The sequence below is a fragment of the Sporolactobacillus putidus genome (assembly GCF_014647035.1).
In the GTDB taxonomy this organism is placed as follows: Bacteria; Bacillota; Bacilli; order Bacillales; family Sporolactobacillaceae; genus Sporolactobacillus; species Sporolactobacillus putidus.
This window is the reverse complement of the sequence record NZ_BMOK01000009.1, coordinates 57672-115181: the sequence shown is the minus strand read 5'-3', so window position 1 is coordinate 115181 and position 57510 is coordinate 57672. Positions and strand designations below refer to the sequence as shown.

General features: G+C 46.6%; 62 protein-coding genes, 1 tRNA gene and 1 other annotated feature (1 of these 64 cut by a window edge). Of the genes, 27 read left to right on the top strand and 36 right to left on the bottom strand.

Annotated elements, in window-relative coordinates:
- Positions 1-472: 472 nt before the first annotated feature.
- From IEX81_RS11435 to IEX81_RS11410, 7 genes are all read right to left on the bottom strand, one after another.
- On the bottom strand, positions 473-1453 hold the full coding sequence (locus tag IEX81_RS11435; RefSeq protein WP_188803421.1) for a LacI family DNA-binding transcriptional regulator: 981 nt from the start codon (positions 1451-1453) through the stop codon (positions 473-475).
- A gap of 704 nt (positions 1454-2157) precedes the next feature.
- Positions 2158-2238 (bottom strand): putative holin-like toxin, encoded by an 81-nt coding sequence (locus IEX81_RS16870; RefSeq protein WP_373292373.1) that lies wholly within the window; start codon positions 2236-2238, stop codon positions 2158-2160.
- Positions 2239-3250: 1012 nt separating this feature from the next.
- Entirely contained in the window at positions 3251-3457 is a 207-nt protein-coding gene (locus IEX81_RS11430; RefSeq protein WP_188803419.1) for a hypothetical protein, read from the bottom strand.
- A gap of 13 nt (positions 3458-3470) precedes the next feature.
- Entirely contained in the window at positions 3471-3704 is a 234-nt protein-coding gene (locus IEX81_RS11425) for a hypothetical protein (protein ID WP_188803417.1), read from the bottom strand.
- Between the two features lie 37 nt (positions 3705-3741).
- On the bottom strand, positions 3742-4002 hold the full coding sequence (locus tag IEX81_RS11420) for a hypothetical protein (protein ID WP_188803415.1): 261 nt from the start codon (positions 4000-4002) through the stop codon (positions 3742-3744).
- 3 nt (positions 4003-4005) lie between these two features.
- Positions 4006-4203, bottom strand: a complete 198-nt coding sequence (locus IEX81_RS11415) for a hypothetical protein (RefSeq protein ID WP_188803413.1) — start codon at positions 4201-4203, stop codon at positions 4006-4008.
- Positions 4200-4367, bottom strand: a complete 168-nt coding sequence (locus IEX81_RS11410) for a hypothetical protein (RefSeq protein ID WP_188803411.1) — start codon at positions 4365-4367, stop codon at positions 4200-4202. Before IEX81_RS11410 ends, IEX81_RS11415 begins: the two co-directional genes overlap by 4 nt.
- A gap of 209 nt (positions 4368-4576) precedes the next feature.
- Between IEX81_RS11410 and IEX81_RS11405 the strand changes: the two genes are divergently transcribed.
- Entirely contained in the window at positions 4577-4882 is a 306-nt protein-coding gene (locus IEX81_RS11405; protein ID WP_188803409.1) for a helix-turn-helix domain-containing protein, read from the top strand.
- Complete coding sequence (locus IEX81_RS11400) at positions 4879-5268, top strand: hypothetical protein (RefSeq protein WP_188803407.1); 390 nt, start codon at positions 4879-4881, stop codon at positions 5266-5268. The genes IEX81_RS11405 and IEX81_RS11400 overlap by 4 nt, the downstream gene beginning before the upstream one ends.
- A gap of 379 nt (positions 5269-5647) precedes the next feature.
- Here the strand turns inward: IEX81_RS11400 and IEX81_RS11395 are convergent, their stop codons facing one another.
- The 8 genes from IEX81_RS11395 to IEX81_RS11360 form a co-directional block, all read right to left on the bottom strand.
- Positions 5648-6271, bottom strand: a complete 624-nt coding sequence (locus tag IEX81_RS11395) for a hypothetical protein (RefSeq protein ID WP_188803405.1) — start codon at positions 6269-6271, stop codon at positions 5648-5650.
- A gap of 2 nt (positions 6272-6273) precedes the next feature.
- On the bottom strand, positions 6274-6807 hold the full coding sequence (locus IEX81_RS11390) for an ERCC4 domain-containing protein (RefSeq protein ID WP_188803403.1): 534 nt from the start codon (positions 6805-6807) through the stop codon (positions 6274-6276).
- Positions 6804-7010 (bottom strand): XtrA/YqaO family protein, encoded by a 207-nt coding sequence (locus tag IEX81_RS11385; protein WP_188803401.1) that lies wholly within the window; start codon positions 7008-7010, stop codon positions 6804-6806. Before IEX81_RS11385 ends, IEX81_RS11390 begins: the two co-directional genes overlap by 4 nt.
- Positions 7011-7277: 267 nt before the next feature.
- On the bottom strand, positions 7278-7691 hold the full coding sequence (locus IEX81_RS11380; RefSeq protein ID WP_188803399.1) for a hypothetical protein: 414 nt from the start codon (positions 7689-7691) through the stop codon (positions 7278-7280).
- On the bottom strand, positions 7688-9682 hold the full coding sequence (locus IEX81_RS11375; RefSeq protein WP_188803397.1) for an AICE element replication initiation protein: 1995 nt from the start codon (positions 9680-9682) through the stop codon (positions 7688-7690). Before IEX81_RS11375 ends, IEX81_RS11380 begins: the two co-directional genes overlap by 4 nt.
- Entirely contained in the window at positions 9675-10325 is a 651-nt protein-coding gene (locus tag IEX81_RS11370) for a CHC2 zinc finger domain-containing protein (RefSeq protein WP_188803395.1), read from the bottom strand. The genes IEX81_RS11375 and IEX81_RS11370 overlap by 8 nt, the downstream gene beginning before the upstream one ends.
- Before the next feature lie 6 nt (positions 10326-10331).
- Positions 10332-10511, bottom strand: coding sequence for a helix-turn-helix transcriptional regulator (locus tag IEX81_RS11365; RefSeq protein WP_188803393.1), 180 nt, complete (start codon positions 10509-10511; stop codon positions 10332-10334).
- Positions 10508-10708: a hypothetical protein gene (locus IEX81_RS11360; protein WP_188803390.1), complete on the bottom strand. Its 201-nt coding sequence runs from the start codon at positions 10706-10708 to the stop codon at positions 10508-10510. The genes IEX81_RS11365 and IEX81_RS11360 overlap by 4 nt, the downstream gene beginning before the upstream one ends.
- 244 nt (positions 10709-10952) lie before the next feature.
- Between IEX81_RS11360 and IEX81_RS11355 the strand changes: the two genes are divergently transcribed.
- Together IEX81_RS11355 and IEX81_RS11350 are read left to right on the top strand one after the other, a co-directional pair.
- Positions 10953-11936, top strand: coding sequence for a hypothetical protein (locus IEX81_RS11355; RefSeq protein ID WP_188803388.1), 984 nt, complete (start codon positions 10953-10955; stop codon positions 11934-11936).
- Positions 11933-13204: a tyrosine-type recombinase/integrase gene (locus IEX81_RS11350; protein ID WP_188803386.1), complete on the top strand. Its 1272-nt coding sequence runs from the start codon at positions 11933-11935 to the stop codon at positions 13202-13204. The genes IEX81_RS11355 and IEX81_RS11350 overlap by 4 nt, the downstream gene beginning before the upstream one ends.
- A gap of 193 nt (positions 13205-13397) precedes the next feature.
- Here the strand turns inward: IEX81_RS11350 and IEX81_RS11345 are convergent.
- Together IEX81_RS11345 and cspD are read right to left on the bottom strand one after the other, a co-directional pair.
- Positions 13398-13470 (bottom strand) — tRNA-Arg (locus IEX81_RS11345).
- Between the two features lie 177 nt (positions 13471-13647).
- Complete coding sequence (cspD, locus tag IEX81_RS11340; protein ID WP_188803384.1) at positions 13648-13848, bottom strand: cold-shock protein CspD; 201 nt, start codon at positions 13846-13848, stop codon at positions 13648-13650.
- 526 nt (positions 13849-14374) lie between these two features.
- On the opposite strand from cspD, the gene IEX81_RS11335 reads away from it, so the two are divergent.
- Complete coding sequence (locus tag IEX81_RS11335; RefSeq protein WP_188803382.1) at positions 14375-15034, top strand: deoxynucleoside kinase; 660 nt, start codon at positions 14375-14377, stop codon at positions 15032-15034.
- 63 nt (positions 15035-15097) lie between these two features.
- On the opposite strand, the gene IEX81_RS11330 is transcribed toward IEX81_RS11335, so the two are convergent.
- The 14 genes from IEX81_RS11330 to dnaA form a co-directional block, all read right to left on the bottom strand.
- On the bottom strand, positions 15098-15244 hold the full coding sequence (locus IEX81_RS11330) for a hypothetical protein (RefSeq protein ID WP_188803380.1): 147 nt from the start codon (positions 15242-15244) through the stop codon (positions 15098-15100).
- Positions 15245-15295: 51 nt separating this feature from the next.
- Positions 15296-16585, bottom strand: coding sequence for a serine--tRNA ligase (gene serS, locus IEX81_RS11325; protein ID WP_188803378.1), 1290 nt, complete (start codon positions 16583-16585; stop codon positions 15296-15298).
- A 44-nt stretch (positions 16586-16629) separates the two neighbouring features.
- Positions 16630-16850, bottom strand: a binding site (T-box leader).
- A gap of 49 nt (positions 16851-16899) precedes the next feature.
- Positions 16900-17475, bottom strand: coding sequence for a pyridoxal 5'-phosphate synthase glutaminase subunit PdxT (pdxT, locus tag IEX81_RS11320; protein WP_188803376.1), 576 nt, complete (start codon positions 17473-17475; stop codon positions 16900-16902).
- Positions 17476-17489: 14 nt separating this feature from the next.
- On the bottom strand, positions 17490-18374 hold the full coding sequence (pdxS, locus tag IEX81_RS11315) for a pyridoxal 5'-phosphate synthase lyase subunit PdxS (RefSeq protein WP_188803374.1): 885 nt from the start codon (positions 18372-18374) through the stop codon (positions 17490-17492).
- Positions 18375-18570: 196 nt separating this feature from the next.
- The gene (locus IEX81_RS11310) at positions 18571-19914 is read right to left on the bottom strand and encodes a D-alanyl-D-alanine carboxypeptidase family protein (protein WP_188803373.1); all 1344 of its coding nucleotides are present in this window, start codon (positions 19912-19914) and stop codon (positions 18571-18573) included.
- Positions 19915-20118: 204 nt separating this feature from the next.
- Positions 20119-21585: an IMP dehydrogenase gene (gene guaB, locus IEX81_RS11305; protein WP_188803371.1), complete on the bottom strand. Its 1467-nt coding sequence runs from the start codon at positions 21583-21585 to the stop codon at positions 20119-20121.
- Positions 21586-21742: 157 nt separating this feature from the next.
- Complete coding sequence (locus IEX81_RS11300; protein ID WP_188803369.1) at positions 21743-22831, bottom strand: HD-GYP domain-containing protein; 1089 nt, start codon at positions 22829-22831, stop codon at positions 21743-21745.
- A 36-nt stretch (positions 22832-22867) separates the two neighbouring features.
- Positions 22868-25396, bottom strand: a complete 2529-nt coding sequence (gene gyrA / locus IEX81_RS11295; protein ID WP_188803367.1) for a DNA gyrase subunit A — start codon at positions 25394-25396, stop codon at positions 22868-22870.
- Between the two features lie 91 nt (positions 25397-25487).
- Positions 25488-27407: a DNA topoisomerase (ATP-hydrolyzing) subunit B gene (gene gyrB, locus IEX81_RS11290; RefSeq protein ID WP_188803365.1), complete on the bottom strand. Its 1920-nt coding sequence runs from the start codon at positions 27405-27407 to the stop codon at positions 25488-25490.
- 56 nt (positions 27408-27463) lie between these two features.
- Positions 27464-27727 (bottom strand): extracellular matrix regulator RemB, encoded by a 264-nt coding sequence (remB, locus tag IEX81_RS11285; RefSeq protein WP_188803363.1) that lies wholly within the window; start codon positions 27725-27727, stop codon positions 27464-27466.
- Between the two features lie 6 nt (positions 27728-27733).
- The gene (recF, locus tag IEX81_RS11280) at positions 27734-28858 is read right to left on the bottom strand and encodes a DNA replication/repair protein RecF (protein WP_188803361.1); all 1125 of its coding nucleotides are present in this window, start codon (positions 28856-28858) and stop codon (positions 27734-27736) included.
- A gap of 14 nt (positions 28859-28872) precedes the next feature.
- Positions 28873-29094, bottom strand: coding sequence for a S4 domain-containing protein YaaA (gene yaaA / locus IEX81_RS11275; protein ID WP_188803359.1), 222 nt, complete (start codon positions 29092-29094; stop codon positions 28873-28875).
- Between the two features lie 43 nt (positions 29095-29137).
- Entirely contained in the window at positions 29138-30277 is a 1140-nt protein-coding gene (dnaN, locus tag IEX81_RS11270; RefSeq protein ID WP_188803460.1) for a DNA polymerase III subunit beta, read from the bottom strand.
- Between the two features lie 240 nt (positions 30278-30517).
- The gene (dnaA, locus tag IEX81_RS11265; RefSeq protein ID WP_188803357.1) at positions 30518-31942 is read right to left on the bottom strand and encodes a chromosomal replication initiator protein DnaA; all 1425 of its coding nucleotides are present in this window, start codon (positions 31940-31942) and stop codon (positions 30518-30520) included.
- Positions 31943-32659: 717 nt separating this feature from the next.
- On the opposite strand from dnaA, the gene rpmH reads away from it, so the two are divergent.
- The 11 genes from rpmH (at position 32660) to IEX81_RS11210 (ending at position 42070) form a co-directional block, all read left to right on the top strand.
- Entirely contained in the window at positions 32660-32794 is a 135-nt protein-coding gene (gene rpmH, locus IEX81_RS11260) for a 50S ribosomal protein L34 (protein ID WP_188803355.1), read from the top strand.
- A 105-nt stretch (positions 32795-32899) separates the two neighbouring features.
- The gene (gene rnpA / locus IEX81_RS11255; RefSeq protein ID WP_188803353.1) at positions 32900-33253 is read left to right on the top strand and encodes a ribonuclease P protein component; all 354 of its coding nucleotides are present in this window, start codon (positions 32900-32902) and stop codon (positions 33251-33253) included.
- A 2-nt stretch (positions 33254-33255) separates the two neighbouring features.
- A complete protein-coding gene (gene yidD, locus IEX81_RS11250) occupies positions 33256-33501 on the top strand; it encodes a membrane protein insertion efficiency factor YidD (protein WP_188803351.1) in 246 nt (81 codons plus the stop codon).
- Between the two features lie 33 nt (positions 33502-33534).
- Positions 33535-34314 (top strand): YidC family membrane integrase SpoIIIJ, encoded by a 780-nt coding sequence (spoIIIJ, locus tag IEX81_RS11245; protein WP_188803349.1) that lies wholly within the window; start codon positions 33535-33537, stop codon positions 34312-34314.
- Complete coding sequence (gene jag, locus IEX81_RS11240) at positions 34311-34934, top strand: RNA-binding cell elongation regulator Jag/EloR (RefSeq protein ID WP_188803347.1); 624 nt, start codon at positions 34311-34313, stop codon at positions 34932-34934. Before spoIIIJ ends, jag begins: the two co-directional genes overlap by 4 nt.
- Positions 34935-35292: 358 nt before the next feature.
- On the top strand, positions 35293-36672 hold the full coding sequence (mnmE, locus tag IEX81_RS11235) for a tRNA uridine-5-carboxymethylaminomethyl(34) synthesis GTPase MnmE (RefSeq protein WP_188803345.1): 1380 nt from the start codon (positions 35293-35295) through the stop codon (positions 36670-36672).
- Positions 36673-36744: 72 nt separating this feature from the next.
- Positions 36745-38634 carry a tRNA uridine-5-carboxymethylaminomethyl(34) synthesis enzyme MnmG gene (mnmG, locus tag IEX81_RS11230; protein WP_188803343.1) on the top strand — a complete coding sequence of 630 codons (1890 nt, stop codon included), beginning with the start codon at positions 36745-36747 and terminating at the stop codon, positions 38632-38634.
- Positions 38635-38655: 21 nt separating this feature from the next.
- A complete protein-coding gene (rsmG, locus tag IEX81_RS11225) occupies positions 38656-39363 on the top strand; it encodes a 16S rRNA (guanine(527)-N(7))-methyltransferase RsmG (RefSeq protein WP_188803341.1) in 708 nt (235 codons plus the stop codon).
- Between the two features lie 100 nt (positions 39364-39463).
- Complete coding sequence (noc, locus tag IEX81_RS11220; RefSeq protein WP_188803339.1) at positions 39464-40324, top strand: nucleoid occlusion protein; 861 nt, start codon at positions 39464-39466, stop codon at positions 40322-40324.
- A gap of 131 nt (positions 40325-40455) precedes the next feature.
- Positions 40456-41229: a ParA family protein gene (locus tag IEX81_RS11215; protein WP_188803336.1), complete on the top strand. Its 774-nt coding sequence runs from the start codon at positions 40456-40458 to the stop codon at positions 41227-41229.
- Positions 41210-42070, top strand: a complete 861-nt coding sequence (locus tag IEX81_RS11210) for a ParB/RepB/Spo0J family partition protein (protein ID WP_188803334.1) — start codon at positions 41210-41212, stop codon at positions 42068-42070. The genes IEX81_RS11215 and IEX81_RS11210 overlap by 20 nt, the downstream gene beginning before the upstream one ends.
- Before the next feature lie 294 nt (positions 42071-42364).
- Here the strand turns inward: IEX81_RS11210 and yyaC are convergent, their stop codons facing one another.
- Positions 42365-42952: a spore protease YyaC gene (yyaC, locus tag IEX81_RS11205; RefSeq protein ID WP_188803332.1), complete on the bottom strand. Its 588-nt coding sequence runs from the start codon at positions 42950-42952 to the stop codon at positions 42365-42367.
- 518 nt (positions 42953-43470) lie between these two features.
- On the opposite strand from yyaC, the gene IEX81_RS11200 reads away from it, so the two are divergent.
- The 7 genes from IEX81_RS11200 (at position 43471) to IEX81_RS11170 (ending at position 49630) form a co-directional block, all read left to right on the top strand.
- Positions 43471-44853: a glycine--tRNA ligase gene (locus tag IEX81_RS11200; protein WP_188803330.1), complete on the top strand. Its 1383-nt coding sequence runs from the start codon at positions 43471-43473 to the stop codon at positions 44851-44853.
- Positions 44854-44935: 82 nt separating this feature from the next.
- Positions 44936-45157 carry a DUF951 domain-containing protein gene (locus IEX81_RS11195; protein WP_188803328.1) on the top strand — a complete coding sequence of 74 codons (222 nt, stop codon included), beginning with the start codon at positions 44936-44938 and terminating at the stop codon, positions 45155-45157.
- 62 nt (positions 45158-45219) lie between these two features.
- On the top strand, positions 45220-46320 hold the full coding sequence (gene ychF, locus IEX81_RS11190) for a redox-regulated ATPase YchF (RefSeq protein ID WP_188803326.1): 1101 nt from the start codon (positions 45220-45222) through the stop codon (positions 46318-46320).
- Positions 46321-46445: 125 nt separating this feature from the next.
- Entirely contained in the window at positions 46446-46751 is a 306-nt protein-coding gene (gene rpsF / locus IEX81_RS11185) for a 30S ribosomal protein S6 (RefSeq protein WP_188803323.1), read from the top strand.
- A gap of 23 nt (positions 46752-46774) precedes the next feature.
- Positions 46775-47293, top strand: a complete 519-nt coding sequence (gene ssb / locus IEX81_RS11180) for a single-stranded DNA-binding protein (protein WP_188803321.1) — start codon at positions 46775-46777, stop codon at positions 47291-47293.
- Positions 47294-47343: 50 nt separating this feature from the next.
- On the top strand, positions 47344-47574 hold the full coding sequence (rpsR, locus tag IEX81_RS11175; RefSeq protein WP_188803319.1) for a 30S ribosomal protein S18: 231 nt from the start codon (positions 47344-47346) through the stop codon (positions 47572-47574).
- Positions 47575-47926: 352 nt separating this feature from the next.
- The gene (locus IEX81_RS11170) at positions 47927-49630 is read left to right on the top strand and encodes a DUF6044 family protein (RefSeq protein ID WP_188803458.1); all 1704 of its coding nucleotides are present in this window, start codon (positions 47927-47929) and stop codon (positions 49628-49630) included.
- A 97-nt stretch (positions 49631-49727) separates the two neighbouring features.
- On the opposite strand, the gene IEX81_RS11165 is transcribed toward IEX81_RS11170, so the two are convergent.
- The 4 genes from IEX81_RS11165 to IEX81_RS11150 form a co-directional block, all read right to left on the bottom strand.
- Complete coding sequence (locus tag IEX81_RS11165; RefSeq protein WP_188803317.1) at positions 49728-50300, bottom strand: DUF420 domain-containing protein; 573 nt, start codon at positions 50298-50300, stop codon at positions 49728-49730.
- Positions 50301-50406: 106 nt separating this feature from the next.
- Entirely contained in the window at positions 50407-51051 is a 645-nt protein-coding gene (locus IEX81_RS11160; RefSeq protein WP_188803315.1) for an HD domain-containing protein, read from the bottom strand.
- An 89-nt stretch (positions 51052-51140) separates the two neighbouring features.
- Complete coding sequence (locus IEX81_RS11155) at positions 51141-51611, bottom strand: chemotaxis protein CheW (protein WP_188803313.1); 471 nt, start codon at positions 51609-51611, stop codon at positions 51141-51143.
- 87 nt (positions 51612-51698) lie between these two features.
- The gene (locus IEX81_RS11150; protein ID WP_188803311.1) at positions 51699-52631 is read right to left on the bottom strand and encodes a cation diffusion facilitator family transporter; all 933 of its coding nucleotides are present in this window, start codon (positions 52629-52631) and stop codon (positions 51699-51701) included.
- Between the two features lie 956 nt (positions 52632-53587).
- Between IEX81_RS11150 and IEX81_RS16605 the strand changes: the two genes are divergently transcribed.
- From IEX81_RS16605 to dnaB, 4 genes are all read left to right on the top strand, one after another.
- On the top strand, positions 53588-53734 hold the full coding sequence (locus IEX81_RS16605; RefSeq protein WP_229727581.1) for a hypothetical protein: 147 nt from the start codon (positions 53588-53590) through the stop codon (positions 53732-53734).
- A gap of 32 nt (positions 53735-53766) precedes the next feature.
- Positions 53767-55743: a DHH family phosphoesterase gene (locus IEX81_RS11145; protein WP_188803309.1), complete on the top strand. Its 1977-nt coding sequence runs from the start codon at positions 53767-53769 to the stop codon at positions 55741-55743.
- Entirely contained in the window at positions 55743-56186 is a 444-nt protein-coding gene (gene rplI / locus IEX81_RS11140; protein ID WP_188803307.1) for a 50S ribosomal protein L9, read from the top strand. The genes IEX81_RS11145 and rplI overlap by 1 nt, the downstream gene beginning before the upstream one ends.
- Positions 56187-56305: 119 nt before the next feature.
- A protein-coding gene (gene dnaB / locus IEX81_RS11135) for a replicative DNA helicase (RefSeq protein ID WP_188803305.1) crosses the window boundary here: on the top strand, positions 56306-57510 show its 5' portion. It continues 166 nt past the right edge of the window; 1205 of the gene's 1371 nt are visible here — the first part of the coding sequence; the start codon lies at positions 56306-56308; its stop codon lies off the right edge, out of view.

Genomic DNA, 57510 nt, shown 5'->3' with positions numbered 1-57510 from the left:
TCTTCCAAATGTCAATAAAAGAAAAAGTCAGTGGCACTGCCCGTTTTGACATAGAAAAACGGGCAGAAAGCCACTGGCCTTCCGCCCCATTCTTATATAAAAATTCATTTTTTTGTCCGTAATGGCCAAGAATAATCACGTACAGTATAGGAATAAATAGTACATCATGTTATCGATTGAGAAAATGACAAATTATGTCGAGGTAAGCAAAGAAACGTTCAATGACGCCCTATGCCAAAAAGATAGGTGCAGATTTTGTTGCTTGAGCCGGAGATCTGTAAAATACCTTCTTATTGAGCCTGGTCATTTTGTATTTGACCTATGCTTAAGCGTTGTCATCTGAATTAGTCGATGAAGACTTGGCTTCACCAAGTTTCTTATCAGAAAACATTTCAAAGTTGTGATGAATCAATTAGAAATCCAAGAAAGATACATAATAAATAGTCGATCCTTACGAATTCAAAATTTCTTGTTAAGTTGTTTCTCCCTTAATCAATTGGACGTCAAAAACACAGTTTCCCACACTGGCATTTTCAATTTTATCGATTAATGTACTGCACAACTTTTTTCCAATAAGGTCTACAGGTTGTTTTATTGTCGTCAAAATGGGATGTTTGAGCATTCGTGTAAAACTATGATAGTCATAGCCAATAATTTTTAATTGCTCCGGAATTCTTATTTTGGCTTTGGAGGCAAAAACAAAAAGCGTATAAGCGATGATATCATTACTGCAAAAAACGCCATCAAATTCGCTTAAGTGCGGTGCGATTTTGTTTTCAATGAAATTCCAATTGTCTTCAAAAGTGGATTTCACATAAGCTCCCTCAATAATCTTGTAATCTATTCCTGACTCGGTGCAAGTTGCTTGAAAGGCATCGGCTCTTCTGTTTGCCAGCAAATCATTGGTCAACGGGCCTGAGATATGAAGCAATTTTTTACAATTCCTGTCAATTAGATGCTTAGTGGCCAATACTCCTCCCTTATAATTATTACTTGAGACATAAGGAATGGAGGGGGAAATAATTCTGTCAAATGAAACAATCGGCATTTTAGTTTTCTGATACGCATCGACATCTAAGGTATGGCTGCACATGATAATCCCATCCACTCTGTGCTGTCTGAGCATATCCAGATATTTTTTTTCTTTATCTGCATCATGCAGGGAATTACAAACCAGAATTTTATAATTTCTGTCACTGGCGTATGCTTCAATCCAATTAATGATTTCTGCAAAAAAAGGATGACTGAGATCAGGAACAATGATACCGATCACGTAGGAATGTTTTTTAAATAATGCGCGGGCAATTTGATTGGGCTGATAGTCTAACTTTTTTATAGCTTGTTCCACTTTTGTTCGAGTTTCTTTGCTGATATATCCTCTATTGTTCATTGTTCTGGAAACGGTAGTCACTGAAACACCCGCTTTTTTTGCCACATCTTTAATATTTACCATGCACAGCACCCTTGAAATATAATATTTTTATTTTATAATATCTTGAATGATCGAACCAGATGCAGCGGCTCGCCACAAAAGGCTAACCGTAGTGTGGTCTTAAACCATGGCATTTGCGAGGACGGCGATGTAACTGTCATAATAAAAAACCCTTTAATATCAAGGGTTTCAACGTTTTTCTATAAATGGCCCTGGTAGGAATCGAACCTACGACGCACGGTTTAGGAAAAGGGAAACCATGCTCTGTACTATATATTTTTGTTTCTAACAATCCCTTTTAAACAGGCGTTTCATCAGATTTACTTTCTTTCAATCATCTTTATTTTTTGCGTTTTTGAATTATTTTTGCGTATGATTTGCGTATGACCCATTCTGTCCTTCCAAGTGCCAGTTACATCTTATTTAAAATTGATTTAGAGAAATTATATCATAATCATGGAAAGTCGCTTAAAACGCCTTCTGAGGGCTTACAGGACATTGCCGCTGAACGTACTTTTACACTCAGCTCTATCTTGAGTTGAGCAGTACCGCTCATTGCATCTTTTCTCTGTACCCGGGTATAATAAGAGGGAACGTAAAATAAAACCGCCAGTGCTGTAACACTGACGGAATGGCAATATCCGCGATAAGAGCGGAACAGCGCTTCACAGTCGAATAGTTTTCACCCGATCCGCTTCAGCCGGTGCAATGGCATATGAAGCGGATCATTTCTTTTTTCTGTCTGACAGCATGAGTACCAGCACACCGAAAGAAACCATCAGTGATAAGGCTTGAAATACTGTCATTGGCGCCACCCCCGTTCTATAAGGGTGTCGCTGTCCGCTCATATGCTTCATTTATTGCCTTTGTTGATTATAGCATCTGACGGCTCAGAATTGAGCCTATTAACGAACGCAATTTTGCGTTGGCTGACGTTCCCGGCAGGGTGTAAAGCAGGGCGGGGGTTCACAAGCAAGGCGGATACCCTCGTTCTGAGGGGATCAGTCCAACATTGATTTGACCTGTTCCCTTTTTTAAGGACTCGGAAATCTCGGGATAGCCACTTACTTTCCTTGCCATTGTAGGCTCTTTGCAGCTATGAACCTGAACTTTTATGAACCTCTATTCGCATCTTCAAGCTGAAGTTTTATGAAGCAGTTACGAGTTATCCATAGGCAAAGTAACTTCAGGTTCTATCTTTATATGCGTGAGATTACAGGTTTTTGTAGGTTCCCGCCTTTTTTATGGTGTCCGATATGTCCGGATAGTACCTTTCTATCGCGCGTGAGATATTAAGTTTTATTAAGTTCTTGCCTTTTTTTAGGGACTCGCATATCTCGTCAAAGTCCCTCTCTATCGCGCGTGAGAACGTAAGTTTCCGCAGGTTTTCGGCAAGCAGGCCGTACCATTTAGTACGGGGTTCCCATGATGGAGCAGCAATTCCTTATACGGAATCAAATGTCCAGTTTTGACAGGTTTTCAGCACAAAAAGCCACTTTTTCGCTCCGATTTGCTGCAATAAACGGTATAAAAACTTGATATTTACTGCGGTTTCCTTTTTTAAGGACTCCGAAATCTCCGAATTGTTCCCTGCCTGATGTCAAAATTAGTCAGCATGTGCAAATAAAATGTTAAGTTTTGTTAAGTAGCAGTCCCGCCGGCAATATGATTTATCGCATATCTACCGCCTTTTTTATAGGATCAGCCTATTCAGTTTATTGCGCAGATGTTAAGTTTTTCTAAGCTCTCCATACGCAAAAATGTAGTAATTTGTAGCGTTTTTGTGCAAAAAAAAGAAGCTGCCGATGGGGTAGCCTCTTAGCGTTCAAGGTGAATGTCTAAGTCATGCATGAGTTTTGCTGCTCTGTTGATAACTTCTTGTGCGCTCTGCTCATCGCTGCCATTCATTGCAATTAAGATAATATCCAGCAGCCCCAGCTTTACGGTTTCCCGATCCATAAAATCCAGTAATTCAGGTACTTTGTGTGTTTTACCGCCATAGGTGAAGGATTCAATGCTGCTCACTGTTTATCACTCCTCAGAATGTGATTTTGTTTATTGTTCCCTCATTGTCCCGATCAATCAAGAAATTAATAATCTCTGTCTGATGCGTGATAGCCTCATACCGGCTGACTTCATAGCAGCCCCGGTCAATGTCCCCATGCACTGCCACCTTGTCAGCCAGGTCATCCAGGCAAGCGTTAAAATCATAATCTTTGCCGTAAACTCTTTTCAGGAAACTGCGCAGCCGTCCTTCATTGATGATCTTCATTGTTCATTCCCTCCTGAGAGCGCAATTCTGCGCTTTCCTAAATGCGGATTGTATTTCCCGCCCCGTCTTCCCATCCGTCCGGCGTGTCTTTCCCATCGGCTAATTCTTTTTCAGTTTGCTTCATCGCGCGTGTATCCATCGGAAACTCTGCCAGTTCTTCATAGCATGTGTTCATTCCTTCACCGCTGATCCGGTAAACTGTAACCGTGGTGTTCGGATAATGAAGCTGCACCGACCAGTGCGCCGCATGATCTTCTACGGTGTAAATGCCGGGTTCGTCCTGATAATGTTCAATCATCCTTCATTCCTCCTCCAGATATTTTTTAATGGCTGTGTAACTGTCGTCTGCCAGTGCCGCCGCTAGGACTTTCACTGTCCGCAGATGCATAGTCAGCAGGTCGATTTCTTTCTGCTTGCCTCGATCATGGAGGCCGTCCATGTTCCGCTCTGTCTGGTTCAGGTTCGTGATGATTGCCGCTGTGATCTGCCGGTAATTCATCTCCGGTTCATCTCCTCGCGGGCTTTCCTGTTGGCTTTCATTGCCTTCAGTGCAGCCGCGCCCTTTAATGCCTGTGAAATGGCTTCACGGATTACTGCATCAAGCCCGATAAGGAAGACAGCCATAATAAGAAATGCAAGCAGAGATACCAGAAAATCTTTCAACGTTCCCGCCTCCTTCCGTCGTACCAGCCATAAACAATCATTGCCAGAATGTAAGCTGCGATTATCTGCCACATGGTCATCGCCTCCCTTGTATGCTTTACAAGCAAACTTATATATTAATAGTATGCCTTTAAGTAATATTATTCAAGCGTATGTTTGCTTTAGAAGCATATTTATTATGGTATAATTACCTAAAAGGAAGTGACACGATGAAATTTAACGTAGGAAAAAGAATAAAAGATATACGGCTAGAACATGGATTGAAGGCCGTTGATTTAGCAGATACGCTTAAGGTCAGCAAGGGCTATCTTTCAAAAGTAGAAAGCAATAAAACAGGCGTATCACTGGAAACGCTTGAAACGATTTGTGAGGCTATCGGCATTACACTTGCTCAATTCTTCCAGACCGACTTAAAGCCGGTGGATATGAGCGTGTTAGAAGCCATCAGCGGCCTGTCTGAGGAAAAGAAGAAACAGCTTGCCCTATTCATCAATGGCCTGTCAGATAAGCCATGAGCAAGCCGGCAAGCACAAAGGCAGCTAAAGTCGAGAAGGCTAGATTTCTTCATGCAGAGCAGGAATGGCGGGACTATAAGACGAATATTGAAACACTGAACAACTTGAATAATGGAACCGTTGAAATGACAGACCTATTTCCAAATAGCACCTTTTCAGCCGCCGGAAAAAGGCTTGAGTATATGGAAAAGGTGCTGAATGCCATAGAAAGAGTGTACGATGAAAGCCCTGCTGAACTGAAAGAGTTTGCCCGCCTTCTGTATTGGAATGACAATCCGCTTAAATGGTATGAAGTCGCGGCGCAGATGGGCATAAACAGATATAAAGCGCTGCAATGGAGAAAGGCAATCATTTTAAAAACTCAGCATGAGTTAGGATGGAGATAAGATCAAAAAGATTTGCCGGTAGGAAATGTCTCTATCGGCAGTCTTTTTATTTTGGGCTGCAACCCTTGCAACGTTCTATGAAAAAGGTTGCAGCGTTTGTAGTACTTTTTTCGGAGTACAACATTCGAGTACTGCAATTAAAATGTGCAGCAACGCTCCGAATAAATAACCGGAAATGCCCTACTGTCAGGGGCTTGCAAGGCTTTGCTGTACCATTTTCCCGCATTTGTTTGTTTTGGAAATGCAACGTTTTGTGTGCGGCTGTTCCGTTCTGTAAAATTGAATAACGTTCCGAAAACCTTAGCATTTCTTAGCATGGGTTGCAAAAACATCTAAGGATTTCTAAGGCTACAACCTTACGTTTTCTTACGGTCTGCCTTCATTTTACCGGCCGGAGATAACGTGGCCACGGTTTGCGTACTCGTGCCGTCGCCCCCGTCTCGCTGTCCTGAATGAACTGTTTTCCCGCCGCGTCTGTGTGCATTTCATAGGTTTTGATGCCGAACTTCTCAGCAAAGGCTTCACCCAGTGATTGCCCGGTTTCTGCCCTCATGAGGTCACTCAGGGCGGCCATACAGCGTACGTTGAACATGGTTATATCATTGTTCCAGTATTCCCATAGGAAGCTGTCTATGCCCTCTCCGATAGGCTTATCCTGATCCAGCTTATCAATGTATTCCCGCGCGGTGAAATAGTCTTTCATCTCGTACCTTGCCCCGTCGTATTGTTTCTTGAGTGGGAACAGGTTCATAAACTCTGCCGGTGTAAGCATGGCCATGTTCTGCTTCACCATTTCCACAGTGTCGAAGTCATCCCGTGATTCCTCCGGCGTGAAGACTTTCCGTTCTGGCCGGCTGTTAATGAATTTCACAAACAGGAGTATCATTTTCTTCACGGTTTCCATGCTCTGAGCGTCCCGCCGGTCAATGTCCACCTGGTTAATGGCGGGTTGTAATCGAATCAGTGCCCTGATATAGCATTCTGTCATTGTTAGTGATCCCATGTTTACCCTTCTTTCAGTGCGTCCCGCACATAATAATATAAGTGGTAGTAGATAAAGTTTCCGGCCATTTCTTTCTTGATGAACGCCGTTGTAAAGCCATATCTAGCTTCAAAGGTCTTTAGCGATCCTAACAATGACAGCGGCTTATACTGGCTGCGGTATCGGTGCATGATAATATTTTCGTATCCGTCCGCATCTTCAACCATCAAGACAAAACGGCTGTTTCTGGCCCGGTAGAATTCATTTTCAAACCGGTTACGATCTTTGATACTGCCCGCCAGTTCATCCACGCTGTTCTTCCGTTCAATGGCTATGTCAAAGTGCATCGGCCTTGCTATGCCCATGTCAGGCGCGGCGGGAAGCAGGGCGCTGTAATCCCCATGATCCAGTTTCTTAACTTTGTAAGGCACGCCTTTCTTGCTCAGGTAAGCGGTGATGTGTTCGTTCTGCTGCTCCCGCGTGTCTACGATAATAACCAGTGAATTCAGCAGCTTCTTCACTTCTGCATCTGTGAACTGATAGAGCGGCGCAATCATTGCTGTTCTCCCCATTTGTAGGTGGAAACAGTTTTGATAACTCCCGCATGTCCGCCCTGTGTCTTAACTGTTATTTCTCCGAAGTCCGGAACGTCATAACATTGGGCATCCCCGTCAGAAATAATAATGACCTTTACCCCGTCCGAAGTAATCGGTGCTGTAACCTGTTTCCGTTCATAGTCAATGTGCATTTTCTCTTCCATTCCGTTTCTCCTCCTCAGATGGATACAAGATATAGTAATCTGCCATTGTAGAATTCCTTAGTAATGTGAAGGCCATAGATTACTGCGTAAAATGTTTATTATACGTAGTAATGTCATAAATGCCCTTGCGTTGCGGGTTCCAGCACTTGCAATTTATGCCGGTTGATAAGTTTGTGAAATAGCTGTACTAATCCGCTGTTTTTTGCCTGCTTTTTGCCCTTGATTGATACAGTTTGCTTTGATCTGTAATAGCCTGTTATAGTCCGTCTACTTTCTTTTACGTTGCCTGAACCGGTCTATATATTGTAGGTACCCTTTGGCTTTCATCAGAACATAGTCCAGCGTTTCCCCAGTGGCAATAGTCTTTGAATAGGCATTTACTGGGCGGCCTGTGATATACGTTGACCTGTACGCCGTCCATACACCGTTTATCTGCTCAATGAATATGTCCGCGCGGCGGGATACTGACAGGGTGTAGAGTTCGCCAGGCACACCGACCATGAAGCCCGCTGCCCGTGCTTTGCTGTCACGTGACAGGTATTCAATGATTGATTGCTTGTTTGCCTTTAGAGACTCCATCAACCGTGACGGTATTTGTTTACTGCCCTTTAAATATCCATTTTCAACGGATAAGGCACAGCCTTCTTTCTCTGCGGAACGGATGATTTCATCAGCATTCATATTTTCCATGCCCCGTTTTGCTGCTTTTTGTTAATATCAGAAAAAGCACCGGAATTATCGTAACTTGCGTAACCATCGTCACCTTTGCCGGTCTTATAGGCTTTTTGGGGTGACGATAATTTTTTATTATCGTAACCGGTGACGATCTTTGCGTAACCCTTTGAATTATCGTAACCATTATCGTAACCCTGAAAATGCCTTTGTACCGGGGCTTGCGAGGCTTTCGGTGACGATGGTGACGATGGTGACGATTTTTGCGGTACCTTGTCTAATTTCAAAGTCCTTCTCTTTCTGTTCTCGTATTCCGTATAACGTATTCTCTTGTTTCTCAGATATGGATTGATACGGCGCAGCCACTTCCTCACGTTCTTGCTCGACGGAAACGCCGTCTTACTTTTTACTGTCTGTTCGTCAACATAAGCCCCATTCTTCAGCTTTTCTATTAGCTTTGTTGCATTCCCGACAAACTCGTTGTTTTCTTCCATAAACTGAATGATTGCATCGGCAAACGGATTGGCTTCTATTCCCTGTTCAATGGCTTCTTGATTGTTTGCCATATATGATCTCATGAACTCGCCTTTTTCCCACCCTAAGGCTTTCTCTGCGGCTGTTGCCCATTGTGCAAAGTCTGCCATTCTTGGCTTCTCACTGAGTTTTGTTTTCGGAAGTGCTTTTATGGCTCCGCTGATTGCATCAAACACAGCGCCTAAAACTTTAGGCTTAACTTTTTCAAACTCTTTCCAGAACTCACGCTCATATTGTCTTTTCTTGTTATCAATGGGCGGGAGATAGACTATGATTGACCGATCCAGTAAGTCGTTTCTTTGCGCTATATCGTCTATCCCATTAAGGATAATTGGCTGCATTGCACTGAAAGTAAATTCTTCATCGTTCGTGTACAGGGTTTTAGTTGCAAAGCTGCTGCCGGTAGAGATACGGCAGAGAATGTCACTAATCGCATTAGATATACCGCTTAGATTATCAAACGGAAGAACCCATGAGTTTTTAGCGGCAATGAACATGTCTTTTTCATTCTTAGGGAGTGATCGTTTTAGTTGCGTGTCCGGGTCAATGAGTTCTTTCAATGCCCGCGTTACTGTACTTTTAGCGCTGCCTTGTTCGCCTTGAATTGTGAGTATCGGGTAAGGATAGCCGGGTCTTAAAGAGGCAATCATCCAGGCAACAATCATCTTCCATTCATGCTCTGAACGATGGTTGATAAATGGTTTAAGTATATCTATGCTCCCGCCTTTTTCAGGCATCGGCATAGGCTGCTCAATATTTGACCGGATAAAGTAAACCGGGGGAAGGTCTGTTATTTCCCATCCGTCACTATTGATCTTGACGGCTTGCCATTTATCGTTGCAAAGGTCAATGAAAATTTCTCCATCCTTTTCTGCAATACGTTTATAAACCTTTTTAACAGGCTTAACTTCTCCCTCGTCATCAAATTGTGCCATTGCTTCGATTGTTCCTATTGCATCTTCATAACCCTGCTTACTTACGGCTGTATGATAAACGTTTAAATATTTTCCCTTTAGCCATCTGCTGAACCCAGTACTGCGAATGGGCCAAGTCTCAACATGCCCGCCGGTTTTGAATCTTCCGTATGCATTATCATCTTCAGTATGGAAAAGTTCGACCTGTGAAGTTAATTTAACTATCTTGGTTGACTGTGATTCTTTTTTTGCTTCTTCCTCACTGTTCCCTTGCTGTTCTTTCTGCTTTTTTGTTTCAACTGCCTGCCGTTGGGGACTCGTAGCCGGTTCTATTGGCTCTGCTTCCCGGTGCTGTTCAGGCGGGATATTGTTCATCATACTGTCAATATTGGGGTCAGCCTTCCCCTTCATTCCCTTGTGAACTGCCTGCTTCAGTTCATCACTGAGCGGAACTTGCTTGAATTGATGATTCCCGCCTCTGGTGATAGAATCAGGGTAGTTATTAAGCGAACGTAAGTATTTTCTCTTTACTTTCTGACTTAAATTACCCAACTTGTTTCACCTCTTTCGTGATCTGCCCTGCTGCCCTCAGTGCGGATCTTTTTTCTTGTTCATTTTCCGCTGCCTCGAGATTAAACCCGGCTATTTGAAGCCTGTCATAGAATCTGCTGTAAGTTCCGGTTACTTCATCCGCCATTGCATCACTTCCCCAGTCAATCGGTTTGTACTGCTTTCTGAATACGTCCATGAATGAAAAGTCCAGTTCATCTTTCAGCTTCTGAATAGCCTTCAATGCTTCTCGGCAGTCTGCATCAATCGCTGCCCGCCTCTGGGCTTCCTCAATGGCAATCTTTGAATCTTTCCCAGTGTTTATGCCTAAGTCTGTTAATAGCCTGTGTATGGCTTCCTGCCGGCTTATTCCCTCAGCCATCTGAACAACATCTATCTGATCGTTCGGGTGACTGTTCGCTATGCATCCACCCTTCCAGCATCGGCACTTGTTACTGTCGAGATAAACCGTCATTGAAGGACTATTATCTTGGTGAAATGGACAGCGGATCTGCATTTTGTTCCGGTACTGCCGGCCGTTTATCTTTGCCCCGGCATATCTTTCCAGTGCCTCAGTAATCGTTATGCTGCTGTGTATCGCCTGAATAGGCGTTACTGCCTGTTCTACTCGCTCTGCTTCTCCCATGCGGCATCAGCCTTGTTCATGCAGCCATTTTTCAATGTCCGCACGATTGAACCGATAATAGCGGCGGCCGATCTTCTTATATGGAATCTCTCCGCGCCGGCATAGGTCATAAATGAAGTCCCGCCGGAAGCCTAGTAATTCCCCTACTTCATCTGCCGTTAGGACAGTACGGTTAATGTCTGTCATTCTGCATCCTCTCCGTATTCTCTTTTTGCCTTCTTGATCGCAGACAGAACCAGTTCCCGCTTTTCTCCCTTCAAAGGCTTGCGAAGCCATATAGACAGGGTGTATTGTGATTTGCCCATAGCATCAGCAACCTGCCAGTGTGTCACAGCCGCCCGCTCTATTGCTTCCCGTATGTCTTTGTTTGCTTGCTGTTTCAATTTCCATTACCTCCTAACGCATGAATTTACGATATTAAGTTGTCATCCGTGTAGTTGTTGATGTATCATCATTGATAGAATACAATACAGCTAAAATGTTTTCAACTCGAGAAATAATGAAATTCTCGCGTTATTATGTGTTCGATAAATGATAAATAAACTTTTATGACTGACGAAATTGGTTTTTTAACTGCTTTTTTCCCCTTATTCACCCATTTTTTAATGAAATGAGGCAAAAAACTACATGGCAAAAAAAATCAAAAATTTCTTTGATGGAATGAAATTCACTGGTAAAGTACATGTTTTCAATCAATATCAGTTCTATGATGATGAATCATTTATTGATGATGAAGTAAGCGAAAAAGAAACTGCCTATGTAAAGGAAAAAATCATTACTTATCTCCAGAAAGAGAGCGAAAAATATATATCTCAGATTGACAGCGGGTTCATTTCTAAAAGGGGAAATATATACAGCCGTTCTTACAGCATTGAAAAGGATGGTTCATCGCTTTACACAGAACTAGCAAAGCCAATAGATAATAAAAAACAGCTTATTAATTTTGTGAGAGTATGGGGAATTCCTTCAGGATTGATTGCCCCTACTTGGGAAGAAAATGGCAAGAAACATGCACTTTACATGCCGTATCTTGCTCCATCAGACGATCTTTGTATCTGGTGTAGTGACTATAATTCTTTGCTTAATAAATTGAATGAATATAGACAGGCGTTTCAGGTACTAGAACATATTGTTACTGGCAATTATGGGTTTTTGAATCATCGCTTTGGTCACTTTAAAAATGGAAAAATATATCCAGTGAAACTCAGTGAAGCAAAAATAATGCTTGCCGACAGGCTGAAAATACACATGAATTTATCCTATACATTAGAAGTTGACAAAGAGGGCAATTTCACTCCGAAAGCTACATTCACCAATTTATTTGATATTGCTTATTTACAGATGATTAGAGCATTAGCAGGACATGCTGAGTTCCAGCGCTGTAAATACTGTGGCCATATTTTTGAAGTGACCTACAAAGGAATGAAGTTTTGCCCCCCTCTGCCCTTTCATAGTCGATCTAGCTGTGAAATGGCTTATACAAATCGCATGAAGAAGGCTTTGAAACTTCGTAATGAGGGTAGAACCTTAGAAGAGATAGACAAACAAGTTGATTTGCCGATAGAGGAAATAAAAGCCTATATCCAGCGGCGGGAAGCAGGCAAACCATGAAATGTGCAGCCCGTGAAATTGGCAAAAGTAAGTATGAACTGACCGTCTCACTTGGGAATGACGGTGCCGGTCATTATCCGCGCAAGTATAAAGTGGTGTCAGGCATAAAAAATAAAGGCCAGCTTGAGGAAGCAAAGGCCAGTTTCATCTATGAGGTAACAAATGGCCTGATCGACGACCGGGAAAAGATGCTTTTTTCTGATCTCGTGCGTGACTGGTGGAAAAAACATGCTTCCCATCTGTCCCCGCGCACACAGGAAGGCTACGACTCAAACCTGAGGCTTCGCGTGCTTCCTGCCTTTGGACAACTCAGAATCGGCAAGATTAAAAAGTACCACATCATGGATTTCTTCGACAAGCTGCAGCAGCCGAATTGTGAATTCAACAGCATACTGCCTAAGCCCGAATTCGTTCATCAGTCAGGCAGCTACTTCACATCGGCAAGTGATTTTGTGATAAAGGCGCAAAAATATAATCTATCCGTCAAAACCATGGACAACCATAAAATATTGCTGAACAGCATTTTCTCTTATGCCGTTGAACGGGAATACATCAGGGAAAGCCCCATGAAGGGCGTGAAAACGCCTCTGGCCGTCCGCAAGCGTCCCGCCATCTATGATAAGAATGATCTGTCTAAGCTGTTCTCTGCGCTTGATAGTGAGCCTTTAAGGTGGCAAACGCTGGTTCTGTTTGCCCTTGCTACCGGCGCGCGTGAAGGCGAGATAGCCGGCCTTGAATGGCAGCATATTAACTTACAGGCGGGAACAGTACTGATCGAACAGGCGGCCGTCCGGATCGTCGGCAAAGGCATTGCTATCAAGTCTACAAAGTCAGGCCATGAGCGCCTGGTAAACCTTCCCGCCTTTGTGATGGATTGTCTGAACAAGTTCAAGGATGAACGCGATCAGGAAAAAGATGATTCAGGGGAAACATGGGTTCATGAATGGAATGGAAAGCCCTGTGATTTTGTTTTCTCCCCAGAAAACGGGTTCGGTAAGCCTATGCGGCCTGAAAGCATTAGTCAGTGGTGGCGGCGGTTCCTCAGCAGAAAAGGTTTGAAGCATATCAAGTTTCATGCGCTCAGGCATACATCCGTTTCTTTGCTGATTGATGAGAAGGTGCCGATGAAAGACATCAGCGAACGGGCGGGACACAGTTCCGGTATCGGCATTACAATGGACACATACGGGCATCTTCTTGAGGACTCAGACAAGCGGGCCGCGCAGTCGCTTGATGAAGCAATCAAACAGATTCAGAAAATGAACTGATTAATGCCTGCCGTTGGACAATGGCAAGGCCTTTTTTATTGCCTCAATTTTGCTTAAAATGGCCTGATCCGTTTCATTTTTGCGTACGATTTGCGTATAAACTGCTGTATCAGTGAAAAATAGCTAATCTGTACCACCTGTTATATACAACAAAAACCCTTGATATACAAGAGTTCCAGTGCTTTTATATGTATGGCCCTGGGGAGAGTCGAACTCCCGACGCACGGTTTAGGAAACCGACGCTCTATCCACTGAGCTACAGAGCCATATTGGCAGCGTCGTTTTAAGCGACATTTATTATTATACAAAAAAAGCGCAGTTTTGAACAGGGGGACTTCCCGTACGAAGAGATGTTTCTTCAAGCCGTCCGGCGATAAAGCACAAATAAAAGCAGCCCTTTATTTAGAGAGGACTGCTTTCGCATCATCGGCTATGGTTATCGATCACAGTTTCGTAACGTTTGCTGCCTGAGGTCCGCGGTTGCCTTCAACAATTTCAAAGCTTACTTCCTGACCTTCTTCAAGCGTTTTGAAACCGTCGCCTTCGATTGCAGAATAGTGTACGAATACATCATTTCCGCCTTCAACTTCAATGAAACCGTAACCTTTTTCTGCATTAAACCATTTTACTTTACCGTTTTGCATGCTTTATTGCCTCCCTAAAACTTTGCGCTGCCCGCGCGTGAAATAAAACCACTCACCATTTAACAGTGAATCAGGATATAAAAAACGGACCCTTCCAGAAGTAAAAACTACTACACTTCAGGGAAGGGTCTTCATTCTTACATCCAGATCATATATTAAGTAGTAAAATGGTTTACTTTAATTTAGCACAACTCCAGTCCGGTGTCAAATAAATCCGTTTTTTTTGTAACCGGATACTTGCCCGATATATCAACATTTTATGTTGACACCTTGTCCACGATCATCATGCCGTTTCCAGTCTTCCCGCTTCCCGGATTTTTATTCAATCCGCTTTGTTAAATCACTCTGTTGATTTTTGGATCATGAACGCACGCTCATTCAATTAAATTTGGATAAGTTGGTTCCTGCGTTGTTCGCTTTTCAAACGTGCGGGATCATGATAAACTATAGAGAACGTATGTGTGTTTTCCGAAGCCGTTTGAGTGAAATAAAACGGCTATTTTTATTTTAGAAAGGCGAATCTGTTATGAATCAAAGTCAGTTACCGTCGAAGTGTCTCATTTCAGTCGCGGGGATGGTCGGCATCGGCAAAACGACTTTTGCAAAAGCTCTGGCCAAGCCTCTGCACTATCGCACATCCCTCGAAAAAGTTGATGGAAATCCATATCTCGATGCGTTCTACAAAGACTTTGAGCGCTGGGTTTTCCATCTTCAGATTTATTTTCTGGGCGAACGTTTCAAAGAGACCAAGCGCATTGACGCCTGTCCGGGGGGCTTTGTCCAGGACCGTTCGATTTATGAAGATACGGGTATCTTCGCAAGAATGCATTATGAAAAGGGGACGATGTCTGAAGCGGATTACCGCACCTACACGTCGCTGTTCGATGCCATGGTGATGACCCCTTATTTTCACCATCCCAACCTCCTGATTTACCTGCACGGATCGCTTGATGCGACAATAAAACGTATCCAACGCCGCGGACGGGGGCTGGAAAAGGAAACACCGATCAGCTACTGGCGGGAGATGTTTGACCGTTATGAACAGTGGATTGCCCGTTTTGATACATGCCCGGTGTTGAAAATTGATATTGATGACTATGACCTTTTGCGCCACCCCGGTTCGCTGGATTCCATACTTCCGCTGATCGAAGAAAAACTGGTCAGCGGGGCGGGAAGGAAACGGTAAAGATCCCGAAAGCAGGAAAAGCCGCGTGAGCAGATCACCTCTGTCTACACGCGGCTTTTTCGTTTATTCCTTTTCATTTTCTTTATCTTTTTCTTTCGGGTCAGAGCCCTGCTTTTCTTTTTCAGGTTTCCCCGTGTTTATTGTAATACCCAGGTCTTCGATCATTCTCGTCAGCCTTGCTTCATTATCCACTCTCTGGTGAAAAGGCATGTCTTTTTCCGCCTCCCCGGATTACTGATAACAAATTTTGGGTCTTCGTCTTCAGGCATTTGCCGGTGTGATTTTTTCGAGATTCTTCATGTACGGGCGAAGCGCCTCAGGAATGAGAACACTGCCGTCCTCCTGCTGGTAATTTTCCAGAATTGCGGCGACTGTACGCCCGACCGCGAGGCCCGATCCGTTCAATGTGTGGACATATTCAGGCTTCGCTTTCGGTCCGCGCCTGAACCGGATATTGGCTCTTCTCGCCTGAAAGTCCTCAAAGTTGCTGCACGATGAAATTTCGCGATACGTGTCCTGACTTGGAATCCAAACTTCAAGATCGTATTTTTTTGCCGCGGTGAATCCCAGATCCCCTGTGCAAATGGCGACCACCCTATACGGCAGATGTAGCAGCCTCAGCACTTCTTCCGCATGTCCGGTCAGCTTTTCAAGTTCATTGTATGAATCTTCCGGCCTGACAAAACGAACCAGCTCGACCTTGTTGAACTGATGCTGGCGGATGATCCCTCGTGTATCGCGCCCCGCAGAACCCGCCTCCGAACGGAAACAGGCGCTGTAAGCCGCATAGGCAATCGGCAGATCGTCATCGTTTAAAATCTCGTCACGATAATAGTTCGTCACCGGCACTTCCGCTGTAGGGATCAGAAAATAATCCCTATCATCGGCAATTTTAAAAGCGTCTTCTTCAAATTTCGGCAGCTGCCCGGTGCCGGTCATGCTGTCACGGTTGACCATGTACGGCGGCATCATTTCCGTATAGCCGTGCTTTTCTGCGTGAAGGTCCAGCATAAAGCTGATCAGCGCGCGCTCCAGACGTACCCCCGGTCCTTTATAAAAAACAAACCGGCTGCCGGTCACTTTTGCCGCGCGTTCAAAATCGAGGATGCCTAGGCCGGTTGCGATGTCCCAGTGCGGCTTCGGTTCAAATGAGAATTTTTTAGGATCACCCCAGAAGCGGATCGGTTTGTTATCGTCCTCGCTGTCGCCGACCGGCACACTTTCATGAGGAATGTTCGGTATCGAAAGCATCACCTCACGCAGTTCGTCCTCAATTTTATGCAGCTCACCGTCCAGCGTCTTGATTTGGGCACTGACCTCGCGCATGGCTTCAATCAGATCCCGGGCATCTTCTTTCGCCCGTTTCCTCGCCGCCACATTAGCCGATACCTCATTGCGTTTGGCCTTCAGCGCTTCAGCCTGATTGATCAGCGTCCGTCGTTTCTCATCCAGTGCCGGAAATTTCTTGAAATCGCTGAGGTCTTCACCTCTTTTATTCAGTTTCCCCTCAATTTCATCATAATGTTCCCTCAATATTTTCATGTCTAACATCGTCACTTCGCCTCCTAAAATAAAAATCCCGTCCCTTGTCTGAATCAAGGGACGAGATTTGACCCGCGTTGCCACCCAAATTGCTTATGACTTTTAAAAAGTTCACAAGCCGCTTTATCATTGATAACGGAAATGATCCGTTTATGCCGATACTGACAGCATTTCTCTCAGGGATGGATTCATGCCGCGCCCCTCGCCGCTTCCCACCGCCCGCGGCTCTCTTCGTAAGGACCTCGTCACTAGTTGTTCCCGTCATCAAGTTCACATTTTTCACTAATAAAAATTTACAATATGCCGGGCAAAAATGCAAGCGGTCAGACGGTTTCTTCAACCATACGGACAAAATAGCGATGCATGCGCAGATCATCAGTCAATTCCGGGTGAAAAGCGCACGTAAGAAAGCGTCCCTGACGGCAGGCCACAACGTTATCCTCGTAGGTCGAAAGCACTTCAACGCCATCGCCGACACTTTTGATATAGGGCGCCCGAATAAAGACGCCGTCATAATGGTCGGCCACATGTTTAATCGCCAGATCGGCTTCAAAGCTGTCAACCTGACGGCCGAAAGCATTGCGCTTGACATCGATATCGAGCAGGCCGAGATGAGGGCCTTGCCGTCCTTCAATTTTTTTAGCCATCAGAATCAGTCCCGCGCAGGTGCCGAAAACAGGCTTGTCCGCCGAAAAAGTTTTTATGGCATCAAAGAGACCGTATTTATCCAGCAGCCGGCGCATCGTTGTGCTTTCTCCCCCAGGGAGGACAAGCCCGTCAAGGCCTTCCAGATCCTGAACGTTTTTTACAACGTACGCTTCTGCTCCTGATGCCTTCAGTGCTTTAACGTGCTCGCTCACTGCTCCCTGAACTGCTAAAACGCCGATTTTAGTCGTCATAATTCCAAACCACCTTATAATCCACGGTCCTGCATCCGCTCTGAAGGGTTAAGCGTGCCCATGTCAATCCCCTTCATCGGTTCGCCAAGACCTTTTGAAAGTTCTGCGATGCGTTCGTAATCCTTGTAATAAGTCGTTGCTTCAACGATTGCTTTGGCGAATTTTGCAGGATTTTCCGATTTGAAAATACCGGATCCGACAAATACACCGTCCGCCCCAAGCTCCATCATCAGCGCGGCATCCGCTGGTGTCGCCACACCGCCAGCTGCAAAATTGACGACCGGAAGCCGTCCCGCTTCCTTGATTTGAAGAAGAATTTCATAGGGAGCACCCAGTTCCTTTGCAAAAACCATCAATTCATCCGGCGACATACCGACAACCTTGCGCACCTGGCTGTTCACGAGGCGCATGTGGCGGACAGCTTCAACAATATTGCCGGTTCCCGGCTCACCCTTTGTCCGGAGCATTGCCGCACCTTCACCGATCCGGCGCGCCGCCTCGCCCAGATCACGGCAGCCGCAGACAAAAGGCACCGTAAAGGTTTTCTTGTCGATATGATACACGTCGTCTGCCGGTGTCAGCACTTCGCTTTCATCTATATAGTCGACTTTCATCGCTTCGAGCACACGTGCTTCAACAATATGTCCGATGCGTGCCTTCGCCATGACCGGGATTGAAACGGCATTCAGGACCTGTTCGACGATTGTCGGGTCGGCCATCCGCGCGACTCCGCCCGCCTTGCGGATATCCGACGGCACACGCTCAAGCGCCATGACGGCGGTGGCTCCGGCTTCCTCCGCGATTTTAGCCTGTTCGGCATTGACCACGTCCATGATCACGCCGCCTTTTTGCATCTCGGCCATACCTCTTTTAACTTTATCTGTACCTTTTTCAGCCATGACTATTCCTCCATTTTCAGCCTAGAGAATTTCCTTTCGAATTCGGGTAATTCTAGTGTACAATAATTCACAGTCAATAACTATATTTTAAGGATATTTTGACCATCTTTTCATTCCAGGTAAGGGAAAATCAGGAGATTTATGTTGAAAAATCTCCTGACTCCGTGTTCACTGCCCATTTCATAAATTAATTTTCTTAAAAACGGCTGGCAATCCATGAAAAAATTCCTGCAAAGAAACTGCCTATACCCTGAAACATCCGAACAATCCAGCTGTTTTGGTCCACTTGTTCAGCGGCTACAACCGGAATCTTGTTATCATTTGAAAATAAGTGCCCATACGCAGTGCTGCCACCAGCTGCAAGTGTGGCATAACCGATCTGTTCGCCTTTTTTGACCGGAGCTTCCAGTTGCCCGTTTTTGTTTAGCTTTGAACGGTCAAGTGTGACATGAAAAGCAGCACCGGAGTTTTCTCCGTTCGGCACCATGAGGCTCATGGATTTTCCAAACGCGAGTTTCACGCTGCCCGCTTGGCCGTTATGAACATCAATCGCTTTCTGGCCTGGAATCAGCTGATCATTCTGAGCAACGGCTTTTTCCGAAAACTGCTGATAGCCGTAATCAAACAACGTTTTCGTCTGGTCAAAACGCTGCCCGTCTGAACTGGTTCCCATGACAACACTGATCAGACGGTGGCCGTTCCGATTGACCGTGCCGGTAAAGCAATAGCCTGCAAGGTCGGTATGCCCGGTCTTCAGCCCGTCCACACCTTCGTATGTGTATTGTTTCATATTCGAACCGAATCCAGGGAGCATGTAGTTCCAGTTTACCATTTGAATGGGGGTGTCAACGCCTGCCGTAAAATTCTTTACCGGAATCTTTGAGATGCTCAGCGCTTCGGGATAGTCTTTGATTACATGATAAGCCAGCTTGGCAAGATCCCGGGCCGACAGCTCATTGGCACCATTTGAGCCGCCATAAGAAGCGAACTTCCCAAGATCGGCATTTTCAAGACCTGAACTATTAATATAATGGGCGTTCGTCATGCCAAGTTTTTTGGCTGTCTGATTCATTAAATTGGCAAAATTTTTCTCCGAACCGCCGATTTTTTCAGCCAGGGCTATAGCCGCTCCGTTTGCCGAATAAATAGCCATCGCTTCGTACAAGTCTCTGACGGTGTATTGATAGTCTTTTCTTAGTGGAACATTGGAATACGTACGATTCTGTGAAATCTGATAGGCATAATCACTGATGGACACCTTGGTGTCCCATGTCAGCTTTTTAGAGTGCAGCGCCTGCATCACCAGATATTCGGTCATCATCTTGGTCATGCTGGCAGGCGGATACAGTTGATCCGCGTTTTTTTCGTATAAAATCTGGCCATTATTATAGTCAATGAGAATGGCAGATTTTGCCTGAATGCCGAGCGTGTCCGCTGCTTTTGCCGTGGAAGCAAACGGACTCTGAAAGCCTAAAATCAGTGCCAGAATAAAAATGAGACCTGTCACTGCATAATGATGCAGCCTTTTACTAAAATTCAACCCCTACACCCCCGAATGGTTTCACGCTTCATCCCGGTCCCGTGATGAACGAGAGACATAAGAAAAACTTAGTGAAGTCAAGTCTTTGACGATGGCCTGAGCCTTAGTTTTTCTTATACTAGACACCTCTAATCTTTTATCTTTTATACTTTCTTATTTGTATAAAAAACCGAGGCGAAACAACTCGTCCCGTAAAAAATAATATTATTTAATAGAATAGTTCGGTGCTTCTTTCGTAATTTGCACGTCATGAGGATGGCTTTCCAGCAAACCGGCGTTGGTAATTCTTGTAAATCTGGCCTGATTACGCAAATCCTCTATGGTCGGCGTTCCGCAATACCCCATGCCTGACCTCAGCCCGCCGATCAGCTGGTAGATAGTATCCGCCAGCTTTCCTTTGTAAGGAACACGTCCTTCAATACCTTCGGGAACAAGTTTCTTCTGATTTTCCTGAAAATAACGGTCTTTGCTGCCATGTTCCATTGCGCTTACCGAGCCCATTCCGCGATAGACTTTAAATTGCCGGCCCTGATAAATTTCAGTCTCGCCCGGCGTTTCGTCGACGCCGGCCAGCAGTCCGCCCAGCATGACTGCGCTGCCGCCCGCCGCAAGTGCCTTCACAATGTCTCCCGAATATTTGATTCCACCGTCGGCAATAATAGCAATTCCATGCTTGTCCGCTTCATTGGCGCAATCATAGACGGCCGTGATCTGCGGAACACCGACTCCAGCGACAACGCGGGTTGTACAAATTGACCCCGGTCCAATACCGACCTTGACCACATCTACGCCGGCATCGATCAGTGCCTTTGTACCTTCAGGGGTGGCTACATTTCCGGCAACCAGGCTGACTTTCGGATATTTTTTACGGATTTCCGCGACTTTTTCCAGAACGCCCTTGGAGTGCCCGTGTGCCGTATCAATGACAATCGCATCTGCGCCTGCTTCAACGAGTTTTTCAACACGAACCAAAGCGTCCGAAGTCACGCCGACTGCCGCTGCGACAAGCAGTCTGCCATGTTTGTCCTTCGCTGAGCTGGGAAATTCAACGACTTTCTCAATATCCTTGGTTGTAATCAGCCCTTTTAAGACGCCGTTCTGGTCAACAAGCGGCAGTTTCTCAATGCGGTGGCGGTTCAGTATCTCTTCCGCCTCGCCAAGACTCGTGCCGACCGGTGCCGTGATCAGATTGTCCTTAGTCATCATATCGCCGATTCTCGACGAGTAATCCTTGACAAACCGCATATCGCGGTTTGTCAAAATACCGACCAGGTGCTGATCTCTTTTGTTGTCGACAATCGGGACACCCGAAATACGATATTTGTTCATCAGGTGTTCCGCATCAAAAATCTGGTCGTCAGGAGTCAAAGAGAAAGGATTCGTGATGACGCCGCTTTCGGATCTTTTGACTTTATCGACTTGTTCCGCCTGCTCCTCAATCGACATATTCTTATGAATTACGCCCATGCCGCCCTGCCTGGCCATAGCGATCGCCATAGCCGCCTCGGTAACTGTATCCATTCCGGCACTGATAATCGGGATGTTCAGTTTAAGCGCATTGGTCAGCGCGGTTTTTACAGAGACATCCCGGGGCAGGATTTCGGATGCTGCAGGGATCAGCAATACGTCATCAAAGGTCAGTGATTCTTTTACAAATTTGTCTTCTCGCATTAACGTTTACCCCCATAGATGATTGTCTTCACTACCCAAAAATTTTATTGTTAGCTTATCAATTGGACAAACGGCTGTCAAGAAGACCAAACGAAGTTATACTTTTCTAATAACGGCTGCCGATTTAACGGATTTCCGGCGTCCGAAAGAGGTGTAACTATCCGGTTACAATCTGGTCTATACCAAGAAGCTTGTTTCCGGAAAGGTCGATCACCTGATTATTTTCCAGACGGACGAGCGGACGCGTCGCTGATGATTTAGCGGGAATGAAGACGATCTTCCCCCTCCGGCCATCCGACAGCATGACTTCAGAGCCGATAAAAAGAGTCATCACTTCATTACAAAACTTCTCCAAAAGATATCCGGACAATTTTCCGTAGGAACCCTCAATGAGACGGTCAAGTATCCGGACCGGCCACCCGTTTTCCGGACATGCTGCAGCATAATGAAGAAAACGGTCACAGACTGCCAGTATTTTGCCGGAACGGCTGAGCCGTTCGCCATTTAACCGGAGCGGGTAGCCGCTTCCGTCCTCCCGTTCGTGATGCTGAATGACGGCGAGCATGGCTTCTTCCGTCAAGCTCGGAACACCTTTCAGCATTTTATAGCTGTCCGTGACGTGTCTTTCATACAGCGACCGTTCATTGCCCGCATCATTTTCCTTTTTATTCAGGACAGAGGGCGGCAGTTTGGCCAGACCGCAATCAGCAAGCATTCCTGCGAGCCCGATCTGATAGATGTCTCCCTGAGAGAAACTGAGTTTTTTTCCAAGAAAAGCCGAAAGCAGCCCCATGGCAACGCTTCGGTCCGCTCCGCTTCGAATCATTGTCCGTTTCAGAAAAAAACGGGCAATCCAGATCGGATCATTAAGAGAGTCGGCGAGAAGCGGCATCACGGCTCTCCTGAACTCTCCAATATTAATTCCCGAACCGGATTGCCACTGTTTAAAAAATGAGTTGTAGGCGGAAACAGCCATCTGATAGTTTCCATTTGAAGAATCGACCTTCATTTCCGACGGATCGAAGGTCTCTGCGGCTTTTTCCGTTTTCTCCTCGGCGGCATGTATGGTCTGGCCCGAAGCCGTTTTTGTTTCCACTTCTGCGCTGTCGATCAGGAATGCCTTAAGGAATGCAATATGCACGTCCTTTAGAACGGTGCCCGAACGAATCAGCGGCTTGTTGGATTTAGCGTAAACATCTTTTTTCAGCACATAACCTGCTTTCAGTACGCTCGCTTTCAACAGCATTCTGTTTTTCCTCACATTCTCCTGCAAATTAGAAGATTAAGGTTCACTGTTCTGTTGCCGCTGTCCTTCCGATGGTGTCTCTTCTTTTTTTCTGTCGTCATTTAAATCTTCTTTCTGCAATGCATCCCCATCGTCCACTTCGCTTTTTTGGATACGGGCAATGGTAGACACGCTGTCTCCTTCATCGACACGGATAAGGGTGACACCCATTGTATTTCTTCCTAACTTTGAAATCCCGGAGACCGGCATCCTGATAATGACACCGTTCGCGGTCATGATCATCAGATCCTCGTCTTCTTCAACCGTCCGCAGAGCAACCAGATTGCCGTTTTTTTCCGTAATATTGCAAGTCTTTAGGCCCTTGCCGCCACGTGTCTGTTTGCGGTATTCACTGCAGGCGGTGCGTTTGCCGAACCCTTTTTCCGTAACGATCAGCACGTCGCTGTCATCACCGACAATGCCCATTCCGACCACTTCATCTCCCGCCTCCAACGTAATCGCCTTGACGCCGGCCGCGGTTCTGCCCATTGAGCGAACATCCTTTTCGCTATAGCGAATGGCCATCCCCTTTTTCGTACCGACGATCAGGTCTCTTTTTCCGTCTGTCAGGCGAACGGCGATTAATTCGTCTTCATCACGCACCGTGATGGCAAACAGGCCACCTTTTCTGATATTCGAAAAGTCGGAGAGTGGGGAACGTTTCGTTATACCCTTTCTCGTCAGAAAAACAAGATAATGTGTGTCGTCAAAGTCTTCGACAGGGAAAAACGCCGTGATATATTCATTTTTTTCTATCTGTATCAGATTGATGATCGGGATTCCCTTCGCCGTTCTGCCCAGCTCAGGAATTTCATAGCCTTTAAGCTGAAATACCCTGCCCTTGTTTGTAAAAAAGAGCACATGATGATGCGTTGTCGTCTGAAAAAGATGTTCGACAAAATCGTCTTCGTTGGTACCCATACCCTGAATGCCCCGTCCGCCGCGATTCTGGCTTTTATAAGCGGCAACGGGCATGCGCTTTACATAGCCTTTATGAGAAACCGTGATGACAACGTCTTCCCGCTCAATCAGATCTTCATCTTCAATCAGGTTGCTTCCGACAGTGATTTCCGTTCGGCGGGTGTCATTGAATTTTTCTTTGATTTCTCGCAGCTCTTTCCGGATAATGTGCAGAACCTTCTGCTCATCGGCAAGAATGGCTTTCAATTCAGCGATTTTCTGAACGAGTTCAGCATATTCCTGTTCGATCTTTTCCCGTTCGAGACCGGTCAGTCTTTGCAGGCGCATATCTAGAATCGCCTGTGCCTGCTCCTCAGTGAGTGCAAAGTTTTCCATTAACTCGCTTCGGGCAATATCCGCTGTTTTCGAGTTTCGAATTAACGTAATGACCTCATCCAGATGATCCAGGGCGATCCGCAGACCTTCGAGAATGTGGGCTCTTGCTTCCGCCTTCTTCAGTTCGAAGCTCGTCCTCCGGCGGATCACCGTCTCCTGATGAGCCAGATAGTAGTGCAGGCATTCTTTCAACGTCAGGACACGGGGCCTTCCATCGACAAGCGCAAGGAGATTAATTCCGAAACTTGTCTGCAGGCCGGTATGCTTGTACAGGTTGTTCAGAAGGACGTTGGCATTCGCATCCTTGCGTACTTCAATAACCATCCGCATCCCGCGCCGGTCCGACTCATCGCGCAGATCGGTAATCCCGTCGATCTTTTTCTCCTTGACCAAATCGGCAATGCGTTCGATCAGTTTCGCTTTATTGACTTGATAGGGCAGCTCGGTGACGACAATACTTTCTTTTCCGCTCGGATGCTGCTCAATCTCAACCTTAGCCCGTACGATAATCGATCCGCGTCCCGAACGGTAGGCGCGTTTGATCCCTTCACGTCCAAGGATCAGGCCGCCGGTCGGAAAATCAGGCCCCGGGATATAGTGCATCAGTTCATCGGCACTGATTTCCGGATTCTTGCTGAGTGCCAGGACGGCATCAATGACTTCGCCGAGCTGATGCGGCGGAATATTGGTTGCCATGCCAACAGCTATCCCGGAAGCTCCGTTTACGAGCAGATTTGGAAAGCGCGATGGCAGAACCGCCGGCTCCTGTTCCGATCCGTCATAGTTATCCTGGAAATCAATCGTGTCTTTGCGGATGTCACGGACCATTTCCATCGATATTTTCGACATCCTTGCTTCCGTATAACGCATCGCCGCCGCAGGATCCCCGTCGACCGATCCGAAGTTTCCATGGCCGTCCACAAGTTCATAGCGAAAGCTGAAATCCTGAGCCATACGCACCATTGATTCATAGACTGCGGCATCGCCGTGAGGATGGTACTTGCCGATCACTTCACCGACAATTCTCGCCGATTTCTTGTATGCTTTGTCGGCAGTGATCCCCAGTTCGTTCATTGCGAACAGAATTCGCCGGTGAACCGGCTTGAGTCCGTCACGCACATCGGGGAGCGCACGGCTGACGATGACACTCATCGCATAGTCAAGAAAAGAGGTGCGCATTTCATGACCGATATCGACCGGCCTGACTCTTGATTCGTCTTGCTCTGCCATCTTTCTTCCTCCTTACTTAAGTAAAACCGCATTTCCTGCTGTTATTCTTCCTGATTCCCGAAATGATCGGCATCGCAGCCGGATCAGAATATCAGACATCCAGGTTTTGTACAAAATGGGCATTTTCCTGAATAAAATCGTATCTCGGTTCCACCCTGTCGCCCATCAGCATTTCGAAAATCTGGTCAGCCTCAATGGCGTCTTCCAAATTGACTTTGAGTACAAGGCGGTTGTCCGGATCCATAGTCGTCTCCCATAGCTGCTCGGGATTCATTTCCCCGAGACCTTTATAGCGCTGCAGAGCCGGTTTCACGTTTTCCGGAAGTTCCGTCTGAATCTTCTCAAGCTCACGGTCATTGTACGCATATTTCAGCGTTTTGCCATACTGCACGCGATACAGCGGCGGCTGGGCAATGTAGACATAACCGTTCTCCAGGAGCGGCCGCATAAACCGGTAGAAGAACGTTAACAATAAAGTGCGGATATGCGCACCGTCAACGTCGGCGTCCGTCATAATAATGATTTTGTGATATCTTGCTTTTTCCAGTTTGAATTCCTCGCCGACCCCGGTACCCAGCGCCGTAATCATCGCCCGGATTTCAGCGTTGGATAGTACTTTGTCCAGTCTCGCTTTTTCTACATTGAGAATTTTACCGCGCAGCGGTAGAATCGCCTGAAACATCCGGTCACGCCCCTGCTTGGCCGAGCCGCCGGCTGAATCTCCTTCGACGATGTAGAGTTCCGAAATACTGGCATCCCTGGACGTGCAGTCCGCAAGTTTGCCGGGAAGCGACGAACTTTCCAGACTGCTCTTCCGTCGTGTTAGTTCCCGCGCCTTTTTCGCAGCCGAGCGCGCCCGCGCCGCGACCATCCCTTTTTCGACAATCATCCGCGCGATATCCGGATTTTCATACAAATATCTGGAAAAAGACTCGGAAAACATCGAATCGGTGATCGCCCGTACTTCCGGATTCCCGAGCTTGGTCTTTGTCTGTCCCTCAAACTGCGGATCCGGATGCTTGATTGAGACAATGGCTGTCAGGCCTTCACGGACATCTTCGCCCGTTAAATTCGGGTCGCTGGCCTTCATCTGCTGATTTTTTTTCGCATAGTCATTGATCACCCTGGTCAGAGCAATCTTGAAGCCGTATTCGTGCGACCCGCCTTCATGGGTATGAATGTTATTGGCAAAGGAATAAAGCTGGCTTGAAAAGCCGTTGTTGTACTGCAGCGCAATTTCAACCCTGATTCCGTCCTTCTCTCCTTCAAGATCGATCGGCTGATGAAGAACTTCTTTCGAACGATTGAGAAATTCAACGTAGGAACGGATACCGCCCTCAAAATGGAAGGTTTCTTTTCTGTCTTTCTCCCGTTTATCTTCAATCGAAATACGAATATTTTTATTTAGAAAAGCCAGCTCCCTGACTCGGATGCGAAGCGTATCATAATCGAAATGAGTGGTTTCTTTGAAAATCTCGGGATCGGGAATAAAGTGGGTCGTCGTTCCTGTACGATCGGCGTCTCCGATCACCTTCAGATCCTCAGCCGGTTTGCCGCGATGGTATTCTTGATAGTACACGTGTCCGTTACGGTAGACTTTCACCCACATTGTTGTCGACAGCGCATTAACCACCGACGCACCGACACCGTGAAGACCGCCGGACACCTTATAACCGCCGCCGCCGAACTTTCCGCCTGCATGGAGAACGGTCATGATGACTTCAACCGCGGGCCGGCCGACTTTCTTCTGAATGTCGACAGGAATACCCCGGCCGTCATCCATTACGGTGATACCGCCGTCTTTCTCGATAATTACCTGAATATGGCTGCAGTAACCGGCAAGCGCTTCGTCAATTGAATTATCGACGATTTCCCATACAAGGTGATGCAGGCCTTTTTCTCCGGTTGTACCGATATACATGCCGGGCCTTTTTCTAACGGCTTCAAGTCCTTCAAGGACCTGAATCTGGCTGGCGTTATAAGACTGGTTCAATTCATGTTGTTCCTTCATCATACCCCACCTAACTTGGTGTCATCTGACACAGAATACCCTTTATTTCCCGGCTTTTACTTCGGATCTTTCATAAGCGAGAAGGCCGATCCGGCCCTTTTCCTGATCGTGGCAGAACTGAAAGAGGACACATACCACCTTTTTTCTGTCAAAATGACAGATTTAATTGGCTGGTCCGCATTCTGTACCCAGGCTCCATTTTTTTTCTGACTGGCAAAAACCGCCTGATTCGCTTCAGCGTCTTTTATGGTTTGATAATCAAACACAGCAATGACTTCGCTGGAATCAACGATCATCCCTTCTCCCAGGTGGACATACATTGGCCCTCAGCCTTTCAATGATTCTACTTTTCCCTGTCGGATCTGAAAAAGTGCCGCGCGATCCAATAAACTCCGGTCGAGCCCGGCAATGGATGTCGTCGTAACAAAAGTCTGCACCTTCTGCTTGAACACGCCAAGCAGATGTGTCTTCCTGATATCGTCGAGTTCACTCAGTACGTCATCCAGAAGAAGGAGCGGGTATTCGCCCACTTCGTGCCTGATCAATTCGATCTCCGCAAGTTTGACCGAAAGAGCCGCCGTTCTTTGCTGGCCCTGTGAACCGAATGTCTGGACATCGCGGTCATTAATTCTGAATTGCAGATCGTCACGGTGCGGACCGATCAGCGTAAGCCCTCTTTCAATCTCCCTCTTTTTCAGCCGTTCATAAGTCTTCTCGTAAGCCTTTACTATTTTTGACCGTTCACAGTTTTCTAATACGTCACGGACCGAGGATTGGTAGGCAACCGAGAGGCGCTCTCTGCCGTGGCTGATTTCCGAATGGATTCCGGTCGCCCATTCATTCAGTTCGGAAACAAACGCCTGCCTGCGTACGACAATTTCGGAAGCAAGATCGATCAGTTTCTCAGTCAGGATGTCCAGCAGGGCGCCGGAGCTGGCGGCATGATGTGAAAAATCTTTTAGCAGGGCGTTTCTCTGCTGAAGCACTTTCTGGTATTCGCCCAAAACATGTATATAGACAGGCGCAATCTGCCCTATCTCCATGTCGATGAAACGTCTGCGGACCGCGGGACTGCCCTTAACGAGGCTCAGATCCTCTGGAGCGAACATGACCACATTGCAGATGCCCACATATTCGCTCAGCCTGCGCTTTTCAAGGTGATTTGCCTTTGCTTTTTTTCCCTTTTTTGAGATGACGAGTTCCATCGGGACCGTATCGCCACGTCTGGCTATTCTACCCTTTATTTTACCATATTCCTCATCCCATTTGATTAAATCTTTATCATGAGCGGTTCTTGAAGACTTGGCGATCGACAAAACATAGATCGCTTCCAGAAGATTGGTTTTTCCCTGAGCATTTTCCCCCAGAAATACATTGACAGAATCAGAAAAGGACAGCGACAGATGGCTGTAATTTCTATAATTTGTCAATTCTATGGATTCCAGTTTCAAGCTGGGGTGCCCCCTTACGGCCTGCCGATGACAAATTCGCCCGTTTTCGCAATTTTAATCCGATCGCCTTCGCGCAATTTTTTCCCTCTTCGCGTCTCACGCTCGCCATTCACATAAACTTCATTGTTCATTAGAAAAAATTTGGCTCCGCCGCCCGTCTGAATCGTTCCTGTATATTTGAGAAACTGCCCAAGTGTAATAAATTCTTCTTTCTCAGCCAGCGTTACTTCCTTCATCTCTCCGCCTCTTTTCAGCAATATGATTGGCATGTGCCGGCCGTTAAAATGTTCTGATCGGCAAAATCAGCATCAGAATCCCTTCGTCGCCGATCGGACGGATAATGAATGGCCGCATCGGCCCGGTAAAAAAGATTCTGACATTCTGTGCATCAATTTTACTCAGCGCATCCATCATGAATTTAGCGCTGAAGGAAATATGCAGGGTTTCTCCTTCAAATTTTTCCGTATTGAGCGTTTCAAAAACGCGGCCGAGTTCCGCAGATTGAGATGAAATCTCGACCTGCTCGCCGTCGGCCCGCAATTTGACGACATTGTTCCGCTCTTCCTTCGCTAGAAGCGAGGCACGTTCAATCGAGTGATAAAGATCTTTTGTCGAAAGCGTCATCGTTGTTTTGCTGTCGCTTGGAATAAGCCGGCTCGTGTCCGGATAATTTCCATCTAGAAGCCGTGAATAAAACTGCATATTACGTGTTTTGAAAAGAACCTGGTTTGCAGTAATGACTAGATCAATATTTTTTTCATCATCGTCATCGAGGATTTTCGACAGTTCGTTTAAACTTGTTCCCGGAATCACAATGTTGAAAACTTCCGTTTCATTTACGCTTTCGATTGAAACGGATCTTTGCGCCAAACGATGGCTGTCGGTGGCTACGCAATCCAGTCTGCCGTCCTTGATCGTCCATTTTACACCGGTCAGCACTGGACGGGTTTCCGAATCGGATACCGCATAAATCGTTTGTCTGATCAGGTCTTTTAAGAGATCCTTTCTTATACTGACAACGTCTTTTTCGTTAATAACCGGAAGATTCGGATATTCGTCCGGATCCAATCCGTTCAGGCTGAATTCGGCTTTTCCGGATGTAATCTTTGCGATCAGACGGCTGTCCGCCTCAATTAATATCTGTTCATCAGGGAGTTTACGAACCAATTCGGAAAAAAGGCGGGAAGGAAGGACAATGCTGCCTGCCTTATCAATTTCCACATTTTCACTGCCGTTTTCTTCAAGAGGAATAAAAGATTTTATCGAAATATCTGAATTGCTGCCGGTCAGTGTAATCCCGTCCAAACCGGCAGTTATTTTGATACCTGTCAGGATCGGAATGGTTGTTCGCGTGGAGATCGCTTTCATCACACGATTTACGGCATCACTCAGCTTATCTTTTTGCACCGTAAATTTCATTGCGAGTGTCGTGTTCTGATTGGTTTCTTCCATTTCTTGCATGATTCTTGCCCCCAATATATTTATAAATAGTAATTAAAAATAATCATAACAGTAATAGGACTTGTGAACATGTGGATAACCGCGATGAAACGGAAAAACGCAGGTTGTTCACATGTAGATAAACCGTGAATAAAACCGGGGCGTGTCGTTGAACTTATACACACCCCTGTGAACGAATCATTCGTATTTTTCAGGCGTTCATTGCGTCTTGATCGGCGCTTTGAGACGGTCGATGAGACCGTTGATTTTCTGCTGCAGCTCGCGATCGGAAGCAAGCTGTTTCGTTATTTTTTCATGTGCATGGATAACGGTTGTATGATCGCGTCCGCCGAATTCTTCCCCGATTTTCGGAAGAGAGTAGTCTGTGAGTTCACGAGCAAGATACATGGCAATCTGCCTCGGAAAAGCAATCGACTTTGTTCTTTTCTTTGCAGAAAAATCCTCCAGCTTTAACCCGTATTCTTCGCCGACGGTCATTTGTATATCCTGTATCGTAATTGTCTTCGGTTTTGACGAAGGGATAATGTCTTTCAGGGCCTCGGCGGCAAGATCCACGTTGATATCCTGATTATTTAAGGACGAGAAGGCAATAACGCGAATCAGCGCACCTTCCAGTTCACGAATATTCGTGTCAATTTGATTGGCAATATAGATCATGACTTCGTTCGGGATATCGAGGCCTTCCGCTTTGGCCTTCTTCCGGAGAATCGCAATCCGCGTCTCCAAATCGGGCGGCGTAATATCCGTGATCAGGCCCCATTCAAAACGGGAACGCAGCCGGTCCTCAAGCGTCGGAATCTCCTTTGGCGGCCGGTCGCTTGAGATGACGATCTGCTTATATTCTTCATGCAGGGCATTGAAAGTGTGGAAAAATTCTTCCTGAGTCTGTTCTTTCCCGGCAAGAAACTGAATATCATCTATGAGAAGGACATCCACACTTCGATATTTGTTGCGGAATTCGACGGTTTTATTATCGCGGATCGAGTTAATAAATTCATTCGTAAATTTTTCGGAAGAAAGATAGACAACCCGTGCGGCAGGGTTGTGCTCAATCACATAATGCCCGATCGCGTGCATCAGATGGGTCTTTCCCAGGCCGACACCGCCGTAGATGAACAGCGGATTATAGGCTTTTGCAGGCGCTTCGGCCACGGCAAGCGATGCGGCATGGGCGAACCGGTTTCCCGAACCGATGACAAATGTTTCAAATGTATTTTTAGAATTGAGCATGCTGTTGTTCAATTCTTCGATGCGTCTCGGAGTGCTTTGATTTAAACGGCCGGGGTTGTCTGAATAGCCGTTCTGCGGCCTGAGATTCATTGGATCACTCTTTCTTGTTTTCGGCGGACTCGGGCTTTCGGTCACGCCGGACCTTTTTTGCGGGATAACAAACTGGACATTGTAATGGACACCTGTGATGTCGTAAAGAATATCGGAGATCAGTCTGGAGTAGTGATCTTCCAGCCAGTCACGGGAAAATTCATTGGGGACGCTGATGATGACTGTCTGTCCGTTTATTGACTGCGCCTGTGTCTCTTTCAGCCAGGTTTCAAAACTGGGCTTGCTGAGTTTTTTCTTTATGATCGCAAGTGCCTGGTTCCATACTTCTTGAAGATTATTCAATGCCTGGCGGCCCCCCTTTTTAAAAATAGAATAATGTTTTCGTGCTTTAGAGGACGTAAAAAATAATTGATCGGCCGGCTGTGGAGTACTGCGGCAGAATTCGTGCCTGCCGCTCGATGAATGGGCTCTCTTTTTTTGGTCGCGCCGACAAGAAAGCACAAAAAAATCGCACAACTAGTGCAAAGGGCCGGAACAAGCGCCGCACCACACGACGGACTGCCCGGCCTTTGCGGCTCGCGTTCTGCCGTTAGGCTGCGCGAGCTATTTATCCACAAAAGAAAAAGTAAATGAGGTTGAATTTGTCATAAAAAAAAGAATCATCAACAATAGTCACCGGGTTGTGGATAAAAGGAAGAACGGGTGTTTATGAATGTCCACATTTTTATCCACAGCCTGTGGAAAAACGGTTGATAAACAGACCGTTTAGTCAAATAAAGCAGTATGATCATATCAAAAAATCGCAGGCAAAGCAATGTTTTGTAAATGTTATCCACAGTAGAGCGGATGTGCACAGAAAAGTTGTTCACAGCTTGATAATTTGTGAGAAACCTGTCGATAATTGGTGGAAAACAACGATCTGCGGCAAATAATTATGCACAGCTTTTGTGGACTGAATAAAAATGAAAACAGCCCTGAGCTCCGTTTGACTTTTGGACAGTAAATCCTTATAATTAAGCAGATTGGTTTTTCCTGTTTCGCTAGGAGGTGTAACATTCATTGAAACGTACTTTTCAGCCTAACAATCGCAGAAGAAAAAAGGTGCATGGTTTCCGTGCCCGTATGGCAACGGCAAATGGCCGCAAGGTTTTGGCGAACCGCCGGCGCAAGGGAAGAAAAGTTTTGTCTGCATAAGGCCACTGTGAGACCTACAGTGGTCTTTTTTGCACAAGCTCTTTGTTTGCAAGGTTAATGATATGTTATCTATGACTAAGATATGTCCCATTGTGGAGGGACAAGATGAAGACATTGAAAAGATTAAAAAAAAATAAGGATTTTCAGGTGGTTTTTGATAAGGGCAAGTCTTTTGCCAATCGTCAATTTGTCATCTACGTGCTCAAACAGCCCGGGCAGCCGTATACCCGTCTCGGATTGTCGGTCAGCAAGAAAATGGGAAATGCCGTTATGCGAAACCATATCAAAAGATATGTTAAGGAAATTTTTCGGGAATTATCGGACAGACTGGAACTTGGCAACGATTGTATTGTTATTTCGCGCCTTCCGGTACGAACGATGTCCTACCAGGAGATGCAGGGCAGTCTGATTCATGTATTAAAAAAAGCTGGTGCCATGTCGGGCAATAAGGGCGATTAATGATGAAATATATCTTTATCTTTTTGATTCGACTGTATCAGAAATTTATCTCCCCCTTAACACCTTCGACCTGCCGGTTTTATCCCACTTGCTCGCAATATGCCGTGGAAGCATTTTACAGGTTTGGCGTTTTTAAAGGGGGCTGGCTGACCCTCATGCGTCTGCTGAAATGTCAGCCTTTTCATCCGGGCGGATTTGATCCTGTTCCTGGAAAAGACACGGACAAAAAAAAGACCGTGCATGATTAAAATATCGTTCGGACCGATTGAGGAGGTAGCGTTTTGCGCAAAAAAACAGCTGTTGTGAGCATTTTTATTCTGCTGACCGCTTTACTGGCGGGCTGTGCGAATGTGAATCAGCCGATTAATGCCCAGAGTACGGGATTCTGGAGCAAGTACTTTGTCTATCCGCTTTCTGAATTTATCATTTATGTCGCCCACATGTTCTGGAACAGCTACGGTATTGCCATCATCATTACAACGGTGATCGTCCGTCTTGTTCTGCTGCCGCTTATGGCGAAACAAGTGAAAAGCTCCCAGGCTATGCAGGAGCTCCAGCCGAAAATTAAAGCTTTGCAGGAAAAATACAGCTCTAAAGATCGGGCAACACAGGAAAAGCTGCAAAAAGAGCAGATGAAACTTTTTCAGGAGAACAATGTCAATCCGCTTTCAGGCTGTCTGCCGCTGCTGATCCAGATGCCGATTCTTTTCGCATTTTATCAAGCCATTATGCGGACGCAGGAAATCAAAGGACAGTCGTTCTTGTGGTTTCAGCTCGGATCACCGGATCCTTTCTATATTTTGCCGGTTGTTGCCGCTTTGTCCACGTTCCTGCAACAGAAGATTATGATGGGCAGAATGGGGAATTCCAATCCCCAAATGGCGATGATGATGTATGTATTCCCGCTGATGATTGCCATACCCGCCTTGTATTTCCCGTCGGCTCTGGCTCTTTACTGGGTTGTCGGAAACATTTTCATGATATTCCAGACCTATATTATTTATGAGAAACGGGATGTCACAAAGGCAAGAACGGAATCCGGAGGCGCTAAGAAAAAGTGAGGGAAGTTTCGAAATATGGAAAGACGGTTGAACTGGCCATATCCTCTGCCCTCGAGGAACTCAATGCGACAGCCGATCAAGCGGAAATTATAGTGGTCGAGCGGCCGAGATCCGGTTTTCTTGGAATCGGTTCAAAAAAGGCGCTTGTCAGAGTAACTTTAAAAAAAACGCCCTTTGACTCGGGAATTGACTTTCTAAAGAATCTGATCGAAAAAATGGAGATTTCGGCGCATGTTCAGGTTAGTGACAAAAACGGACGAATCTGCCGCTGTCAATTTGTCGGACATGATGTTTCGCAGCTGATCGGGAAGCATGGACAGACCCTGAATGCTCTGCAGTATCTGGCAAATCTTGTCGTCAACAAAAATGCCGACCACCGGATGACACTGATGCTGGATGTGGGGAATTACCGGGAAACGAGGAAGCTGGCTCTGATTTCCCTTGCCGATCGTGTAGCGGAAAAAGTAGCGAAGACCAAAAAAACTTACCGATTTGATCCGATGCCGTCCTTTGAACGGAAGATCATTCATTCGGAACTTGCCGGAAAGAGCCTGATCGAAACCTTTTCATTCGGCGAAGAGCCGCACCGGTATGTGACGGTCGCCCCTTTAAATAAATAATGATCAGTGAAAGAAAAACGCGCTTATCTGCGCGCTTTTTTCTTTCGCTCTTCATTAACTCGCCGTTTTTTTCCGAACAGTCGCCGCTTTATTTGAAAAATAAAATATGATAGGCTGATTAGTTAGGAACAAAAAAATCAGCTTTCTTTTTATTCAAATAAGAAAGTATAAAAAATAAAAGATTAGAGGTGTCTAGTATAAGAAAAACTAAGGCTCAGCCCGACGTCAAAGACTAGGCTTCACCAAGTTTTTCTTATAAACAATAATATTTGGCCATAGATGCCAACATTCCGGGCAAATATCGTGAATAACCGATCCCGGTACGAAAAGAGGACTTCTCAGGGAAGGGGTGATAAAATTGGATTATGATACAATTGCCGCCGTGTCGACTCCAATCGGAGAGGGAGCGATCAGCATTGTCCGTCTCAGCGGGCCTGAAGCGATTCAGGCGGCGGACCGAATATTCAGAGGGAGCGCGGCTCTGACGAAAGTCGGGAGCCACACGATTCATTATGGAAAAATCGTTGAACCGGAAACCGGCCGTGTGGTTGAGGAAGCAATGGTTTCGGTGATGAAGAAACCAAAAACGTTTACCCGGGAAGATGTCGTCGAAATCAATTGTCACGGCGGTCTGGTGAGCGTCAACAAAGTACTCGGTCTCGTTCTGGATCAGAATGTACGGATGGCAGAACCCGGTGAGTTTACCAAAAGGGCTTTTCTGAACGGCAGAATTGATCTTTCCCAGGCCGAGGCCGTGATGGATCTGATCCGGGCGAAAACCGACCGGGCCCTGAATGTCGCTATGGGCCAAATGGAAGGAAAGCTTTCTGCTCTTGTCCGTGAACTCCGGAACGAACTGCTCGATATTCTGGCCGCCGTTGAAGTGAACATCGATTATCCGGAATACGACGATGCTGAGATCATGACGGAAAAGCTGCTCTTCGAAAAAGCGTCCCGAGTTGCCGGAAAACTTGACAGAATCCTGTCGACGGCGGGACAGGGAAAAATATTGCGGGAAGGGTTGTCCACAGTAATTATCGGCCGGCCCAACGTTGGCAAATCGTCCTTGCTGAATCATCTCGTTCACGAGAATAAGGCCATTGTGACGGATATTCCGGGAACGACACGCGACGTGATTGAGGAATATGTCAATGTCGGCGGTGTCCCGCTGAAACTTGTCGATACTGCGGGTATAAGAGAAACGGAAGATATTGTGGAGAAAATCGGCGTCGAGCGGTCGCAAGCTGTCTTGAAGTCGGCCGATCTTGTCCTTCTGCTGCTTAACAACAATGAAAAATTGACCGGGGAAGACCGCAGGCTTTTTGAACTGATCGGAGATGCGCACACAATCATTATTTTGAATAAGACCGATCTCCCGTCGCATGTCTCGGCGGATGAACTGCAGAGGCTCGCATCCGGCCGACCCGTCATTCGCACCTCGCTTTTGCAGGAAAAAGGAATTGATGAATTAGAAAGTATGATCGCATCACTTTTCTTTGACCGGGGTGTGGCGGCGCGTGCGGAGACTTATGTTTCCAATACACGGCACATTGCTTTATTGAAACAGGCCAGGTCGGCATTATCGGATGCCATCACGGCTGCGGAACAGGGGCTTCCTGTGGATATCATTCAGATTGATGTGAAGCGGGCGTGGGATATTCTTGGAGAAATTATCGGGGACTCTGTTTCCGACGGTCTGATTAACAAGCTTTTTTCACAATTTTGTCTTGGAAAATAACAACCGGTCGGTATTTGGATGGATCGGTTTAAAAATAGATGTTCACGACATTAGATAAAGGAGGATGAAAAAATGAACAGATATCAAGCCGGCACTTATGACGTCATCATTGTCGGAGCCGGTCATGCCGGTGTCGAAGCCGGTCTTGCGGCGGCAAGAATGGGCGCTAGAACACTGATGCTAACGATCAGTCTTGAAGGCGTTGCGTTCATGCCCTGCAATCCTTCGGTAGGGGGACCGGCAAAAGGTGTCGTTGTAAGGGAAATTGATGCGCTCGGCGGTGAAATGGGTCATAATATTGATAAAACTTATATTCAAATGCGGATGCTGAACACGAGAAAGGGTCCGGCGGTCCGTGCGTTGCGGGCTCAGGCCGATAAGCAGCTTTATCAGCGGGCGATGAAAAAAACGATTGAGGAAACGGAAAATCTGACACTCCGTCAGGGAATGGTCGAGAAACTGATTGTTGAAGACGGGGTCTGCAAAGGGGTTGTTGTTGCAACAGGTGCGGAATATCGTGCCAAAGCCGTTGTTTTAACAACAGGTGTCTATCTGAAAGGAAAAATCATCATCGGCGAACTTCAATACGAAAGCGGCCCTAACAATATGCAGGCTTCTGTCAAACTGGCGGATGATCTGCGTGCACTCGGCTTTGATATTGTCCGTTTTAAAACGGGCACTCCGCCGCGTGTCAACGGGCGGACGATCGATTATTCGAAGACGGAAATTCAGCCAGGCGACGATGCTCCGCTTGCTTTTTCCTATGATACGACCGCGTATCTGAAAGATCAGATTCCTTGCTGGCTGACCTACACGAATCCGGAAACCCACAGAATCATTAATGAAAACATCGGACGCTCACCGATCTACTCGGGGGTCATTGTCGGAACAGGTCCAAGGTACTGTCCATCCATTGAAACCAAGATCGTTCGTTTTAGCGACAAAAACCGCCATCAGCTGTTTCTGGAACCGGAAGGCAAGGAAACGAGTGAAGTTTATGTGGACGGTCTCTCGACAAGCATGCCGGAAGAAATTCAGCGGAAAATGCTTGCTACGATTCCGGGACTGGAAAACGCGGAAATGATGCGTCCCGGCTACGCCATTGAATATGACGCAATTGTACCGACCCAGCTCTGGCCTTCTCTTGAGACGAAGAAGGTTCAGGGACTTTTTACGGCGGGACAGATCAATGGAACTTCAGGATACGAGGAAGCGGCGGGACAAGGCCTGATGGGGGGAATCAATGCCGCCAGAAGAGCGCTTGGCATGGAACCCGTGATACTGGATCGTTCACAGGCCTATATCGGTGTTCTGATCGATGATCTTGTGACAAAGGGAACAAAGGAACCTTATCGTTTATTGACATCGCGTGCTGAATACCGCTTGCTTCTCCGTCATGATAATGCCGACCTCAGGCTTACCGAATTGGGTCACCGCATCGGCCTGATACCGGAGGAACGCTATTGCAGGTTCCTTGTCAAAAAACGGCAGATTGAAAAAGAACGCGAGCGCTTCGCTGTGACAACGATTAAACCCTCTGAAGAGGCGGCGGCATTGCTTGAAAGCAGAGGAGCCGCTCCGATCAGGGAACCGATGAAGGCGGATCGATTACTGAAACGTCCGGAACTGAGCTACCGGGACGTTGCCGCTCTTCTCCCTGAAGATCCCGGAATTCCTGATGAAGTCGGTGAACAGGTGGAGATTCAGGTGAAGTACGAAGGGTATATTAATAAGCAGCTTGAGCAGGTTGAGAAAATGAGAAGAATGGATAAGAAAAAAATCCCCCGGGATCTGGATTATGATCAAATCGATGGACTGGCTACGGAAGCCAGGCAGAAACTGGGCAAAGTCAAGCCGATTTCTGTGGGACAGGCATCGAGGGTGTCCGGTGTGAATCCGAGTGACATCGCTATTCTGCTCGTTTATCTCGAACAAGGAAAGCTTGCTAGAAAAACGGGCTGATCTTTATTCATGGAGGATATTATGAAGCTGCTGGAACAGATGTTTTTGAAACAGGACGTTCATCTGTCTGAAAGCCAGAAAGAACAATTTGATATTTATTATGAGAAACTGCTTGAATGGAATAATAAAATGAATCTAACGGCGATAACAGATGAAACGGAAGTGGCAATCAAGCATTTTTACGATTCAATCACGCCAAGTTTCTATTTTTCTTTCAGCGGTCCGCTCAAAATCTGTGATGTCGGCTCAGGAGCCGGATTTCCGGGCATACCGTTGAAGATACTGTTTCCAGAAATTGAGCTGACGATTGTCGATTCTCTAAATAAGCGCTTGACCTTTTTGCAGGTTCTGACTGAATCGCTTCAGATGCGGGAGGTCACACTCTGTCATGATCGTGCAGAAATCTTTGCCCACAGGCCGGGGAAACGGGAAAGCTTCGATATTGTGACTGCCCGTGCGGTGGCCGATCTCTCGGTGCTTAGTGAATACTGTCTTCCCCTTGTTTCACCGGGCGGCACGTTTATCGCGTTAAAAGGGGCACACGCAGAAGAAGAGCTGGATAAGGCTGATCACGCTATTCATATATTAGGCGGGAAACTGGAAAAAAAGGTCTCGCTCGTTCTTCCTCAGGAAGACGGTCAGCGTACCCTTTTCTTTATTAGGAAAACCGGAGAGACCCCAAAAAAGTACCCGAGAAAACCGGGTATTCCGGCAAAAAATCCGCTATAATGTTTCACGTGGAACACCAGATGATCTTTTTCTGCAGGATTTATCATTTTTTAAGCGAAGTAATATCAGGGTCAGACAGCAAAAAGGTGGTGTCGGAAAGATGAAACATCCTTTTTCTAAAATTTTTAGTCAGAGCAGCGATGAGGATGCAAACTATGATTCGCAGGAAAACGAAGACGAACGTGTTCAGGAGATTTTGGTTTCAAAAATTATTCCAAACCAATATCAACCCCGTTCGGTTTTTAATGAAGAAAAACTTCAGGAACTTGCCGAAACGATTCAGGAACATGGGGTTATTCAGCCTATTGTGCTCCGTCCGTTAGGAGACCGTTTTGAAATCATAGCGGGTGAACGGCGCTGGCGGGCCGTTTCATCTTTAGGATGGGAAAAAATACCGGCTATCGTCAAATTGTTTGATGATGATCAGACCGCCTCAATCGCATTGATCGAGAATCTGCAGCGTGAAGAATTGACAGCTATTGAAGAAGCCATGGCTTATTCAAGATTAATAGACATCCATGGACTGACGCAGGAAAGTCTTGCCCAACAACTCGGAAGAGGCCAGTCGACAATTGCTAATAAACTGCGGCTGCTGAAACTCCCGACATCCGTGCAAAGCGCGATTCTTGAAAAAAAGATCACGGAACGGCATGCCAGAGCATTGATTATATTAAAAGATCCTGAAAAACAGGAAAAATTGCTGCATGAAATTATTGAGAAACAATTGAATGTGAAGCAAACTGAGACCCGAATCAAGAAAATGCTGGAAAATAATGAGACGGTGAAGAAAGAAAAGGAAAAACGAACGAAGCGTGTCTCACTGAGCCGTGATTCAAGGATTGCGGTAAATACAATCCGTCAGTCGGTGCATATGGTATCGGATTCGGGGCTTGATATTGATACAAGTGAAGAAGATATGGGGGAGTATTACCAGTTTACGATACGTATTCCTAAGAAATAGGAACAGGCCACGTTCAGGAGCCCTCATTGCGGCTCCTTTTTTTGTGCTCAAATCATTGAATTATGAACCGGTATCGGAGAATTCATGGTAGAATGAAAGATAGCGATCGAAGTTTGAGAGTAGGTGAAGGTGTGAGCAAGATATTAGCGATCGCCAACCAGAAGGGCGGCGTAGGCAAGACAACAACTGCGGTCAATCTCAGCGCCTGTATGGCAGCACTGGGGTGCAAAGTGCTTCTGGTTGACATCGATCCTCAGGGAAACGCGACGAGCGGTTCGGGCGTGGATAAAGGGGAAGTCGATGAATGTATCTATGATGTCCTAGTGGAGGATACGGAAATCCAGAAGGTGATTAAAAGATCTGCCATTGAAAATCTGGATGTGATTCCTTCCGCTATCCAGCTGGCGGGAGCAGAAATCGAACTTGTTCCTACAATTTCGAGGGAAGTCAGGCTGAAGCGCGCCCTGGAAAAAATCAAAGATTCATATGATTTTATAATCATAGACTGTCCGCCATCGCTTGGTTTACTGACGATCAATGCCCTGACAGCGGCGGATGCCGTAATCATTCCGGTTCAGTGTGAATACTATGCGCTTGAAGGGCTCAGCCAGTTACTGAATACAGTGAGGCTCGTGCAAAAACATTTGAATCATCAATTAGCAATCGAGGGTGTGCTTCTGACCATGCTTGATGCAAGAACAAATCTTGGGCTTCAGGTCATTCAGGAAGTAAAAAAATATTTCCAGGACCGTGTTTTTCAAACAGTGATTCCGCGTAATGTACGCCTGAGTGAAGCGCCAAGCCATGGAAAACCGATCATTATTTATGACTCCAGATCAAAGGGCGCTGAAGTCTATCTTGACTTTGCGAAGGAAGTGATGACGAGTGAGCAAAGCATTAGGTAAGGGTCTCGACGCCTTTTTCCCGTCCGCTTTTTCCGACGAACAGGAGAATGCGGTTGAAAATGTCCAGTTGAATGATCTCAGAACAAACCCTTATCAGCCCAGAAAAAAGTTTGATGAACAGGGACTGGAAGAGCTGGCCAGCTCGATTAAAGAACATGGAGTGATTCAGCCTCTGGTAGTCAGAAAGAGTATCAAAGGTTACGATATCATCACCGGTGAGCGCCGTTTTCGGGCTGCCAAAATGGCCGGTCAGAAAAAAGTTCCGGTCATTATCAGAGAACTCTCCGATAAGGAAATGATGCAGATCGCTCTGATAGAGAACCTTCAACGGGAAGATTTAAATCCGATTGAAGAAGCATCGGCTTACCGGAAACTAATGGACGAACTAAATCTGACTCAGGAAGAGCTGGCGGCGAAACTTGGGAAAAGCCGTCCGCATGTTGCCAATCATCTACGCTTATTGCAGCTTGATAAAGCTGTCAAAGGACTGATTGAAGACGGGAAGCTTTCCATGGGGCATGGCCGCGCGCTTGTTGGCTTGAAGGACAGAAAGCAGGTTCCCCAGGTTGTCGATAAGATCATTAAGGAACAAATGAACGTCCGTCAGCTTGAAACACTGATTCAGAAACTGAATCATCATGTTTCACGTGAAACATTAAAGAAAAAGGAATGGATCATGCCACCGGAGCTGAAAGAAAAAGTCCAAACACTTCGCGAACGGTTCGGTACTTCCATAAAAATAAAGCAGGCGGCCGATAAAAACAAAGGAAAAATTGAATTGGATTACTACTCAGCCGATGACCTGAATCGACTGCTTGAATTGCTAGAAGGACAGTCGTAATGGCTGTCTTCTTTTTATTCTATAAAAAATGTAAAATTTTTAAGATTATAGTATAAACGGCTGGACAAAAGTACCACATCCTGCGGCATGTTCTGTATTGGGGTATCCTGGCCCCCGCAACTAAGGCTTCGTCTGCACTAAGGCTTGGCGAAGCCAAATTTTCTACTAGCGGGAACGGAATCCATCAGTTTTTACTGTAGGCGCCATTGGGATTCGGAAGATTGGAGCGCTTTGTTTCGGACTAGAGAGAGGGGCCTGAAAGATCGCAATTCAATTGTGAGGGTTTGTCACTAGCTATTGATGGCTGAAGCGCATTTTTGACAGCGGTCCGGCTTTATCGCGAGAAAGAATTGCGAGATAAAGACAGCGGCTGATCACTTCCGAAAGATTCATGACAATATTGAGCCGAGTGTTCTGGAGTACGGAGTATTCCATAAAACCGCTGACATTGACAATACCGGTGATGTTGATGTCCCCGACGGGAACGAGTTTCTTGTTTACGCCTGCACCCGGAAGAACGGGCCCCTTGGAAACACAGATCATGCCGATGTTCTTTTGTTTGCCGAGACAGGCGTCGATCGCAATAATAAAAGGATTCCGGTAGGAAGATTCGACGAGCCTGAGAGTATCCTGCAGATTTACAGCATGCACCGGTTTTTCGAGGGTGCCGTAGATATAAGCATCAGGGATTGCATATTTCTGCAAAAAAGTGCCGACCAGCGGACCAAGTGAATCTCCCGTAGAACGGTCCGTTCCAATGCAAACGATGACGAGCGGATCTATCCCGGGCGAGGGCAGATAGCTCCGGATGGCTCTGACAATTGAAGCGTGCGAGACTTTGTCCTCATAATGCGCTGCCTGTTTTTCCTGTTTAAGATTCATAGTTTCCGCTCCTTATAGAAGTATTAACAGTATACGGACTATCTGGAAGATCTATACCTGTTGCCAGGGGAAATTGGCATTAATCGGCTAGGACTCAGACAATACATGGGTTTCCGTCTGTCCGGGCCGCAACTTTTCAAGAACCTGCATGTGCGACGGCGGATTTAAATGATTTTTCCGTCGCTTCATCCAAGGAAAAACAATAATTACTGTCCTTTTCCCGAAAAATGGGATATACTAAGTAACAGAAAGTGTAAGAATAAGTTTTATAAATGCTTTTCCGGCAATGAGAGAAAAGAGTAAACAGGGAGGCCGTTACACAGAGATTCAGGGAGGGTGGAAACCTGAAAACGGTACCTGAAGAAGGCATTCTCGAGCTGAAGTTTTTTAAAGAGGGTGCGGGATTGTCCGCATCAATTAGGGTGGAACCGCGTGAGCCGATAAAAGCTCTCGTCCCTAGGTCACAGTTGCCTAGCGGATGAGAGCTTATTTATTTTGAAAATAAAGGAGTCTGGCAAATGAGCAAAACAATGGAACAAATTGTTAATCTGGCGAAGCAGCGAGGATTTATCTTTCCGGGATCGGAAATCTACGGCGGTCTGGCAAACACGTGGGATTATGGTCCGCTTGGTGTGGAGCTGAAAAACAATGTTAAAAAAGCGTGGTGGAAAAAGTTTGTTCAGGAATCGCCGTACAATGTCGGGCTGGACGCGGCTATCCTGATGAATCCAAAAACATGGGAAGCTTCGGGCCATATTACGAATTTTAATGATCCAATGATTGACTGCAAGAAGTGCAAATCGCGTTTTCGGGCTGATAAACTCATTGAAAGCAATATTCCTAAGGAAGAGCTGCCGGGACCGGTGGACGGTCTGAATTTTGCCACCATGGAAAAACTGATTGAATCCCATGCGATCAAGTGCCCTGAATGCGGGGAACATGATTTTACAGGAATCCGCCAGTTCAATCTGATGTTCAAAACGTATCAGGGTGTGACGGAATCTGCAAAAGATGAAATCTATCTGCGTCCGGAAACGGCGCAGGGAATCTTTGTGAATTTCAAAAATGTGCAGCGGACAATGCGAAAGAAAATCCCCTTTGGCATTGGTCAGGTTGGTAAATCGTTCCGGAATGAAATCACGCCTGGAAATTTCACTTTCCGTACGAGGGAATTTGAACAGCTGGAACTGGAATTCTTCTGTAAACCGGGCGAGGACGGGAAATGGTTTCAGTATTGGCGCTCATTTGGTTTCGAATGGCTGAAATCACTGAATATCAAAGAAGAGAATCTTCGACTGCGTGACCATGAAAAAGAGGAATTACCGCATTATAGCAACGCGACGACGGATATCGAATATCTCTTCCCGTTCGGATGGGGTGAATTGTCCAGTCTGTCATCGAGAACCGATTACGATCTCCGCCGCCATATGGAAGTATCAGGGCAGGATCTGCAGTATATCGACCAGAATCTGAATGAACGCTATATTCCGTATGTGATCGAGCCTTCGCTCGGTGCCGATCGTGTTACGCTCGCCTTTCTGGCCGACGCTTATGAGGAACAGAAAATCAGTGACAATGATCAGCGCACCGTGCTTCATCTTCACCCGGCGCTGGCTCCTTACAAGGCAAGTATTCTTCCGCTCTCAAAAAAGCTTGGTGATGAAGCTCAGGCGATCTATCGGGAACTGGCCAAAGAATGGATGGTTGATTACGATGAAACAGGATCGATTGGCAAGAGATACCGCAGGCAGGATGAAGCCGGCACACCGTTCTGTATTACCTATGATTTTGATTCAAAGGATGACGGAAAAGTAACCGTCAGGGACCGTGATTCAATGGATCAGGTCCGTCTGCCTATTACTGAGCTGACGGATTTTCTAAGAGAAAAAATCAGCTTCTGAATCGTCGAACAGTGTCTTTGGCGTCCGTACATGTAGTTTTTTGGTGATGATCAGAGCATTCTCTAAGAAGGGGGAATGATGCATGACGAAACCTCGAATTGCCTTTGATATTAATGACGTCGTTGAGATGAAAAAATCACACCCATGCGGCGCGAATCAGTGGAAGATCATCAGAATGGGGGCCGATATCCGCATCAAGTGTCTCGGATGCGGCCACAGTGTGATGATGCCGCGAACAGAATTCCAGAGAAAAATTAAAAGAATCACCGAACATGGATCTGCCGGCGAACAGGACGGTCAATAAATAATTTCTTTACAGAATCATGCGAAACATGGATCAGAAAGATCCGGGGAGTTGAAAAGATTATGAGTTTAACTACAGGTATTGTTGGTCTGCCGAACGTCGGCAAGTCAACACTGTTTAACGCGATTACGCAAGCCGGAGCGGAAATGGCAAATTATCCGTTCTGTACGATTGAGCCCAACGTAGGAATCGTCAGTGTTCCGGACAAGCGCCTCGACAAACTGACGGAAATGTACCATCCGAAAAAAACGATTCCGACCACATTTGAGTTCACGGACATTGCCGGATTGGTCAAAGGAGCAAGCAAAGGAGAGGGGCTGGGCAACCAGTTTCTTGCCAATATACGGCAAGTCGATGCCATATCTCATGTGGTCCGCTGTTTCGATGATAAAAACATTACCCATGTCTCCGGAAAGATTGATCCGATCGACGACATTGAGACGATTAACCTGGAACTGATTCTGGCCGATATGGAGCAGATTAATAAGCGGCTCGACCGCGCGGAAAAACTGGCAAAACAGAAAGAAAAACAGGCGGTTATTGAATTTTCCGCTCTGCAGAAACTGAAAGATGCTTTTGACGAAGGCAAGCCGGCCCGTCATGTTGCCTTAACGGATGAGGAGGAGATCGCGGTCAAACCGTTCAATTTCCTGACGAAAAAACCGGTTCTCTACGTGGCGAATATTTCTGAAGATGAGCTGCTCGCGCCGGACGATAATGTGTATGTCCAGGCGGTCAAAAAGTATGCAGAAAAAGACGGGTCTGAAGTCGTCGTGATCTCAGCAAGAATTGAATCCGAAATAGCCGAACTTGAAGGTGAAGAAAAAAAAGCATTTTTGCTCGATCTGGGTCTTGATACTTCCGGCCTTGACCGGCTGATTGCCAAATCTTATCAGCTTCTCGGGCTGGCCACCTACTTTACTGCGGGAGAAAAAGAAGTCAGGGCTTGGACATTTCGGAAAGGAACAAAAGCACCGCAGGCCGCAGGCATTATACACTCCGATTTTGAGCGCGGGTTTATTCGTGCTGAAATCGTGTCATTCGATGATCTGGTGGCCGCCGGATCCGAACTTGCCGCAAAAGAACAGGGACGTCTGCGGCTTGAAGGCAAGGATTACATTATGCAGGATGGAGACGTCGTCAACTTCAGATTCAATGTGTGAGCATGGCGGGAATCCGGATAATCTTGCAATCATCTACTGAATGTGCTATCATTATGACTTATGAGTGAGAAGACTTGCTCTCTGCTCCGTTCAGGAGCCGTTTAGTCCAAAGGGAGGTGAACATCGTGCGTAAATACGAAATTATGTACATTCTTCGTCCGGATATGGAGGAGGATCAGGAAAAAGCAGTCAAAGAAAAGGTTGCATCCATCCTGACAGGCAATGGCGCCGAAATCAATGATGTCAAAGAAATGGGTAAGCGTCGGCTGGCCTATGAAATCAACGATTTTAACACCGGCGTTTACAGCGTTCTCTACGTGACGGCCGGAAGCACGGCGATTAATGAATTCGATCGCCTTGTCAAGATCAATGAAGACGTGATTCGCTTTATGATCATCAAGGATGAACGCAAACCTGAAGAAAGCAAATAATTTCTTAAACAGGGGGAATTCTGATGATTAATCGGGTTATTTTGGTCGGACGATTAACGAAAAATCCGGAACTTCGCTATACACCGAACGGCGTTGCGGTGGCAAGTTTCACGATTGCGGTCAATCGCCCATTCTCCAACCAGCAGGGCGAACGCGAAGCGGACTTTATTCCTGTGATCGTGTGGCGCAGGCAAGCGGAAAATGCGGCCAACTTTCTGACAAAAGGCAGCCTGGCTGGTGTTGACGGACGCATCCAGACTCGAAACTATGAGAATAATGAAGGCCGCCGTGTTTATGTCACGGAAGTCATCGCGGACAGCGTACAGTTTCTTGAACCGAAAAGCGCCAGGCATACTGATGAAAACAGTTATGGAGCTGTCGCTCCTGCCGGGGGGAATCCGGGCTATCCGCCGCAGACCAACCGACAGGGCTCTGGCGCAAACGCCGGCAGTAACCGCAGTCAGGATACCCCATCTTTTGAAGATCCATTTGCTAACGACAGTAAACCGATCGATATATCGGATGATGATCTGCCGTTCTAATAGACGGCAGGAACCAATTGATTGAGTGAAAATAAGGGAGGTGCAATGGAATGGCAGTACGTCGGTCACGCGGCAAACGCCGCAAGGTATGCTATTTTACCGTCAACCATATTACCTACATTGACTACAAAGATGTTGACTTGCTGAGGCGGTTTATTTCTGAACGCGGGAAAATATTGCCTCGCCGTGTCACAGGAACAAGTGCAAAGTATCAGCGTCAGCTGACAAGAGCGATCAAACGCGCGCGTCAGATGGCTTTGCTCCCATATACAACAGAATGATTCCTGCTTTTTTGCATGTCAATAGCAGCATGAAAGACCGCGGTAAAAGAATTATCTTTTATGGCGGTTCTTTTATTATACAAATTAGAAAGTAAAGAAAGATTAGCGGAAATCAGTAGCAGAAAAACTAAGTCTCAGTCGGTGTCTGAGACTGGCTTCGCCCAGTTTTCAATTCATGAATGAACGCTCTAGTTGTGACCGGAGGGACAGGACCCTGCCGCGAAATGCCCCCCGGATTCTGAAAAATGAGATCATCCTGTCTTTGAATCTTGCTGTGAAAATAAAAATGACCGTGTTCATATCGGTTCCGGTCTGACCTTGGACAGAGTGGTGAGTGACAATGAATCAACCTATGAAATCTGTAAATCGGAGAAAAACCGTCTTGCAACGTCCGGAGAAAAAGGCGCTGATCATGGCCGCTTTTTTGATTGCCGTCTACTTATCCCCAATGTTTATACTTGGTGAGAACGCGCATGTACGTGTTCAGGACAATCTGGATTCGAATGTTGCCTGGTATCAAGTACTTAATCACAGTGGCCAGATGTTCGGACCTGTTGACGCCAGGATTCCGCAAATCATCAATGGAGAGCTTTCGAGAAATGCGCTCGATTCCCAGTTCAGCGGAATCGTCTGGCTGCACGCCCTTTTCCCGTCAATGCTTGCCTTCGCCCTCAGTCAGGCGATTGTTTGTATCTTTGCCTTTCTTGGTATGTACCTGCTACTCCGGGATTATTTTGTCAAGTCGGAGGATGCCTATCCGGTGCGCGTGTTTGGCGCTCTGACCTTTGCGCTGACACCGTTCTGGCCGTCCGGTATGCTCAGCACATTGGGCATGCCGCTCGCGCTCTGGGCTTTTTTGAATATCAGAGCAAGGAAAGGGACCTGGAGAGAGTGGCTCACGCTTTCTCTGCTGCCGCTCTACTCAAGCTTTGTACTCGGTTTTTTCTTTTTCCTGACGGCGATGGCGTTTCTTTGGCTGCGCGACTGGATCATAAGAAAAAAGTTTAATCCGGCTTTTTTTGGATCCATCGCATTCATGACTGCACTTTACTTGCTGCTGGGATACAGACTGGTCGCCTCACTGCTCTTTCCCGGTCCGCCGACGAACCGCAATGAGTTTTTCGAATCGACCGGCAACTTATACAGTACGGTCAAACTGGCGGTGGAAAACTTTATTTTGGGGCACAATCAGGTGATGACCGTTCATGAGTTTGTCATTCTGCCCTTTACGGGTGTGGTTTTATGGCAGATGTTACGGAACGGCAGCGGCGGAAAGCGGCTTAGAAAGTGGTTTGTCTACCTACTCGGCCTGAACATTTTGCTGTCTGTATGGTTCGCGTTCTGGTTTTATAAAGGATGGGTACCGCTTAAAGAAAGAGTCAGTATTCTCACGACTTTTAATTTTTCCCGCTATCATTACCTGCATCCTTTGTTCATCTATCTCATGTTTGCCGCAGGGGCGGCGATTCTTTGGAAGATGGGCAGCAGGTGGCGGCTGTTTGTCAAGATCTGCTTTGTGCTGCAGCTTGCCGTGCTTTTTTATTACAATCCGGAAGTTGAATTTCACGGAGAACCGACGTTCAAACAGTTTTACGCCGTGCAGCAGTTCAAAGACATTGCCGACTATATCGGAAAACCGAAATCGAGTTATCGTGTAGCCAGCATCGGCCTTCACCCGGCCATCGCCCAATATAACGGTTTTTATACATTGGATACTTACAATAATTTTTATCCGCTGTCCTATAAGCACGCGTTCAGAAAAATAATTGCCAAAGAGCTTAATAAGAACAGGGGGATAAAAAGTTATTTTGATAGCTGGGGCGGGAGATGCTATCTTTTTACGGCGGAGCTGGGAAAAAATTATGAATTTTGGAAGGGATCGCCTGTAAAAATCCACCATCTTCAGCTTGACATGAGTGCATTTAAGAAGCTGGGGGGAAAGTACATTTTATCTTCAGTACCGATTATGAATGCCGGCCAGGACGGGCTGCGTTTCCTGAAGTCGTTCAATAATTCGGCTTCGGCATGGACGATTTATCTGTATGAAGCCAAATGACCGGTAAACAAAAAGCGTTTCCGCCACTCGTGGCTGCGGGAACGCTTTGTTTTATTCAGCAAGGCTGTGCGGCAGGGATGCGGAGGAATCTTTCCAATCAATAGTAGGGAGCCATCATTAAATAAACGATCACACCAGTCAGACTCACATAGAGCCAGATCGGCATCGTCCAGCGAACGATACGCTTATGTTTGGCAATCTGATTCGTCCATCCCCAAACCAAGGCAAACGGCGCGAGGAAAACAACACTGGCTGCCAGAACACTGTGCGTCGTCAAAATGAAAAAGTAAGTCGGACGGATCAGTCCCGTACCCCCGTAATGCGGCGGGGGAGCAAGATAGTGGAACGACAGGTACGACAATAGAAAAAGCAATGTCGAAGTAAATGCGGCCAGAATAAAGCCGCGGTGCAGATTGATTTTCTTTTTCCGGATGGCAAGCAATGCGGCGACCAGAAAGATAAACGTAAAGCTGTTGAAAACAGCGTTCAGCTTAGGGAGGATATATACCCCGGACCCAACCTTCCCGTGATAGCCAATAGCCGGTACGAAAAACAGCAGCAGAATGATAATATTGGCGATAACAGCAACGGAAATGATCAGGGAAGCATAGTTTTTGCCGCTTTTGGCCTTCGGACTGCCGGCATCCGTTCCCTTGAGAGCTCCGTTCATGAGAAAATAACCCCTTCATAATTAATATACAAAATGATCCTAATCTCATAATAAGTGAGATTTGTCACTAAAAGCAAGGAGAACGGCCGAGCAGAACCTGAATCAATCAGTTTGCCGGGCCATCGGAAAGCAGCTTTTTCGTGATTGATTTGATAATGGCATGTGATGTAATCTCTTCATTAATCATTTCATTGAGCATGACATCCATGAAATACCGGACTGAAGCCATATCTTTGAATTTAATAATTGAAGCAAGCGCTTCTTTATAAATCTGGAAGAAAAGCGGTTCAGGGTTGCCCTTCTGTATTTCGCCATAAGCCTCGTACAGCAGATCAATCTTATCGGCAACGGCCAAAATTTTGCCCTCAAGGGTGCTGTCTTTGCCTTCCTTGAACCGTTCTTCGTAAACTTTTCTGAATTCAGGCGGGAACTCTTTGTCAAGGAATTCCTGAGTCATCGAACCCTCCACCTGGGAAAAGAGTTCACGGAGTTTCGGAAGTGCGTATTTGACGGGAGTTTTGATGTCGCCGGTGAACAGCTCGGAATAATCATGATTGATAGCCCGCTCGTACATGGTTTTCCAGTCAACTGTTTTTCCGTTCCGCGCCTCAACCGTCGCGAGAAACTGGGCAATGGTCGCCACTTTGAAAGAATGGCTGGCTACAGAATGTTCCTGATATTTAAAAACACCCGGACAGCGGAAAATGCCTTCCAGGTCGGACAGACTTTGAAAATATTTATGAATACCCATAAATGCCGGCTCCTTTCTCAGCATGCTCCTGATTTTTCTCTATGAATAATTCAGATCAGTATAGCCGCATAAAAGGAATGAGTCAATGATTACGATGAAAAATCGATTCGGTCCCGTTCAAGGCTGTTCAGCGATTTCGTCAGGGCTATAAGCTTCCCGATATTGAGTAAGGGAAGTTCCCGGTTTTCTAACCTAAGTTTGGCTGCAATAATATTCTTCTCATCGTTCACCGGGACAAGATTCTCGGAATGAAAGGTAAAGGGCTCTCCGACAGAATGAATATCAAGTGCTATTCGTTCATCCTCGGTGCCGCAGATCACATATTTTTCGTCTTCCAGAGGAAAAGGGTTGTGGTCGGCATGAAAGACGCCTGCCAGATTAATTAACGGCAAAACTTTTCCTCTCAATGAAATCAAGCCCAAAAAGTAAGGGTGGGTCATGGGGACCTTTGCGGCATGTATCGGCTCTATAAACTCATGGATCTCTCCGATCAGGAGACCGAAAGCCTGATCCCCGACATTCAACGCAATGGCCGTACTTTCCACTGACGCAACTGACATTTTGTTCACCTCAAAAAATAGGATGGTTGCCTGCATTCGCTTGCCGTTCATTCACTTATACTATAAAGGATAATGAATAAACCGTCATTATTTTTTCAAATCAGGAACGGAATCCGGTTCGATAATCTCCCGTCCCTCATACCAGGGATTGATATGAATCAAAACTTCATCGACATAGGGATACTTGCGCATCATTCGCTGCCTGATTTCCTCTGTGATATCGTCACCTTGCTGAATGGTGAGCGAGGCAGGCAGCCTGATCTGCGCATCGATTAATACCGCATTGCCCTGTTCGCGAGCACGTAAAATGTCGATTTTCTTCACTTCCGAAAAAGAGAGAAACACTTCCCGGTATTCTTCCTGTTTATCCTCAGGGACACTGCTTTCCATGAGGACATTGGTCGATTTTATGATCATGGTAATAGCAATTCTCAGCACCAGAACGGAGACGACAATACCCGCAACCGGATCGCCGAAATGGGCACCGGGGATATTAAGCAAATTCCCGGCCCATCCGATACCGAGTCCGATTGCTGCAGCACATGAAGCAAAGATATCGGCAAGGTGATCTGTTGCAGTCGCGTGAAGGCTTTTGCTGCGGTATTTGTCAGCCGCCTTGTAGGTATAGATATAGAGAATCCATTTCCATACTGTAGAAACAACAGCCGCCAAAAGCGCCCAGGCACCGACTGAGGAAACGGGTGTTAGAAGCGCCTTAACTGCGTCATAAATGAGAAATAAGGCTGCAGCGATTAAAATGATCGCAATAAAAGCGCTGGAGACATCCTCCGCCTTCCCGTGGCCATAGGGGTGATCTCTGTCAGCCGGATGATTGGAAAGCTTCATCGAGCCAATCGCGGCAATTGAGCCGATAACATCCCCTCCGTTATGCACGCCGTCCGCGATAAGCGCGGTGCTGTGAAAGAACATCCCGCAGACGATTTTGATCAGTGTCAGCGAAAAATTGCTGATCAGGCTGATCCAGGCTGCCTTCAGCGCTTTCGGATTTTCACGGGCCATAAAGATTCACCCCCCTTAAATTGTTTGCTTGAGGAAAATTAATAAACAGAAAAGACAATCCGGAAGAGGATCGTCTTTTTGAACGGATATTATTATTTTTTACTGGACCCCCGAAAGAAAAAGAACGGGTTATTTTAAGGAAATCAGCCGGACAACACACCGGGTTCGGTAAAAGCCTGCCAGCCCCCCGTCTGTTTGAACAGGCGATCAGCCGGTTTTCCGGATCTTTGTGCTTCAAGGCTGTTCGTGTAGTAATAGCAGTCATGATCTGCACCAGCTCCCTGAATGGCACTTCAAACGAAAAGCAGCACTAAAAAGAATCAATGCGAAAAAGACCCCATTCTTTTAAAGACCGTTCAAACAGTCGGTAAATGAACATGGGGAAAATCCAATCCGTTTTCTCCCTTACCTCGTTAAACATACAGTAAGAAGAATTTGGGCACCATCAGTCGATTTAAAACGCTTTCTTAACAAACAACTATCAAATTGAATTTTACACCTTTATTAATGCCATTGCAACAATCGCTTACTCTTCCATTCGTGCATGTTTTTATATTATAATCGAACAGGATTGCCTTCAGGATAATCGTCGATAATGTAAAGACAGGCAATGCCGATGCAATCATATTTACAGCTATTTACTGCAATCGTCAGGAATATTGAGTATAATTGACTTAGGTTTCAATATCCGTGCATAGTCATACGAAAACAGAGGCTATAAAAAACGTGGATCCGGCGGATCCTGTAAAAGACTGGCATTTAACCAGGACCCGGTTTCTTTTTTCACTATAGGAGAGTAAAAAAATTTTAAGGATTATAGTGTAAGGGCAACTAAGGCTCAGCCTGCGCCAAAGGCCCCGCTTCGCCAAGTTTTCTAATATCCTCTTTCTGGAATATAGTGAACGGTGAAGCGGGCCGCCGTCCGTCCGGATTTATAGCATGCGAGAGGCGTCCTGGTGTGGAATCAGGCATCATTTCCGGACCTGCCGGACACACCATATATTTTCGGAAGCATGCTCACGGATATGTCCTTAAAAAAGGCGGCGAGGGCAAATGGCAGCGGGATCCGCCGGGATCGTGCGGAAACTTTTGTACCGCCTTAAAAAGGCAAATTCGGCCGTGGGAGCTGAAAAAGTTGGCAAACCGATTTAAACATCGATGGCGCAGCGACCAGCTCGTTGTTCTGGGGTTGCTGTGCCTCCTCTTTCTTATTTTTATCGCGTTTCTGAATTGGATGCTGGCTCTGGCAGGGCTGGTACTCTTGGCTCTTTTTGCTGTATGGTTCGTGTTCAATGAGGCTCAATTTAATAAAGAACTGATCGAATACATTGCAGGGCTTTCCTATCGTATTAAAAAAGTCGGGGACGAAGTGCTGCTCCAGATGCCGATCGGGATTATTCTTTACGACAAATCCGAACGAATCGAATGGTGCAATCCGTACCTCAATAAAATTGCCGGAGATGAAGAAACAAACGTTGGAAAGTACGTGAACGAGATTTCCAAAGAGCTGGCGGACCTCATCTCGTCGGATAAAGAATCGTCAATCATCACAATCCGCGAACGGCAATACCGTGTACGCTTGAAAAGACCGGAAAGGCTGCTCTATTTTACCGACATCACGGATATTCTGGAGATTAAAAAAAGATACTTCAATGAAAAGACGGTCATTGCCCTCATTTTCCTGGACAATTACAAAGAAGTGACCGAAGGTCTTGAAGATCAGATCCGGAGTACAATTAACAATGAGACAACGTCGATTATCAAGAAATGGGCATCGGATCACGGCATTTTTTTGCGGCGGACTGCATCTGACCGCTTTCTCGCGGTGCTGAATGAAAAACGGTTGACCATGATCGAAGAGGAGCATTTTTCTATTCTCGACAAGGTGAGGGAGAAAACAGTCCCGCTCAGCCATATTCCGCTGACGCTCAGCATCGGCGTCGGGGCGGGAACGCCGATTCTTGAAGATCTGGGCTCCTACGCGCAGTCTGCGCTTGATCTCGGACTGGGGCGCGGCGGCGATCAGGCAGTCATCAAACGACCGGACGGAGATGTGAAATTTTACGGCGGGAAATCCAATCCTGTTGAGAAAAGAACGCGTGTCCGGGCGCGGGTTATTTCGCACGCTTTATCGGAGCTGATGCTGGAGAGCGACCAGGTGATGATTATGGGACACAGAGTACCTGATCTTGATTCCATGGGAGCATGTATCGGTGTGCTGAAAATCGCTCACGCCAATGGGCGCAGCGCGAAAATTATCCTTGATCGGGAGCAAAATGTGACCGGTGTGTCCAGACTGATCGATGAACTTCAAAGGGACCGCAACCTTTGGTCCAACTTTATTTCCGCTGATGAGGCCCACGGGCAGGCAACGAGACGGACATTGCTTGTTGTTGTGGACACTCATCGTCCGTCCATGGTTGTCGATCCGCAGCTTCTGGAAAGTGCGATTCGTGTTGTCGTGATTGATCACCACCGGCGGGCGGAGGAATTCATTAAGGATCCTGTACTCGTTTATATGGAGCCCTATGCATCGTCAACGTCTGAACTGGTCACGGAATTGTTGGAATACCAGCCCAATGAGCGCCCGCTTAATGTCATTGAAGCGACGGCGATGCTGGGCGGTATAGCGGTAGACACGAAGAACTTCACACTCCGAACCGGTTTCCGTACCTTCGATGCAGCGTCTTATCTGCGGGCGCACGGAGCGGATACGATTCTCATCCAGAAATTTTTAAGCGACGACCTGGAGCAATTCAACCAGCGTGCCGAACTCATTCGCAGGGCCAAAATTTATCGGTCCAATATCGCTATCGTTGTCGGCGAAGAAGAAAAGCAGTATGATCAAGTGCTGCTAGCCCAGACAGCCGACACGCTGCTGACGCTGGAAGGGATCAGGACATCTTTTGTGATCGGTCTGCGGGATGACGGGCAGGTCGGCATCAGCGCAAGATCTCTGGGCGACGTGAATGTCCAGATCATCATGGAAAGCATCGGCGGCGGCGGACATCTGAATAACGCGGCCACTCAGATGAAGGATACGACGGTCGGCGACGCTGCGGAACAGGTCAGAGCGGCAATCGACAGTTATTTTGAGGGAGGTTTGTCCTGATGAAAGTTATTTTTATCAAAGATGTAAAAGGCAAGGGCAGTGAAGGAGAAGTCAAAGAAGTTTCCGAAGGTTATGCCCGGAATTATCTATTTCCAAAAAACATGGCTGTTCCGGCTAATAAGAGCAGCCTGAAACAGCTGGATACCAAAAAAAAGAAACAAATGGAACATGAAGAAGAGGAGCGCCGGGAGGCTGAGGCGCTCAAAAACAAAATAGAAAATATAACGATTGAACTGAAGGCAAAATCCGGGGAAGGCGGGCGTCTGTTCGGTTCCATTACAAGCAAACAGATTGCGCAGGCTTTTCAGAAGCAGAATATCTCGGTCGATAAACGGAAAATTGAACTGCCCGAACCGATACGCACTCTCGGATTTACGGATGTGCCTCTTAAACTGCACCCGCAGGTCATGGCCAAAGTGAAAGTGCATGTTACGGAAGAGTGAGCGGCGTGCGGAGCGTATCGTCAGTTTCAGAGGTTTTTTCCGGCAACTGTCCGCCCGGGCAGACATTGGCTGATGTTCAGCACGGGCCGTTCAATCAGTATAAATAAGGGGATAACAGCATGAGTGACTTATTTGCGGATCGCACACCCCCGCACAATACGGAAGCCGAGCAGGCCGTTCTCGGGGCGGTTTTCCTTGAACCGTCAGCAGTGATTACGGCGTCGGAAATGCTCATACCCGAAGATTTTTACCGTACAAGCCATCAGCTGATCTTTTCCGCGATGCTGGATCTGTCGGAGCGGAATGAGCCGGTCGATGTCGTGACCGTAACGGCCGCCCTTCAGTCCGCCAGACATCTGGAAGAGATCGGCGGTGTTTCCTATCTTTCGGATCTTGCCGGTTCGGCGCCGACCGCGGCCAATATCGAATATTACTGTAACATCGTTACAGAAAAGGCCCTGCTTCGCCGGCTGATTCGCACGGCAACCAATATCGTCTCCGAAGGTTATACACGTGAAGACGAAGTAGAAAGCATACTTGACGATGCTGAAAGAGAGATTCTTGAAGTCGCCGAGAGAAAGCGGACAAGTGAGTTCCGGTCAATTAAAGACGTTTTAATTGAAACATACGACAATATCGAAATGCTTCAGAACCGGGAAGGCGACGTCACCGGGACGGCGACCGGATTCATGGAACTTGACCGGATGACGGCCGGCTTTCAGAAAAGTGATCTGATCATTGTCGCAGCGAGGCCTTCCGTGGGAAAAACAGCGTTTGCTCTCAACATCGCTCAAAATGTGGCCACGAAAAATGACGCCAACGTCGCGATTTTCAGTCTTGAAATGGGCGCCAGGCAGCTGGCCATGCGTATGTTGTGCGCGGAAGGCAACATCGATGCCCAGAAGCTGCGTACCGGACGGCTCGAAGACGACGACTGGCAGAAACTGACGATGGCCATGGGCAGCCTGTCACGGGCGGGCATCTATATTGACGATTCTCCGGGAATCAGAGTGAATGATATTCGGGCGAAATGCCGAAGATTAAAACAGGAAAAAGGCCTGGATATGGTCATTATCGACTACCTGCAGCTGATTTTGGGATCAGGCGGCCAGCGCCGCCAGGAAAACCGGCAGCAGGAAGTCTCCGAGATCTCCAGAACGCTGAAGGCCATGGCACGTGAACTGGATGTTCCGGTCATTGCGCTGTCGCAGCTTTCGCGCGGAGTTGAATCCAGACAGGACAAGCGTCCAATGATGAGTGATATTCGTGAATCAGGCAGTATTGAACAGGATGCCGATGTTGTGGCTTTCCTGTATCGCGACGA

Coding starts and splice junctions, on each gene's coding strand:
- IEX81_RS11355 (WP_188803388.1), top strand. CDS start 10,953: ATGGCAAAAAAAATCAAAAATTTCTTTGATGGAATGAAATTCACTGGT.
- IEX81_RS11335 (WP_188803382.1), top strand. CDS start 14,375: ATGAATCAAAGTCAGTTACCGTCGAAGTGTCTCATTTCAGTCGCGGGG.
- IEX81_RS11300 (WP_188803369.1), bottom strand. CDS start 22,831: ATGCTGTTGAAAGCGAGCGTACTGAAAGCAGGTTATGTGCTGAAAAAA.
- IEX81_RS11420 (WP_188803415.1), bottom strand. CDS start 4,002: ATGATTGAACATTATCAGGACGAACCCGGCATTTACACCGTAGAAGAT.
- IEX81_RS11370 (WP_188803395.1), bottom strand. CDS start 10,325: ATGGGAGAAGCAGAGCGAGTAGAACAGGCAGTAACGCCTATTCAGGCG.
- pdxT (WP_188803376.1), bottom strand. CDS start 17,475: ATGACGACTAAAATCGGCGTTTTAGCAGTTCAGGGAGCAGTGAGCGAG.
- yyaC (WP_188803332.1), bottom strand. CDS start 42,952: ATGAATCTTAAACAGGAAAAACAGGCAGCGCATTATGAGGACAAAGTC.
- IEX81_RS11385 (WP_188803401.1), bottom strand. CDS start 7,010: ATGGAAGAGAAAATGCACATTGACTATGAACGGAAACAGGTTACAGCA.
- IEX81_RS11160 (WP_188803315.1), bottom strand. CDS start 51,051: ATGGGTATTCATAAATATTTTCAAAGTCTGTCCGACCTGGAAGGCATT.
- rnpA (WP_188803353.1), top strand. CDS start 32,900: ATGAAGACATTGAAAAGATTAAAAAAAAATAAGGATTTTCAGGTGGTT.
- IEX81_RS11200 (WP_188803330.1), top strand. CDS start 43,471: ATGAGCAAAACAATGGAACAAATTGTTAATCTGGCGAAGCAGCGAGGA.
- IEX81_RS11330 (WP_188803380.1), bottom strand. CDS start 15,244: ATGCCTTTTCACCAGAGAGTGGATAATGAAGCAAGGCTGACGAGAATG.
- IEX81_RS11350 (WP_188803386.1), top strand. CDS start 11,933: ATGAAATGTGCAGCCCGTGAAATTGGCAAAAGTAAGTATGAACTGACC.
- yidD (WP_188803351.1), top strand. CDS start 33,256: ATGAAATATATCTTTATCTTTTTGATTCGACTGTATCAGAAATTTATC.
- gyrA (WP_188803367.1), bottom strand. CDS start 25,396: ATGGCAGAGCAAGACGAATCAAGAGTCAGGCCGGTCGATATCGGTCAT.
- ssb (WP_188803321.1), top strand. CDS start 46,775: ATGATTAATCGGGTTATTTTGGTCGGACGATTAACGAAAAATCCGGAA.
- IEX81_RS16870 (WP_373292373.1), bottom strand. CDS start 2,238: ATGACAGTATTTCAAGCCTTATCACTGATGGTTTCTTTCGGTGTGCTG.
- IEX81_RS11400 (WP_188803407.1), top strand. CDS start 4,879: ATGAGCAAGCCGGCAAGCACAAAGGCAGCTAAAGTCGAGAAGGCTAGA.
- IEX81_RS11170 (WP_188803458.1), top strand. CDS start 47,927: ATGAAATCTGTAAATCGGAGAAAAACCGTCTTGCAACGTCCGGAGAAA.
- IEX81_RS11390 (WP_188803403.1), bottom strand. CDS start 6,807: ATGATTGCGCCGCTCTATCAGTTCACAGATGCAGAAGTGAAGAAGCTG.
- serS (WP_188803378.1), bottom strand. CDS start 16,585: ATGTTAGACATGAAAATATTGAGGGAACATTATGATGAAATTGAGGGG.
- yaaA (WP_188803359.1), bottom strand. CDS start 29,094: ATGAAGGAAGTAACGCTGGCTGAGAAAGAAGAATTTATTACACTTGGG.
- cspD (WP_188803384.1), bottom strand. CDS start 13,848: ATGCAAAACGGTAAAGTAAAATGGTTTAATGCAGAAAAAGGTTACGGT.
- noc (WP_188803339.1), top strand. CDS start 39,464: ATGAAACATCCTTTTTCTAAAATTTTTAGTCAGAGCAGCGATGAGGAT.
- remB (WP_188803363.1), bottom strand. CDS start 27,727: ATGTATGTCCACCTGGGAGAAGGGATGATCGTTGATTCCAGCGAAGTC.
- rsmG (WP_188803341.1), top strand. CDS start 38,656: ATGAAGCTGCTGGAACAGATGTTTTTGAAACAGGACGTTCATCTGTCT.
- IEX81_RS11405 (WP_188803409.1), top strand. CDS start 4,577: ATGAAATTTAACGTAGGAAAAAGAATAAAAGATATACGGCTAGAACAT.
- IEX81_RS11380 (WP_188803399.1), bottom strand. CDS start 7,691: ATGAATGCTGATGAAATCATCCGTTCCGCAGAGAAAGAAGGCTGTGCC.
- ychF (WP_188803326.1), top strand. CDS start 45,220: ATGAGTTTAACTACAGGTATTGTTGGTCTGCCGAACGTCGGCAAGTCA.
- IEX81_RS11435 (WP_188803421.1), bottom strand. CDS start 1,453: ATGGTAAATATTAAAGATGTGGCAAAAAAAGCGGGTGTTTCAGTGACT.
- IEX81_RS11155 (WP_188803313.1), bottom strand. CDS start 51,611: ATGTCAGTTGCGTCAGTGGAAAGTACGGCCATTGCGTTGAATGTCGGG.
- guaB (WP_188803371.1), bottom strand. CDS start 21,585: ATGCGAGAAGACAAATTTGTAAAAGAATCACTGACCTTTGATGACGTA.
- gyrB (WP_188803365.1), bottom strand. CDS start 27,407: ATGAAGGAACAACATGAATTGAACCAGTCTTATAACGCCAGCCAGATT.
- IEX81_RS11165 (WP_188803317.1), bottom strand. CDS start 50,300: ATGAACGGAGCTCTCAAGGGAACGGATGCCGGCAGTCCGAAGGCCAAA.
- IEX81_RS11425 (WP_188803417.1), bottom strand. CDS start 3,704: ATGAAGATCATCAATGAAGGACGGCTGCGCAGTTTCCTGAAAAGAGTT.
- IEX81_RS11365 (WP_188803393.1), bottom strand. CDS start 10,511: ATGACAGACATTAACCGTACTGTCCTAACGGCAGATGAAGTAGGGGAA.
- mnmG (WP_188803343.1), top strand. CDS start 36,745: ATGAACAGATATCAAGCCGGCACTTATGACGTCATCATTGTCGGAGCC.
- IEX81_RS11195 (WP_188803328.1), top strand. CDS start 44,936: ATGACGAAACCTCGAATTGCCTTTGATATTAATGACGTCGTTGAGATG.
- rplI (WP_188803307.1), top strand. CDS start 55,743: ATGAAAGTTATTTTTATCAAAGATGTAAAAGGCAAGGGCAGTGAAGGA.
- rpsR (WP_188803319.1), top strand. CDS start 47,344: ATGGCAGTACGTCGGTCACGCGGCAAACGCCGCAAGGTATGCTATTTT.
- IEX81_RS11395 (WP_188803405.1), bottom strand. CDS start 6,271: ATGGGATCACTAACAATGACAGAATGCTATATCAGGGCACTGATTCGA.
- pdxS (WP_188803374.1), bottom strand. CDS start 18,374: ATGGCTGAAAAAGGTACAGATAAAGTTAAAAGAGGTATGGCCGAGATG.
- IEX81_RS11415 (WP_188803413.1), bottom strand. CDS start 4,203: ATGAATTACCGGCAGATCACAGCGGCAATCATCACGAACCTGAACCAG.
- IEX81_RS11150 (WP_188803311.1), bottom strand. CDS start 52,631: ATGGCCCGTGAAAATCCGAAAGCGCTGAAGGCAGCCTGGATCAGCCTG.
- dnaN (WP_188803460.1), bottom strand. CDS start 30,277: ATGAAATTTACGGTGCAAAAAGATAAGCTGAGTGATGCCGTAAATCGT.